We start from the raw sequence: 57,671 nt of genomic DNA, 5'->3' as shown, positions 1-57,671 counted from the left end.
GCAATTCACGGATATTGGTCTGCGCGGTTTTCTGACTCAGCAAATGGGTACTAAACTGCGATTGCCCACCAGGACGTTTTAGGTAGACCACCATGTCACTGGCAACTTCCAGTGCCAGTTCATGGCCGCAATCATCTTCGACAAAGGCCAGGGCCAGGTCTATGCCTGCCGTCACACCGGCTGATGTCCACAGGTTGCCACTGCGTATGAAGATGGCATCCGCATCCACCTGCACCGCCGGAAAATCATCCTGCAACTGGCGTGCCACACTCCAGTGCGTGGTGGCATGTTTGCCATCCAACAGCCCTGTCTTCGCCAGGAAAAAAGCGCCCGAACACAAGGCTGCCAGGCGCTGTATTTTTGGGGCAACATGCGCCACCCAGTCGATGATCGCGCCATTTTCTTCCAACGCATCGCGGATATGGCGCGAGCCGACAATGATCGCGTCATCCGGCAAAGCCAGCGGGTTGATGGCCTTGGTTGCTTCCAGGCACATCAGGGTGTCTGAACGCACCGGCCCGATCTGGGCCGCAGCGATTTTGACATCATAGGCGGCAGGCTTGCCCAGGCGCTTTAAATGGATGTTTGCATACTCAAACACCGACATCGGCCCTATCGCTTCCAGCGACTTGAAACCTGGGTACACGATAATATCGAGCCTGCGGGGAAAGCCACGTTTGTCTGCGGGCTTGTCTACCTGTTTAGCCATTTTCACTGCCTGCCCCTGCACATAAGCAAAAGCAGGATGATAGTCCAGAAGTGACCATTCCGTCTTTTTAAGCCATTCTTCATTCAGAATCAGCCAGATAGCCAAAAAAACACCCGCAAGGCATCTGCTTTCTAAGACAATCAGCGAACCTTAACATTCCATAAAGGATCAGCATGAAAACCAAAGCCGCCATCGCCTGGAAAGCAGGTGCACCCTTGACGATAGAAGAAGTCGATCTGCAAGGCCCGCAAGCCGGTGAAGTGCTGATCGAGGTCAAGGCCACCGGCATTTGCCATACAGATTATTACACCCTCTCTGGTGCCGACCCGGAAGGTCTGTTCCCAGCCATTCTGGGGCATGAAGGCGCAGGCGTGATTGTAGATACCGGCCCTGGCGTCAGCCTGCGCAAAGGTGACCATGTTATCCCGCTGTACACGCCAGAATGCCGCCAATGCAAGTTCTGCCTGTCACGCAAAACCAATCTGTGCCAGGCCATCCGTTCCACCCAAGGGCGCGGGCTGATGCCGGATGCCACATCGCGCTTCTCGCTCGACGGTAAACCTTTGTTCCATTACATGGGTACATCAACCTTCTCCAACTACATCGTAGTGCCGGAAATTGCTGTTGCCAAAGTCCGTGAAGATGCCCCCTTCGACAAGATTTGCTATATCGGTTGCGGCGTGACTACTGGCGTCGGTGCCGTGGTTTTCACTGCCAAGGTAGAAGCTGGCGCGAATGTGGTCGTATTTGGACTGGGCGGCATAGGCTTGAACGTGATCCAGGCCGCCAAAATGGTTGGTGCCGACAAAATCATCGGCGTGGACCTGAACCCCGCACGTGAAAGCATGGCGCGCAAATTTGGCATGACCCACTTCATCAATCCGTCGCAGGTAGAAAACGTGGTTGACCATATCATCCAGTTGACAGATGGCGGTGCCGACTATTCATTTGAATGCATAGGCAATACCAAGGTCATGCGTCAGGCGCTGGAATGCTGCCACAAGGGCTGGGGCAAATCCATCATCATCGGTGTGGCTGAGGCTGGCGCAGAAATCAGCACTCGTCCGTTTCAGTTGGTGACGGGGCGCGAATGGAAAGGTTCTGCCTTTGGCGGTGCCCGTGGCCGTACCGACGTACCAAAAATCGTCGACTGGTACATGGAAGGCAAGCTGAACATCGACGACCTGATCACCCACAGGCTGCCGCTGGAACGCATCAATGAAGGCTTTGACCTCATGAAAAGCGGCGAATCCATCCGTTCTGTCGTGCTGTACTGATGAAGTCGCTCCTGCCCCTGCCGGATGAGATAACCCTGTTAAGCCAGCATGCCTGCCATGCTGGTGTGCAGCGGTTTTATCAGCATGCATCCAAAGAAATCGGTTTGCCTATGCGGTTTTCTGTCTACCTGCCACCGCAGGCGCTGGCGGGTGCGACTTGCCCGGCAGTGTTTTACCTTGCCGGGCTGACCTGTACCGAGGAAACCTTCATGATCAAGGGTGGCGCGCAGGCCGTTGCCGCCCGCGAAGGCATCATCCTCATCACGCCTGACACCAGCCCACGCAATGCCAACATCCCCGGTGACAGTGACAGTTGGGATTTTGGTGTCGCAGCCGGTTTTTACCTGGACGCCACCGAAGCCCCGTGGAGCAAACATTACCGCATGCACAGCTACATCGTGCATGAACTGCGCAACATCCTGCTCGACCACTTGCCCATGGACAGGCAGCAAGTAGGCATCATGGGACATTCCATGGGCGGCCACGGTGCGCTAGTGCTGGCCTTGCGTCATCCAGAATTTTTTCACAGCGTATCCGCCTTCGCCCCGATTGCTGCCCCCACCCAATGCCCCTGGGGCAACAAGGCTTTCAGCGGCTATCTGGGGTCAGATACGGCAAGCTGGCGCGCCTACGACGCCACCCAGCTCATGTTGAATCTGCGCCAGGCCCCTTTTCCCAAAGGCATCCTGATAGACCAGGGGCTGGACGATAAATTTCTGGCAGAGCAATTACACCCAGACCAATTCGCCGCCGCCTGCCAGCAAGTACAGCAGCCACTAAACCTGCGTTACCACGCTGGCTATGACCACGGCTATTACTTCATCACCAGCTTTGTTGAAGAGCATTTGCTGCATCACAAGCAACAATTGACTGCTTAAAGGCCCAAAAACGGCCAATGCTGTCATACAGGCTTGTTCCAGTTTTAATATGCACCAAACTGGAACAAGCACTCTATTTCTGTGCGTTTCTCGCTAGATTGTCATTAATTTTGTGTAAAATCGAGCGACATCGTCGCGCATTTTTTGCGCATCATTCAGAACGACATAACAAGAAAGCAAGAGATGAGTAAAGTAGTCATCAGCGGCACCGGCCTGTATACGCCATCCCAGTCCATTTCCAATGAAGAACTGATTGCCAGCTTCAATGGTTATGTCCAGCAACACAATGCACAAAACGCTGCGGCCATCGCCAGCGGCGACGTGGTGGCACTGGAAGAATCCAGCGTTGCCTTCATAGAAAAAGCATCCGGCATCAAAGCTCGTTATGTGATGAACAAAGATGGCGTGCTGGACATCAATCGCATGACGCCTCGCATCCCGGAACGCAGCGACGACGAACCATCCGTCATGTGTGAAATGGCCGTGGCAGCAGCCACCCAGGCGCTGGAACGCGCGGGCCGCACCGCAGCAGATATCGACGGTGTGATTTGCGCTGCCAGCAATATGCAGCGTGGCTACCCAGCAATGGCCGTTGAAATTCAGGCAGCGCTGGGCATAGACGGTTATGGCTACGACATCAATGTTGCCTGTTCATCTGCCACGTTTGGCATACAGGCTGCCGTCACAGCGATACAAAGCGGCCAGGCACGCGCCATCTTGGTGGTTAACCCGGAAATCACCAGCGGCCACCTGAATTGGCGTGACCGCGACAGCCACTTCATTTTTGGTGATGCCTGTACCGCCATCATCATAGAACGCGCTGACCTGGCCACATCGCAACATCAGTTTGAAATTGTCGGCCTGAAACTGAAAACCCAATTCTCGAACAATATCCGCAACAACTTCGGCTTTTTGAATCGTGCCGATGAAAGCGGCATAGGCAAGCCAGACAAACTGTTCCGCCAGCAAGGCCGCAAAGTGTTCAAGGATGTCTGCCCCATGGCCGCTTCGGTGATCACCTCGACGGTAGAAGCATCGGGCATCAGCATCCCCGATGTAAAACGCTTCTGGCTGCATCAGGCCAACCTCAACATGAACCTGTTGATTGCCCGCATGATTTTAGGACGTGACGCCACACCTGAAGAATCGCCAACCATACTCGATACCTACGCCAATACGTCGTCAGCAGGCTCCATCATCGCCTTCCACAAATACCAGGAAGACCTGGCACCCGGCACGATAGGTGTGATCTGCTCGTTTGGCGCAGGCTATTCCATAGGCTGCGTGGTCGTGAAAAAATTGAACTGAACTGAACTGAACTGAATTGTCCGTACAAAGCAAAAGGCCGCCTAATGAAAATTAAAGCGGCCTTTTGCTTACCTGCATCTTGGTTATACCTTTGCTTCATCAAGATCTGTCTTGATGCAAGGTATGCAAGTTGACTTACATCCCCAAAGACTTCAACAGTTCAGCATTGTCATCTTCTGATGCCGCAGCCGGTGCTGCTGCGTCTGTTTTTTGACTGGATTGCTGCATATCCAGCAAGGCATCCGGATCAGGCACTTCATGTGCATCAAAATCATGCAGCTTGATGAACTCTGTCCTGTCGATGGCCAGTTCCAGGTAAAAGATATTATTCTTTTCAGTGAAGAAGGACACGCGGCGCAGTTCTGGCCTGTCCAGTGGAGTATCCACACTCAGCATGACCTGCTTGGTCAGCACCAGCATCTTGGGCTGGTTCTGGGTGATATTGGTTTGTAGTTCACGACGTATCTTGCCGGTGAAATCACCGACGATCTGGTTCATCAGTTCACCCAGGATATTGGCAACTTCATCCGAGGTGAAAGACGTGGCCAGCTCAGACTTGGGCATGCCCATGTTGAGCATGTATTTTTCGTAAATCTCAAGCGCGGTATCGCCATCAAAGTTCAACACCACCAACCCTGAAAAACCGCCATCAAACAGCACAAAGCAACCGATGTCCGGCTTCAGACCTATCTTGGTGATGCGCTGCACCATGGCCGAATAATGTACCTTGCTTTGTGTCGCCACGTTCAACACCCGTATGACCGAGTTACACAAACTGGTCAACAAGTCTTCCGTACCGTACACCACACCAGTTTCTTCCGAGGCCATGGCCAACTCCTAATTTTTTACACAACAATTTCAAAAATCACCTGCGACAAGCCACCAGCCTGTCGCTTCATTCCATTACACCATCCCCTGTCCGGACAGATGGTGGTGCTGCATGCGTACGCCCGTGTTCATCAGAAACAGCAAGCCTGAACAAGATTACCCGGCTTAGCAGGTGAGCAACTTTATCCTTCCACACCAGATCTTGCCGGGCATCAGCAGGCATGACGGCAGACACATCCCGCAAGCGCTTCACTTCCGCCTCCAGCGCAAGCACCCGCTGCACAGCGACGAGCGTTGCGTCATGAACGGCGTGTTCTGCCTGCGAGCCATCCTCCTGCGCGTCGGTTAGCGATGTCAAATCGGTGATCAGCATGGTTTCATCCTTAGCGTGCCGGATATGCCGGCACAATGAAACGGCATATCCCCCAAAGGACAGGTGAACCTGCCCATAGGAATAATGCAAGAATACTGAAGCGTAGGGCCTCCGTCCACTTGTTTCATGCAGTCCGCACGATTTGTTTATTCGCCAGTACAGCAGGGATTATAGTACGTTGCCCCCATGCAACCAAGACAAAAGAGGAAGCATGTGCCCGTTGCAGCCATTACCGCAACAGCTGATTTTGTTCTTTTAACAGCGGGAAATGACATGGGCAAGCGAAGTTCCGTCGTACCGGAAACCCATATTTTGATATGTCCGGAAGGTAGCCCCATTGACAGGCATGACACGCAACCTGGCCGAACCGCTCCCTTCTGCACGGCTGGCCGCAGCCCCAGCAAGGTTTGCTAGTCTAAGTGAACAAGCAAAATGCTCACACACCTATCCAAATCAATACCAACAGCCTGCCCGCATTACTGGCTACCTTTGGCGATTGACGGCCTCAATATATCCGACATCATCTTGTCTTCATGCCTGGGTTGGGGCCACAAACCAGCAGGGCGTTTCAGCATGATAGTCACCATCGCCAGACCTATCAGCAACTGACGCAATATTTCAGGCTCGACCAGCACCTGACCAAACAAATACTGCTGCACCGGCAAAACAATATAACGCAAAATTTCTGGCAACACGGCCAGTGTCACAGCGCCCAAAATAACGCCGGGGATATGCCCTATGCCGCCAATAATCACCATCGACAATACCGTAATCGACTCATTGAGCGAGAACGATTCTGGCGACACAAAACCCTGGAAGGCAGCAAACATCGCCCCCGCCACGCCACCAAACGACGCCCCCATTGCAAATGCCAGCAGCTTGATATTGCGGGTGTTGATACCCATCGCCTGCGCGGCGGTTTCATCTTCGCGTATCGCCACAAAAGCACGCCCCAGGCGAGAATCATGCAAACGTATCGTGACAAAAATAATCGCCACGCATAATGCCAGAAACAGAAAGTAATACGCATTCACAGAAGGCATGGAAAAACCACCCACCTGCACCGTCGCGTGCGACCCCACCTCACCACTGAGTGACACCCCGAACAGACGCACAGGGTCAATCGCAATGATGCCTTTTGGCCCATCGGTAATATTGACCGGGGCATTCAGATTGATGATAAAGATACGCACAATTTCACCAAAGCCCAGCGTCACCACCGCCAGATAATCACCACGCAGTTTTAAAGTAGGTGCCCCCAGCAACACCCCCAGTGCGGCGGCCAGTGCAGCCGCCAGCGGGACAATCAGCCACACCGACAAATGTATGCCATGTGCAGCCACATCCGGCCCGCACAACCACAACAAGGCATTACCGACCAACGGAAAAGTGTTGATGAAAGATTCCAGCACATATACAAACTGCGGCGACGCCAGCAAGGCCGTCATATAAGCACCCATCGCATAAAAAGCGATATACCCCAGATCCAGCAGACCGGCAAAACCAACCACGATATTCAGGCCCAGTGCCAGCATCACATACAGCAAGGCAAAATCCATGATACGCACCCATGAATTGCCAAACTGCGCAGCAAAAAATGGAAAGGCAATGGCAACGCCCAATAGCAACAAAGGAGAATAAGCCCGGACAAGACCGGCCTTTGCCGTTAAATAATGATTCATGGAACGTCTACCCACCGTTGACGACGTAGACCACCGCAGGAAGATGCAAGAAACAAGATGGCAAACCTGGCTTTCATGGAAAAGTGCATGGTGACTTTCACGCTTGATATTTCAGACTAGATAAATGCCATCCATCTTAACTATCAGACCAGACAGCCGCTACCATAATCTTGCTCACCCCATACCTGACAACCTTAATAGATAGCCATACGCTGACGTGACTGAGAAGGCGTCAATCCAAATAGCGACCGGAAACTGGACGTAAAATGGCTGTGACTGGCAAAGCCATTCGCATGAGCGATGGCGGCAAAGTCCAGCTCTGCCGACTGCATTGCCTCCAGCGCTTTGCCAAGACGTGTGCGTATCAGATAACGGTGCACAGGCACACCCACCTGCTCCCGGAATACTCTGGCCAAATGAAAGGGCGACGTATGCGCATGGCGTGCCAGACTGGTCAGCGTCCAGTCCTGATTGGAATGAAGAGAAATCAATTCCTTCACGGTTTCAACCTGCTGACGCCTGCGCGCCATCGTCACTGACTGTTTGCCGCGATCAGAAAGACGACCACGCACACTGGCCGCCTGCAACGCCCCGGTCAGCATGGCGAGACTGATCTCTTCTACCGCCAGAGGGTCAACAACAGCCTGTCTTAAATGACGCCATAACAGTTCACGATTCATCACGCTCGCAGGTGAAAGCAGACAATGCGGTGCAAGAGAAGATGAACCAAAATCCTCGCCAGCAACAGCCTCTGCCAGCAGACTTGCCAACACCTCTTTCGGAAAATCCAGCACCAGAGATTCGTCCCCAACCTGATCAAGAAAACTGATGCGATACGGCCTGCCCGCACCCAGCAATATCCCGTGATTAGGGTTGGCAATAAAATGCTGCCTGGGCCCATCATGCTTGGCAAACACCCCCTTGATAGGCAACAAAATCAAATCCGCTGACTCGCACTCAATATTGCTCGCCCCATCAGGCGATGGTCGCGCAATGCCATGGCGAATGGATAAAAGCTCGCTGTGAAAAACGGTATTGAGATCAAGTAGCATAAGCCATCACTATCAAAAGTAATCCATTCACGATGACCAGATGCAGCCCCCTACTCACCCCGCAATCAAGGCATCGCCATCAAGCTAATAATCCATACATTAGCTTATTCTTTGCGCAATTAAATTTCTAAATTTTGGTGATGGCAGGAGGATATGCAACGCACAAAAAGCAAAAGGCCGCATATAGCGGCCTTTTCATTTGGTGCATCTTTCAGCTTGTTAGCGTTCAGAGCACATATCCCAATCTGATAATGCTTGTATGTTATGTCAATATTATTGTAAAGTCAATGTATTAGTAAAATAACATGGAGTAGCACATGCTTGGCAAAATGATATATCGCCTGTCCTTAGACTTGGGATCAACTTCCTTGGGCTGGGCAATGATACGCCTGAACGCACAAAACTTGCCCTGCGCCATTATTAAAGCAGGAGTTCGAATATTTTCAAACGGCCGAAATCCGAAAGATGGCTCTTCACTCGCCGTAACTCGTAGAGAAGCGCGTGCAATGCGCAGACGGCGTGACCGACTGCTTAAACGTAAAGCACGAATGATGCGCTCATTGATTGAACATGGTTTTTTTCCTTCTGACGAGGAACAAAGAAAAGCCTTAGAAACTCTGAACCCCTATGATTTGAGAGGTACCGGCCTGGATGAAGAACTGACACCAGAAGAGTTTGGCAGAGCTTTGTTCCACATCAATCAAAGGCGTGGCTTTAAAAGTAACCGTAAAACCGATAAAAAAGACAATGATAGCGGAGCATTAAAAACTGCTATTAGTAAACTACGCACTGCGATGGTTGAGGAAAATTGTCGAACCGTTGGCGAATGGCTGTACAAACGTGACGCGGCAGGGAAAACCGTCCGCGCCAGATATCGCGAAGCCAAAGTCACCAAAGACGATGGTAAGACACGTCTTGATAAGAGCTATGATCTTTACATAGACAGAGCGATGATAGCAGCAGAGTTTGATGCGCTTTGGAAAAAACAAGCCGAATTCAAACCTCACCTTTACACTGAAGCAGCATATCAAGATCTCAAAGACGTTCTGCTACATCAACGTCCACTCAAGCCTGTCAAACCTGGTCGTTGTACCTTTTTACCGGATGAAGAACGTGCACCTCTTGCACTGCCTAGTACACAAAGATTTCGCATCTATCAGGAAGTGAATAATTTGCGGATACTCAGGGAGTATATGCGCGAGGAAGCACTGACTTTGACACAAAGAAATGCGCTGGTTAAAACACTAGAGGAAAACAACAAGCGCACATTTACACAAATAAAAAACTTGCCTGGTATTGGCAACGTCAATTTCAATTTTGAAGACCCGAAACGCCAAGAACTCAAGGGAAATATTACGACAGTAAAGATGAGTTCCAATGAATGCTTTGGAAAAGACTGGCTTTCATTTAGCGAAGAAAAACAAGATGCTATCGTACTGCAATTAATCACGGAAGAAAATCTTGCAAAGCTAATACGATGGTTGATTGAAGAAACTGGAATAGACGAAGAGAGAGCCGAAACCATCGCAAATACAGCTTTGCCGGAAGGGTATGGCAGCCTTTCAATAAAAGCACTGGCACGAATTCTCCCTGAACTAAGGCGTGATGTAGTCACTTATGACAAGGCGGTTATCGCTGCGGGTTTTGAACATCATAGCAATATTAGCCTCTCCGCGAGTGGCGAGATTTTTCCTGAACTGCCGTATTACGGCCAGGCTTTGCAACGCCACGTCGGATTTGGAACAGGAAAGGTGGACGACACCGATGAAAGACGATATGGCCGCATCGCCAACCCAACAGTACATATAGGATTAAATCAGATTCGTCTCGTCGTCAACGCACTCATAAAACAATATGGTCATCCAAGAGAGGTCATAGTCGAAGTCGCCAGAGACCTTAAACAAAGTAAAGAGCAGCGTGACAATGAAAGCAAGCGTCAAGCCGAAAATCAAAAACGCAACAGTCAAATTAAAACTGAAATTGCCGGAATTTTGAACATCAGTGAAGAAAGAGTAAGACACGCTGATATTCAAAAAATGATACTTTGGAAAGAACTAAGTTTTGATCCTGCGGATAGACATTGCCCCTATTCTGGAGCAAGAATAAATGCGCACACGTTACTTAGTGATGAAGTTGAAGTAGAGCACATCCTGCCATTTTCTTTGACGCTGGATGATAGTCTCAACAACAAAACAGTGGCTATGAGACAAGCAAACAGGCTCAAAGGAAATCGCACTCCATGGGATGCATTCGGTCAGAACCAGATCGCCGGATTTGAATATGACAACATACTTGGTAGAGCCGAGCAGATGCCTAAAGCAAAGCGCTATCGCTTTGCAAAAGATGGTTATGAGCGTTGGTTAAAAGACGACGCAGGTTTCCTTGCTCGCGCACTAAACGATACGAGGTACATGAGCAGAATAGCGCGTGAATACGTGCAATTAATTTGTCCGGATACACGCGTTATTCCAGGTCAGATGACAGCCATGCTAAGGAAAAAATTTGGCTTAAATAACGTCTTAGGCTTAAACGGAGAAAAGAACCGCAACGACCATCGGCACCATGCTGTAGATGCTTGTGTAATAGCAGTAACTGACCAAGGCCTGCTACAGCGCTTTGCACAGGCCAGCGCAAGTGCACGCGAACGACAACTTAATCGGCTGGTTGAGGACATGCCTTTGCCATGGCCTTCTTATTACGACCATGTTGTACGAGCTGTGAATAACATTTGGGTTAGCCACAAGCCCGATCACAGTCATGAAGGTGCTATGCACAATGACACAGCCTATTCACTGCTAAGCAACGGCAAAGTAAGTGTACATAAATTTATCGATGGGAAACGTACAAAAATCGAAGAAAGTCTGAAAGTCATTCCTTTTACCAGCGTAAAAGCATTGGATAGACACGGAGTACTAGAAAATGGAGAACCCCGGCCTTATAAGGGATACAAGGGGGACAGCAACTATTGCATTGAGATTGTGCGAAATGAGAAAGGTAAGTGGGAAAGTGAAGTAATTTCAACTTTTTTTGCTTATCAAATCGTCCGCTCCGGAGGAGTAAAGAAATTGCGAAACCCAGAAATTAGCTTGAGTGGGCAGCCTTTAGTCATGCGACTGATGATTGACGACAATGTGATAATAGAAAATGACAGCGGTAAACAAATTCTTCGGGTTGCCAAGCTGCAAGGTGATGGTAGGACATGGTTAATTGAACATAGAGAAGCAAACGTACGTAAGCGCGCGGACTCCGGTGAAATAAAATACTTGGGTGCACCAGCTAGCACACTTCGCAAACTCCATGCACGAAGAATTACCATTTCACCAATTGGTACTCTTCGTGATCCTGGATTCAAGGAGTAATTACCATGATAGGCCGCATTGTAGAAATAGCTGACGACCGCAGACATTTATTTCTATCCCGCGGCTTCATGGTGGTACAAGATACCGAAGGGCAACGCAAAGAGCTAGGTCAGGTTCCTTTAGATGACATTGCTGCAGTAATTGCGAATGCACATGGTCTCAGTTATACCAATAATCTTTTAATCGCCCTGGCAGAACGCTGCGCACCTTTTGTCCTATGCGCAGCTAATCACAATGCTGCCGGCATGCTATTGCCAATAGAAGGCAACTACCAGCAGGCCAAGCGCTTTGATGCACAAATTGCGGCATCGCAACCCACCATTAAGCGCTTGTGGGCGGACATCGTTAAATCCAAGTTACAGCAGCAAGCTGCTGCATTGGAAGCGGCCAGTGCGCCTAGCATTCCACTTTCATCTCTAGTGCGTAAAGTACGTTCTGGTGACCCTGATAATTTTGAGGCGCAAGGTGCAAGGCGTTATTGGACCCTATTGTTTGGCGAAAGCTTCAGGCGGGACCAGCAAGGTGGAGGACTAAATGCCATGCTTAACTATGGCTATACCGTATTGCGTGCCACCACGGCGCGTGCTGTGGTTTCTGCGGGGCTGCACCCTACGCTTGGATTGCATCACAGTAATCAAGGCAATGCCATGCGCCTAGTTGATGACTTGATGGAACCTTTTCGCCCCATGGTGGATTTAAAAGTGTGGCAACTACAAAAACAGGGGAAAGATATGGTTACGCCAGAAACCAAACGTGCCTTGGTCCGCACCATGTACGACGATATGCAAACCAGTGCAGGCGTCACCCCCATCATTGTTTGCACTCAAAAATTGGCAACTTCCTTGGCCCAAATATTTATTGGCGAAAAAGAAAAACTTGATTTGCCATTACCTGGACTCCCTCTTAATCTGGCTTCGTCCTTGCTAGACGAGTAATATGTCATGCTTAGCGGATATCGCATCATGTGGATGATAGTGATGTTTGACTTACCGGTCATAGAGAAAGCCGAACGCAAAGCTGCGACGGAGTTTCGCAACTCATTGCTGGACATGGGTTTTGAGATGTCGCAGTTTTCAGTTTATATGCGCTTTTGTACTAGCCAAACGCAAGTTGAGACCTATTGCAGGCGCGTTGAACAAAAACTGCCTAGCGGCGGCAAGGTAAATATCCTACAATTTACTGATAAACAGTACGAACGTATCATCACTTTCCGCGGAAAAGCCAAACAAGCGGCTCCAAAAATACCGGATCAGTTCGATTTATTTTGATGAATTTAGCCATTTTTCTTGCATCAAAAAACAATAAACCCCTGAATAATCAGGGGTTTATTGCATTTCTAGTCTAACAGATTGGGATATGTGCTCTGACCGGAACAATTTGAAGTTACTTGAAGTTTGCCCCATCAGTCTAACAGATTGGGATATGTGCTCTGACCGGAACTTAAACTATGGCAAACGCAAATGAAAATCAAGTCTAACAGATTGGGATATGTGCTCTGACCGGAACGCGAAGTTCGAGCTCAATGAGCTGATCTTTAGTCTAACAGATTGGGATATGTGCTCTGACCGGAACATGCCGTCATTCGTGGCGGCTCAGATTGAGAGTCTAACAGATTGGGATATGTGCTCTGACCGGAACTTAGTTATCCGTCTGGAGTACGGGTGTAGCAGTCTAACAGATTGGGATATGTGCTCTGACCGGAACGTGGCTGAACTCATCATGCAACGGAGTACCAGTCTAACAGATTGGGATATGTGCTCTGACCGGAACCTAACCATTTGCGGTAATCAGTTTCGATAAAGTCTAACAGATTGGGATATGTGCTCTGACCGGAACATCTTCTTCTTTGGCTTCTCACTGTCTTGCAGTCTAACAGATTGGGATATGTGCTCTGACCGGAACACCCAAAGCAATATGGGGCTAAACCAGAGGAGTCTAACAGATTGGGATATGTGCTCTGACCGGAACGGCAACGCAATAGCTACTCAAACCCCGGAGAGTCTAACAGATTGGGATATGTGCTCTGACCGGAACATCTTCAATTTGTTTGTTGCTGATACCAAAAGTCTAACAGATTGGGATATGTGCTCTGACCGGAACGCGAATGCTGCATTACTCCCTGCACTTTTGAGTCTAACAGATTGGGATATGTGCTCTGACCGGAACTTGAATGCTTTCCATGCCTCATCAGCTGGAAGTCTAACAGATTGGGATATGTGCTCTGACCGGAACAGGTTGGTCCGCAGGTTGTCCCACAGGTTGAGTCTAACAGATTGGGATATGTGCTCTGACCGGAACTGGCTGAACTCATCATGCAACGGAGTACCGAGTCTAACAGATTGGGATATGTGCTCTGACCGGAACACAATCAGAACTGCTGAGTCTGAGATATGGAGTCTAACAGATTGGGATATGTGCTCTGACCGGAACCTGAAGAAAATCAATTCTGATCTTTCTAAAAGTCTAACAGATTGGGATATGTGCTCTGACCGGAACATGGATACTGATGTTGTTTATAACCGTTAAAGTCTAACAGATTGGGATATGTGCTCTGACCGGAACTACAAACAGGTAGGCACTAAATGTCTTGAAAGTCTAACAGATTGGGATATGTGCTCTGACCGGAACTGTCTGAGCTGAAGTCCATGGGTTATAAGAAGTCTAACAGATTGGGATATGTGCTCTGACCGGAACACATTACCGCCATCTCTTCGCACTGTTCCAAGTCTAACAGATTGGGATATGTGCTCTGACCGGAACTGGTTATCTGCGTTCCCACGGCGTGAAGCAAGTCTAACAGATTGGGATATGTGCTCTGACCGGAACGACGAAATCGGACATGTTCAACAGCGCTGAAGTCTAACAGATTGGGATATGTGCTCTGACCGGAACTGTCAGGGGTATAACCACGCGATCGCAACCAGTCTAACAGATTGGGATATGTGCTCTGACCGGAACCCTGGTTGCAGGCGATCCTTTCCGTGGTTTAGTCTAACAGATTGGGATATGTGCTCTGACCGGAACACGTACCGCCGTCATAGTGTGGTTTGCTTCAGTCTAACAGATTGGGATATGTGCTCTGACCGGAACAGCTCCCGCCGAAAAAGAAAAGTCCCTGAAAGTCTAACAGATTGGGATATGTGCTCTGACCGGAACGGGCAGGTAGCAAACGTGGTGCTGATGCCAAGTCTAACAGATTGGGATATGTGCTCTGACCGGAACTACGGCTTCCCAGTCGATATTACGTTTTTTAGTCTAACAGATTGGGATATGTGCTCTGACCGGAACATCACAACGTTTGCCACGCATGATGCGCTTAAGTCTAACAGATTGGGATATGTGCTCTGACCGGAACTGGACACCTGTAAAGCGCTTGAAGTCTTTGAAGTCTAACAGATTGGGATATGTGCTCTGACCGGAACGGCGCGCTCACGCTTAATCTTTCCTAAACCAGTCTAACAGATTGGGATATGTGCTCTGACCGGAACAGTAGCGCCAAACCCTGACAGACCGCGCCGAGTCTAACAGATTGGGATATGTGCTCTGACCGGAACTTGATGGTTCCATACCGTACAAACGCTACAAGTCTAACAGATTGGGATATGTGCTCTGACCGGAACGCCAGAAATCAGCAAACGCGAAAGAGAAGCAGTCTAACAGATTGGGATATGTGCTCTGACCGGAACGGTCAAGAACGTTAAGCTTCTTGGCAAGGCAGTCTAACAGATTGGGATATGTGCTCTGACCGGAACCTGATGATGATTTCGCAGACCAGGCTTTTAAGTCTAACAGATTGGGATATGTGCTCTGACCGGAACAACACGCATCGCAATAAGGCATCGAGGAAAAGTCTAACAGATTGGGATATGTGCTCTGACCGGAACTTAATACAGTGATTATAATCATAATATTAAGTCTAACAGATTGGGATATGTGCTCTGACCGGAACTGGTAGTTCTGGTTTGCGGCTACCTGATACAGTCTAACAGATTGGGATATGTGCTCTGACCGGAACTTTGGCGCACTTTTTGATCTTCAATCGTTTAGTCTAACAGATTGGGATATGTGCTCTGACCGGAACTACAACCTGTGTCCTGAGCCGTGGTTCGAGAGTCTAACAGATTGGGATATGTGCTCTGACCGGAACGCTTCCCTGATGCGCAAGCTATCGCACAAGAGTCTAACAGATTGGGATATGTGCTCTGACCGGAACGTGAGAAATGCACGGTATCATCACCCTGAGTAGTCTAACAGATTGGGATATGTGCTCTGACCGGAACTTGATCGTGTGCGGGTAAGCCGTGACCTTTGAGTCTAACAGATTGGGATATGTGCTCTGACCGGAACGCCCCTATAAGAATGTACAAAACGGGAATCAGTCTAACAGATTGGGATATGTGCTCTGACCGGAACTAATGAGCGGTCAAGGGTGGCCTGGAATGTAGTCTAACAGATTGGGATATGTGCTCTGACCGGAACCTGTCCGGGACGGTGAATACTCAGTGTATGAGTCTAACAGATTGGGATATGTGCTCTGACCGGAACTCCGGGGGCCTAATCAATGGTGCCGGGTGGAGTCTAACAGATTGGGATATGTGCTCTGACCGGAACTAGGTTACTGTTGTTGTAGGACAGGTTGGCAGTCTAACAGATTGGGATATGTGCTCTGACCGGAACTTTGCCAACTGTATTCACTTCTGGGTGAACAGTCTAACAGATTGGGATATGTGCTCTGACCGGAACTGATTAGTTGTGTGTGTTTAGATGTCGCCGAGTCTAACAGATTGGGATATGTGCTCTGACCGGAACTGTGACGCCACCGTTGCATAGCTTCCGGTGAGTCTAACAGATTGGGATATGTGCTCTGACCGGAACGTACGAACTGAACAGCAAGCACGGCATGACAGTCTAACAGATTGGGATATGTGCTCTGACCGGAACCAATTAGGCGACCTAAGAGGAAAAAACCTAGAGTCTAACAGATTGGGATATGTGCTCTGACCGGAACCCTGTAGAGCTTGTCTTGGCTACGACATAAAGTCTAACAGATTGGGATATGTGCTCTGACCGGAACGATCAGATTAAGTTGGTAAAAGGCATCAGGAGTCTAACAGATTGGGATATGTGCTCTGACCGGAACGTTGGCACTGTTCTAACGACTGATGCCGAAAGTCTAACAGATTGGGATATGTGCTCTGACCGGAACTGCTGGCGATGTGGGGATATAGGCTAATCAAGTCTAACAGATTGGGATATGTGCTCTGACCGGAACGAAAACACATGCAGCAGCGCGCCATGTTTGAGTCTAACAGATTGGGATATGTGCTCTGACCGGAACTGTGCGCCGCCATCGTGTCATACAAGGGCAAGTCTAACAGATTGGGATATGTGCTCTGACCGGAACTTCCGCAGTCCACTCAATTTATTGGAGATTAGTCTAACAGATTGGGATATGTGCTCTGACCGGAACTCTGGCGATGCTTTGCTGGCTGTCGCCCTGAGTCTAACAGATTGGGATATGTGCTCTGACCGGAACGACAAAAGGCCTGATGTATCAAAGCAAACAAGTCTAACAGATTGGGATATGTGCTCTGACCGGAACAGTAGTCGTGTGGCGTGTAACTGACTACAGAGTCTAACAGATTGGGATATGTGCTCTGACCGGAACTACAAACAGGTAGGCACTAAATGTCTTGAAAGTCTAACAGATTGGGATATGTGCTCTGACCGGAACGACGCTTTCAGGATCATGTCTTTGTTTGCGAGTCTAACAGATTGGGATATGTGCTCTGACCGGAACTAGTCAGTAACACCAAAGACTCCTACAAAGAGTCTAACAGATTGGGATATGTGCTCTGACCGGAACGGCACTACATCCGCTACGTCGATGACTTCAAGTCTAACAGATTGGGATATGTGCTCTGACCGGAACGGCAATGATTTTTATAACGGACTGAATCAAAGTCTAACAGATTGGGATATGTGCTCTGATCGGAACGCCTCTGTGCTGGTACCGGTGGATTCAATCAGTCTAACAGATTGGGATATGTGCTCTGACCGGAACCAAAGGAACCATCATGATCAACAATCAAGGAGTCTAACAGATTGGGATATGTGCTCTGACCGGAACTCTGAGCGCGTTCGTTTGCTTCCTTCGCCGAGTCTAACAGATTGGGATATGTGCTCTGACCGGAACACAAAGCCGCTACTCACCAACGCCACCGCAAGTCTAACAGATTGGGATATGTGCTCTGACCGGAACTTACTTCGTCTGCTGCCCTGACTGCAATCAAGTCTAACAGATTGGGATATGTGCTCTGACCGGAACGCATCAGGTGCTGGTAACCCATAGCTTCTTCAGTCTAACAGATTGGGATATGTGCTCTGACCGGAACAGGTAGACGGTCAACCCGCGCTGGTGAGTTAGTCTAACAGATTGGGATATGTGCTCTGACCGGAACTAGCGGTAGCTGGTTGCGCATCCAACTGCCAGTCTAACAGATTGGGATATGTGCTCTGACCGGAACCTTTCGTACTTCACTTCAACGGGCGCACCGAGTCTAACAGATTGGGATATGTGCTCTGACCGGAACTGGATTAAGGCTGTACCGATATCAATTGCAAGTCTAACAGATTGGGATATGTGCTCTGACCGGAACTGGGGCACCAGAGTTCCCGGGCTTCAATTAAGTCTAACAGATTGGGATATGTGCTCTGACCGGAACGGCATCGGCGTACTGTACGGTCCAAGTGGCAGTCTAACAGATTGGGATATGTGCTCTGACCGGAACAGCAGAGGCACGGGGAAAGAAATTGCCGGAAGTCTAACAGATTGGGATATGTGCTCTGACCGGAACCTTACGTTCTCTGGGCATGCAGCCTCCTCTAGTCTAACAGATTGGGATATGTGCTCTGACCGGAACTTGTAGAACATGAGCTGTATCACATAGGGAGTCTAACAGATTGGGATATGTGCTCTGACCGGAACTGAATTCATCGCCATATGTCGCGGCCTCAAAGTCTAACAGATTGGGATATGTGCTCTGACCGGAACGGGATTTAATGGTAATCCCATATAACCCCGCAGTCTAACAGATTGGGATATGTGCTCTGACCGGAACGGGATTTAATGGTAATCCCATATAACCCCGCAGTCTAACAGATTGGGATATGTGCTCTGACCGGAACTGGATGTACCTTGCCGCAGGCGAAGTCCTGAGTCTAACAGATTGGGATATGTGCTCTGACCGGAACGTGCGCGGTCCCACATTGAGAAGAGGCCAGAGTCTAACAGATTGGGATATGTGCTCTGACCGGAACTCCCATCGCTGCTGGCTGCAATCCTATTACAGTCTAACAGATTGGGATATGTGCTCTGACCGGAACGAGGGCACTGTCGAGGTTGAAGTTGGAAACAGTCTAACAGATTGGGATATGTGCTCTGACCGGAACTCGTGCCTTGGTTGACTTTTCCGCATTGCTAGTCTAACAGATTGGGATATGTGCTCTGACCGGAACCACTGGAAGTGCAGATATTGCAATTGTCCGGAGTCTAACAGATTGGGATATGTGCTCTGACCGGAACTCGACACCACTGATGGTGTGCATCCTTCTAAGTCTAACAGATTGGGATATGTGCTCTGACCGGAACGTGCCATGTCAGTCCTTTCGGTCTATTTTCAGTCTAACAGATTGGGATATGTGCTCTGACCGGAACACCCGGCGGGCTAGCGAAATCCAGCGGTGGAGTCTAACAGATTGGGATATGTGCTCTGACCGGAACGTCAAACACCATCACCCTGCAACACTACGCAGTCTAACAGATTGGGATATGTGCTCTGACCGGAACTTACTGCAAGCAGATGCGCGCCACCTTCGGAGTCTAACAGATTGGGATATGTGCTCTGACCGGAACATGATTTCCTTAAATGCCTTGCCGCCTGCAAGTCTAACAGATTGGGATATGTGCTCTGACCGGAACTGGAGCTTGCCAGAATCAAGCGTGAGCGTGAGTCTAACAGATTGGGATACGTGCTCTGACAGAAACTATAACTTGATCTCACGGCTGCGACGATGGAGTCTAAAAAATTGGGTTAGCGCTATTCATTCCTCCAACCAAACTACATCACTGCTGGCGCTCACCCTCAGGTTTTTCCTCCCCTTCAGGCGAGCGTTACCCATTCTCTACATGCGCAGAGAGAAAGCTTGAACTATTACAAAAAGCACCTTGCTTTGAGGCCAATTCAGTCAATCCCGCCAGAGATTCACAACCCCAATTGCCCAAGAATTTTCTGCGCCGTCTTAATCCGCACTGCACTCGGATAATTCTTGTTAGCCAGGATAACAATCCCCATTTTCTTTTCTGGCACAAAGGCGATGTATGCGCCGAATCCGTTGGTGGCGCCAGTCTTGTGGATGAATACATTTGTGCCTGGAATCATTGGTGGGGTGATCTCTTTTACGGGTGTGGCGTCGCGGGCCATGTGGTCTGTGGAGCCTTCGATGACTGCGGCGATATCTGTCGGGTAGGGGTATAGTTCCCAGACCAGGCTTTGGGTCATGCCGCCGGCTTTGAAATAGCCGGTGTGGGTGTTTTTCAGGGCGAGTGCGAATTCTGGTGTCAGTTTCATCTCGCCGATATTTGCCTTGATGAATTGCACCAGGTCGCTGGCGGTGGTTTTGACGCCGTAGGCTTCTGCGGACAGTACATCGTCTTTCAGGCGGACTGGGGTGTCGTCTTGTTTGTAGCCTTGCGCATAGTCTGCCCGTTTGCTGTCGGGTACGACGATATAGCTATTTTTCATATTCAAGGCGGGGAAGATTTGCTCTTGCATGATGGTCGCAGTTGGCTGTTGCAAGCTTTGCGCTGCAATGACGCCTAGCAAACCTATGCTGACATTGCTATAGGTGCGGTACTGCCCCTGAGGATGGTCTGGTTTCCAGTTTTTTAAATAGCTGATCAGTTGTTCATTATTCGACACCTCATCCGGCACCTGTTGCGGCAGGCCGCCTGTGGTGTGGGTGCCCAGGCTCAGCAGGGTGGTTTCGCCAAAGCTGCTGCCTTTCAGGCTGGCGAGGTGGTCAGCAACTGTGTCGGTCAGTGCCAGCTTGCCCCTGCCCTGTGCCAGGGTTGTCATGCTTGCGATAAAGGTTTTGCTGATGGAGCCTATCTCAAACAGGGTGGTATCGGTGACGGGCTTGCTGTCTGATTTGGAAGCCAGGCCATAGTTGAATACGTATTGTTTGCCATTGGCAAAAATGCCGATGCTCATCCCGGGGATGGCGTGTGCTTTCATGACGGGAAGTATGGCTTCATCTGCGGCGCGCTTGATGGCGGCAGCTTTTGTGTCGGTGTCGGCGTCGGCACTGGTGGCTTTCATGGTAAGCATGGTGCCGATGGCAAGGATGCTGATTCTTAAAATTTGCAGTGCTGATGATTTCATTTTATTTGCCTAAAATTTCTCAAAATTGTTTTTAAAATTTCTTTAATTTGATGTGCTGAATCTATGGGCTTGCATTACATGCGCCATTCCCACACCACGCGCCAGGTGCGTGCGGATTGTTCGCGTCCGGCATCTGTCCAGCGCTGTGTATCTGCGGTGTAGTCGCCACTGACCAGGCGGTCTTGCTGCAAGACGTTGGTGACTGAAAAGCGCCACTGGCTTTGTTTGCTTTGTTTCCAGCTCAGGTAGATATCCAGGTTGCGTTTGGGGCCGGTGTGGGTGCTGATGTTGTCGGATTCGCGTATGTTGTCTGCGGTCTGAAAACTGAAATCTGCACCGGTGCGCCAGGCAGGGTTGATCTGGTAGTCCGCCCCGGTGCTGATCAGCAGACCCGCCTGATGGGCCAGGCGGTTGTTTGGCCCTGGCACCTGGTCCACGCTTGACCAGTTGCGGTTGAGATTGGCGCGCAGTTCTACTGGCGGCAAAGTGGGGGACAATTCTTGCAGCTTGGTTTTGACTTCCACTTCCAGCCCGATGACTTTGGCACGCCCGTTATTGCTTACCATTGAAAGCCAGGTAGTGCCGATTTGCTTTGTTTGTTCCAGCATGACGTCTTGTATGCGTCGCCAGTAGGTGTTGATGCTGATGAGGCTGGAATCGGTCAGGTAATGTTCATAGGCCAGGTCCAGGCCCCAGGCACGTTCCGGGCGCAATTGGGGGTTGCCCTGAAAGTCTGCATTCAAGGGTGTATTGTTGTTGTCGACGCGAAAACGACGCGGCACCAGGTTGGCGACGGTGGGCAGTTTGAAGCTGCGGTTCAGGGCAAAGCGCCATTGTCGTTTTGCATCCAGCTTCCATACGCTTTGCAAGATGGGGCTAAGCATGGTAGATCGGTTTGTAAAATCAAATTCGCCTGCCTCGCGGCTATTGCTGGTGATGCGTTCCCAGCGCAAACCCAGGTAGGCAGACCAGGCGGTATTGATGGTCCATTCGTCTTGTATGTAGGCCGCCAGTTTGACTAGACCTGCCTGGTAGTGATGGCTGTCTGGCGTGATGCTGCCCTCTGCGATATTGATGTCGATTTCGTCCCGGCCTTCTGTGCGGGCGCTGCGGCTGCTGTCCCAGCCCAGGCTGAGTACATGGCTTTCTGAATACGGTGCCAGGTATTTACCGCTGAAGCGGTATTCGTTTTCATTGGCGTCGCCGGTCACATAGCGATGTGTGGTCTGTACGCCTTTGCTGTCATTACCCCAGAATTGAAATTTGGCGTCGCGGTCAAAATGGTTCCAGCCCCAGTTGATGTTTAATTTGGCACTGTCTGCCAGGCGACGTTCCCAGTTGATGTCATTACGGCTGGTGAGGATATGGGCGGCCCAGATGCTGTGGTTGTCAGGAAATTCTGTGCTGTCGCCTGCCACGCTTGTTTCTTTTTCATACTTGGCATTTTCTAACCGCGCATAGTTCACATAGACTTGCCAGCTGAGGCTGTTTTGGGTATCAATCTTCCAGTTCAGGCGCGGTGTCAGGCTGATGGCATCGCGACGGCTTTGCTGCGTTTGTTGCAGTTGCAGGTCTGCCATTGTTTGCCACTGTCCTGCTTTGGACAGTGTGTACTGGCCTTCGCGCAGTATGCCATTAACATCGTTGGTATTGCTTTCGATGCTGCCGGCAAACACGTAGTTGATGTCTGCCTGGTTTGCCATAGCGACCGGCAGATGGTCGGCCACGCTCCACGACGCGTTGCCAGACAAGCGCCCGGCTTGCAGGCCAGCGCTGGATTTGATTTCTGTCGATTGATTGCCGCTTTTTTTCTTGAGCACGATGTTGATGGTGCCAGCGATACTTTGGGCACTGACATCGGCACCGGCCACGCGCATGACTTCGATTTTTTCTATCAGGTCAGGAGCGATGCTGTCGATGGTGAAACCATTGGGCGTGGCCTGGCCGTTCAGCAGAATCTGGGTATAGCCATTACCCAGACCACGCATGCGGATTTCTGCGCCCTTGCCTTTGCTTTCGGTAACGCTGATGCCAGGCAGGCGTTTCAATACATCGCTGAGATTGGTGTCGCCATATTTATCGATCTCTTCACGGCCATAGGTGCTGCGCAGGCCGATGTCGTCCTGGCGTTCACGCACTTGCTGGGGCTTGGCGGTGATTTCAACTTGCTGGCCAGCTGGAGTAACTGTCTGGGCCAGCGCCTGTCTGCCTGCAAACAGGGACAGCGCTGCCAATGCCATGCGCGACAAAGGGAATCTTGCTAATCGCAACAACATGATGTGTTCTTTCATAAAGTTCATTAAGGCGTGACAGGCCCTTGCGCCTGGTATGGCGCAAAGTTTCACTGTCAAAAAAATGTGGGGAAAAAGTGTTTTTTAGCTGGAAGGAGCCGGGTCTAGCATGGCCCGGATATGGTGGACATCGTCATTGCGGACATCCACATTTTTAGCGTTCAGCAAAACCATGATGACGGGCTTGCCGGCAACAACGGTACGCATGACCAGGCAACGGCCCGCCGCCTTGGAATAGCCGGTTTTAGACAGCGAGATGCCCCAGTCCTTGTTGCTGGTGAGGGGATTGGTGCTTTGGTATTCCTGGGTTTTGCCGGCGATGGTGACCGCGCCTTCGCTACTGCTGGTGAGGCGACGCAATTCGGGGTATGCTGCCGCGGCTTTGACGATGCGTGCCATGTCGGTTGCACTGGCGCGGTTTTTGGATGAGGTGCCGGTGGCTTCTTCCAGATGAGTTTGTCGCAGGTTCAGGCTGCCGATCTTTTGTTGCAAGGCGGCGGCAAAGGCGACGTCGCCACCAGGGTAAGTTCTGGACAGGGCCTTGGCGGCAACATTGCTGGATGGGATGAGTGCCAGTTCAAGCAAGTTTTGGCGTGACAAGACCATGCCCTGCTTTAACTTCACCTGGCTGCTTTGATACACGGCCATGTCTTCTTTGCTGATGGTAATGGCTTCATTTTTATCCAGCCCTGCATCCAGCGTGAGCATGGCGGTCATCAGTTTGGACAGGGATGCAATCGGCACCATGCTGTCTGCATTTTTAGACAGCAGGACTTTGCCGCTTTGTTCGTCCATGACCAGTACATGTTCTGACTGGGTCTGCACGTAAGCGGTCCTTTGCTGACTGGCAGCTTGGGTTGATGTAGCCATCTGTGTCACTGGCTGGGTCACTGGCTGTTCACGGTCACCTGTTTGCGGCACCGCTTCTGCACTCGATATCAATTGAGTTTGCAACAGCAGTATCAGAGCCATGCCTATGCCCAATACGGGTGCGGCCATCTTCCAGTGCCAGGGTTGGGCATCGGGGCGTATCAGGCGTTTGATGCGCGACAGCAGGTCACCACCGTGGGCGGCCATGGCAGGCTGAGGTTGAGCGGAGATCTGTAATTTGTCTAGCCATTGCAGGGCACGGGCCAGGGGGCGCGACTGGCCAACGGCGCTAATGGCCAAGTCGTCGGCAATCAGTTCTCTTTCGGCATCGATGCGTTTGGACAGCCACCATACCGCTGGGTGATAGAACAGCATTGCCAGCACCAGGTTTTGCAACAGGTTGACGATGTAATCCCAGCGTTTGATGTGGCCCAGCTCATGTGCCAGCAGCGCTTCTATCATGTCGTACGGCATGCCACTCAGCAAAGAGGCGGGCATCAGTATCACTGGCCGAAAACAACCATAGGTGATGGGGCTGACCAGTTGCTGCTGAAACTGCAACTGCACCCGGCGTGTGATTCCCAACTGCTGCGCCATCTGGCCGGTACGGGCCTGCCACTGGCGGTATTGCAGCAACAGATCCTGCTGCGGTTGCGGCAGATGCCTGCCCAGCCGGTACACCCATAGCAAACCCAGACCCAGCCTGACCATCATCAGTGCAACACCGGTGCTCCAGATGGCAACGATCAATGGCAGATAGCTTTCTATGTGGGCAGCCAATGCGCTTTCGCGCACCCAGACCAAGTCCAGCGGCAAGGCACTGTTGGCGGCCAGTTGCATGGCTGCTTCCAGGCTCATGGCTTGCGGTGACTGCCATTGCTGGAACACGCCCAGCGCTGGCCACAACAGACACAGCAGCATGGCCGAGCAGGCAATCAGGTAACGCAGTTGCGGGCGCGCATTACGGCAGATGGCCAGCAATATAGCGCTGACGCTGGCGATCAATGCGCCCTGCCAGACAAAATGCAGCAGCGGCCAGCCAAGCAGTTCAGCCAGGGTATGGGCAGTCATCATGATTTTTTCTCATCCTGAAGAATTTGTTCTATCTCGTCGCGTTCCTGCGCGCTGACGTGGCCACGCAAGGCGGCCAGTACCAAGGCTTTGCCAGAACCGGCAAAGACCTTCTGTATCATGTCTTTGAGCAGATTGGTCTGTAGCGAATCCTGCTCTTGTGAGGGGGCGTAGATATGTGAGCGCTGACTTTCATCGCGCGTCAAAATGCCTTTGCCATGCATGATCTGCAAATGCCGCAGCACGGTGGCATAGGCCAGATCAGGGCGTTCGGCCTGCACGGCCTCATGCACCTGCTTGGCATTCAGGGGGCCGTGCTGCCACAAGACCTTGAGCAAGTTCAGCTCTGACGCAGTGGGCTTGGGTATGGCAAATTTTTGAGCAGAAGACGACATGCTTGACATCCTGATTTGAGAATGTAAGCAGAATAAATGTTCTAGAAACTTTTGTCTAGAACTTTTTTTCTATATTTTGAAATCAGCGTTTTATGGATGGGTAGCCTTTAGTGTGGCAATCCGTTCAGCCACTTCCCGCTTCAGCTCATTGGCAAAGAAGTCGTTGAACTTGACGTTCATGCCCCGTATTTCAGGATCTGTCATGCCGTTGGCGAGGCGGAATTCGCGGCTATGGGTGCGAAGCAGGTTTTCAAATGCTTCGACATCGTCGAGGCTATCCATGGGTTTGATGCGGATAGCCGGATGGTCTGCCAGATGCGCCTGCACACGCGCATGATGCAGGGCCAGCATTTCGGTCAGCGGAGTGGATTTGTAGACGCCAAAGCTGTGCACATGGGGGCCACTGACATAGTAGGTGCCGCCCCGGCTATCCGATGTTAACATCAGGCTGCCATCACTGAACATGCTCAGGCAACGTTTCAGGTGCGCTTTGCCAGCAGCTTCCAGGGTCAGGGCAAAGTCATGCGAGGCGGACAACCAGCACTGACCGGGCGCTTCGCGCTTCAATGCAGCCACATTGGAGGCATTTTGAAACCAGGATAAAAACTGTAAGCTGGTTTTGTTTAATACCGCTTCCATTTCTTCAAACCAGGATGGCATTTCTTCTGCAAAGCCTGTCAGTTGCATGGGAATGATGGCAATAGGATCCCAGTGCACTAGGCTCATTGTGGAATTGGCTATTTTGGCCGCCATGTTTTTTAGTTCAAGTATTTCTTCTTCGTCGGGTCCGGCTGGCTGATTTTTGCTGGCGGCCTGCCATTCTGTCAGGCTGGATTTTAACTCTGCCAGGGGGCCAGCCATATTGTTGGCTGCACTGTCTTTATCCATGAACATGGCAGGCAAATCATCCAGGCGCGTCATGGATGATTGTAGCTCGGCAAAATGCGCTGCCTGCACGGCTTCGCGCCCGCCTTCACAAGCTATTGCATCACGCAGTACCTGTGTCAAATTGGCCTGCAAGTCTTCACGCTCTTCATCGCCGGCACGTTGCAATATGGCTTCATAGGCGGTAGCGGCCAGCCTGAGACAGGATGCTGCTGCAACATAATCATCAAGAATTTTTAGCAGTTGCGCCTTGCTCGTCAGCAGTGCGGGATCTGCATTCAGATCATCCACTTCATCAATTGCAGCAATAGCCTGGTAGACGGAGATGGCGTGGTTGCGGCCGCCCATCAAATGTTCAAAATAACCGATGGGGGTTTTGACACTGTCTTCTTCAACAGCATCACACAGCGAAATCAGCAAGCGGGCTCTTTCTTTTTTGAAAGCAACTTCATGCGGGTGTGCCGCCAGTGCTTGCAGGATCAAGGTGTAATGCTGCCATTGATTCCAGATGTTGGCATCTACCCATGCAGCCAGTATTTTGCGTGCATTGCCAGCATCCATGTGGTGCGTTGTCATCATTTGCGTGAAACCGTCGATGGCTTCACTTTGCAGTGTCGCTGCGTAAGCATCTGCATCATTCTGCAAGGCAGCGAGAGCAGCTTCCTGCGCTGGGTCGACAGGCTTGTCACTATCCTCGCCATCGTCGTCCGCTGGAAGAAGAGCCTGAATTCTTTCAGCAAAAGCGTCGCTGGCGATCCAATCTGCTGACTGGTGCTGTCGCGACAAGATGGCTAGCTGGTTGTCCAGATTTTCTGGCTGCAATACCGCCAGGGCCTTTCTGTCTTGCCATGCAGAGGTATAGTCGTAGGCAGCATCAAAAAGTGCAATGCGCATTTGCAAAAACCCGGCTTCATCAGGATGGGCGGCTATATGGGTTGCCAGCAATTCCAGGGTGTCATCAAAATCGGCCTCGTCACGCAGGGTTTGTTCGACTTGTTGGCGCATTTGCTCTGTTGTCATCATCATTTTATTTCCACGAGGCATTGTTACTCTTACTGTAACAGCATTTCTACCGATGCTCCAAAACCTGAAAAGATGATGTAGGTCAGGCCAGCACGAGTTAGCCATTTCTGCTGCGGTATTTGTTATAAATTGCTTTATCAATTGGGCATTTGGCGGATTTGACATGACAACGACATTAGCAGTTGGTGTAGTTGGTAAGGATGGCGCAGGTGGTCTGACTGGACAGGAAGCGGCACAGCGCCTGCTTGCCACCGGCGCCAATGAATTGCCAGCTTCCAAACCGGCCAATAACTGGCGCATCGCTGGCAAGGTGCTTAGTGAACCGATGTTGCTGCTGCTAATCGCCTGCGGCGGCATTTATCTGGTGCTGGGCGATATCAACGAAGCGCTGGTCCTGCTGGCTTTTGTGTTCGTGATTATCGGCATCACTTTTTTTCAGGAACATAAAACTGAAAGAGCCCTAGAAGCATTACGCGATATGTCGAGCCCGCGGGCCCAGGTAATGCGTAACGGCAAACCACAATCTGTACCGGGGCGCGAAGTGGTGCCTGGCGACATCCTGATATTGGCTGAAGGCGACCGCGTAGCTGCTGATGCCGTGTTGCTGTCTTGCCTGAACATGACGGTAGATGAGTCTCTGCTGACCGGTGAGTCGCTGCCCGTTAGCAAGGCTGCCGTTGATACCGCACCCGCCGCCATGGGAAGCGCCGGTGGCGAAGACACACCGTTTGTCTTTGCCGGTAGCATGGTGGTACAGGGCAAGGGCACGGCGATTGTATTGGCGACAGGCACCGGCACGGCGATAGGCGGCATAGGCAAGGCTTTGCAATCAGTCGATGTTACGCCTACACGCGTGCAGGCAGAAACTGCCAGTGTCGTGAAATATGTCGCCCTCGGCAGCCTGGCATTGGCGGTATTACTTGCACTCTGGTTTGGCTTTAGCCGCAGCGACTGGATGGCCGGTACACTGGTTGGCCTGACCTTTGCGATGGCACTGATCCCGGAAGAATTACCAGTGGTATTGACGCTGTTTTTGGGCATAGGTGCATGGCGTATTGCCAAACAACGGGTGTTGACGCGCCGGATACCCGTCATCGAGACCCTGGGCGCAACAACGGTTTTGTGTGTGGACAAAACCGGAACGCTGACACAGAACAAAATGGCGGTAGCAGCGTTGTTCGCATCGGGCAAAGTATTTGATTGCACCGCTACTCAGGCGGACTTGCCTGAAGATTGCCATGAGGTGCTGGAATATGCGATTCTGGCCAGCCACCGGGAGCCGTTTGATCCTATGGAAGTAGCGATACAAACGGCAGGACATAGCAAGCTGGGCAAGTTAGGAAGGACCGAACACTTTCATGGTAGCTGGGGTTTGATTGATGAATATCCGCTGTCCAAAGAACTGCTGGCCATGTCACGCGTATGGGCGTCTGAAGATAAAGAGCAATACATTATCGCTGCCAAGGGTGCGCCAGAAGCAATCGCCGACTTATGTCATTTACCCGAAGATCAGTTGAAGGATCTGATGCAGCAGGTGAACCGGATGGCAGAACAGGGCTTGCGCGTGCTGGGGGTGGCAAGAGCCACTTTTCGTCCGGCGCAAATACCGATTGCGACAACGGCCGCATCGTCTGAAGAATTACCTGAAAATCTGCCGCCCATACAGCATGATTTTGAATTCCAGCTACTGGGTCTGATTGCCCTGGCCGATCCTATACGTGAAGGTGTACCGGAAGCGATCAAAGAATGCCAGACGGCAGGCATCAGGGTGGTAATGATTACTGGTGACTACCCAGCCACGGCAAAAAATATCGCTGCGCAATGTGGCATGGTATCAGTTGGCGGATCAATCACGGGCAGCGAATTGCTTGATATGGACGAAGCGCAATTGCAGCAACGCATACCTGATGTATCGATTTTTTGTCGTGTCGCACCAGAACAGAAACTACGGCTGGTGAACGCCTTGAAAGCGTCTGGTGAAATCGTTGCGATGACTGGTGATGGCGTCAATGATGCGCCTGCGCTGAAAGCAGCCCATATCGGTATCGCCATGGGCAAACGCGGCACCGATGTTGCGCGCGAATCGGCTGCCATGGTGCTGCTGGATGATGACTTCTCTGCCATCGTGGAAGCCATACGCCTGGGGCGCAGGATTTTTGATAATCTGCGAAAAACCATTGCCTTTATCGTGGCCGTGCATATCCCGGTGATAGGCATGTCGTTCATCCCGGTATTGATGGGTTGGCCTGTGGTGTTGATGCCTGTGCATATCCTGGTACTGCAATTGATTATTGACCCTACCTGTTCACTGGTGTTTGAAGCAGAACAGGAAGAAGACGATGTGATGCAGCGACCGCCACGCAAGCCGGACGCAAGTATCTTCAACCGCCAGATTTTATGGAAGGGTCTGCTACAAGGACTGACTTTGCTGGCGGCAATTGTTGCCATGTTTTACTTGGCCCGCAGCCAGGGGCTGGATACCAATCAGGCACGTACCATGGCATTTACCACGATGGTATTGGGCAATTTGGGGTTGATCTTTATTAACCGCAGTTTATCGACCAAGTTGCTGCGTAACCTGACATTGCCTAACCCGGTGTTATGGTGGGTGGTGGCATCTGCCCTGCTGATTTTGTCGTTGGGCTTGTTTGTGCCGGCACTCACCAGTCTGTTTTATTTTGGTAGCCTGCCGCTCATGCAATTATGCTTGAGTGCCGGTACGGCGCTGATTTGCATCGCCGTCATCGCAGCGGTGAAAGCGGCAGGCTGGATCAGGGTGTAGCCTGGACAACAAAGATGTTTATTTGACTTCCAGCTTGTGCCGCTCATATTCAAGCTGATTGATATGTTTTTGAATTGCGACATCCATATTGTGTGGCAGTTTCTGAAAACTGATGCCAACACGGTGCTTGCCGGCTTTGACCCTGTCCATCGGTGTGATATGGCGCACCACACCTTCACAATGGACGATATTTTTGGCACCCAGCACGATGAGCATCTTGGCAACGCGTTCTTGCAACTTGAGATCTGGCGGGCTGTTCAACTGCACGCTCAGGCCGCCTACGCTGAGGTCATATATCGGCCATTCAGCAGTCATCTGCCCTTTCTCGTCATACAGTTTGACCATCAGCGGGTCAACAATGGGAAGCTGATTGCGGAAATATTCACGGCGTTGCATGCGGATGATGCGTTTGGGGATAGCTACCCAGAATGCATCCTGATCACCCCATTTGAAACGCTGTGGATCAGTACCAGAAAATTGAACACGTATGCCTTCCGGCAAAGCCAGGAAAACACAGGTCTTGGCTTGCTCGAGCAGCTTGTTTGAACGTGCATCACCGCCAATATCAAACACCAGGCCATCGGACCTGGCAGACAGGATCATGGTGACAATAAAGTCCTTGCCATCATTAAAATACACCGTTACCGGCTCGCGGCGATGCGCAAGTTCGTTCAGGGCACCCAGGATTTCCCTTTGCCCCAGCAAGAAAAACTTGTCTTCTATTTCATCGTTACTATAAGACGCCGACATCAATCTACCCTTTTTATTATCCGGCTAGAAAATAAACCGCCTCCGCTAGTGGGTCAATCAAAGAATAGCTGTAAAGCGCGTAATACTATTAATTTTTTACAAGAAGTTGCTTTTTGGTTTACATCAATTGACATAAGCATAAATTTAAAGTCAAAACAGCAATGTCAGAATTAACTCATAATAGGGCACTATAAGTACGTCTTACCACTACCCAGGTACTTCTTTCTCTGAATCATCTGAATGAACATATTGACCATTTGCGGCAGCCTGCGTGCCGCCTCACTGAATGCCATGCTGCTACGCGCCATACGGCGGCTGGCACCGCCAGACATGGTGATCCAGGAATTTGCCAACATGGCGGGTTTGCCCTTATTCAATCCTGATCTGGATGCCTGCCCACCTGCCAGTGTAATTGACTTGAAACAACAGATTGCCAGTGCAGACGTGGTACTGATCGCCAGCCCGGAATATGCACACGGCATCACGGGCGTGTTGAAGAATGCGCTGGACTGGACTGTCAGCAGTGATGTGTTTGTGAACAAGCCAGTGGTGGTATTGAATGCATCCCCCCGGGCAACACATGCCGATGCGGCATTAAGGGAAATACTGACCGTGATGTCGGCACAGATTATAGAAGCAGCATCGGTGACAGTAGCGGTGATAGGTGGTGGCCTGGATGAAGATGGCATCGTTGCCCATCCCGTCATTGCCGCCCGGTTACAGGCAGCACTGGCTGCCACGCATGACTATTATCGCTTGCCGCAGCTGGGGTAGCCGCAGTTGGGGCAGCCGGCGTTGGGCTAATCAGGCAGCCAAAGCTTTTTCCAGCAGGCTGTGTAATTCAGCAAATGAGGGTTCACCGACATAGCGTTTCAGGATATTGCCCTGCTTGTCGATGACATAGGTGGTGGGCGTCAATTTGACATCGCCAAATGACTGCGCCAGCTTGCCCTGTGTGTCCAGTGCCACATGGAAAGGCAGTTTTCTGGTTTCGGTGTAGTTGAGGACGTAATCGGGCCGGTCATAACTCATCGCCACGGCAACAAATTCCAGCCCCTGCTTATTGTATTTGTTGTAGGTCTCTATCATTTTTGGCATTTCTGCCACGCAAGTCGTGCATGAGGTTGCCCAGAAATTCACCATGACTACCTTGCCACGCAAGCTTTGCGCCGAGATTTGTTCGCCCTTGAGATTGGTAAAGCTGACATCCGGCATGGCTTGTTTGCTGCCCAGCGACTGATAAAACAGAAAGCCCAGAACGGCCACTGCCACGATGGCGATGGCAGAAAACAGGGCAAACTTGCGAGGTGAAGAAGGTGCGAGCATATGACTATATGGCTTCCAGAGCTAAAAACGAACAGACAGTCTCATTATAAGCCTTATGCCCGAAGAGGGTTTGCAGCATCGCTTTAAATCGCCGCTGCTTACGCCCAGTCAAACTAAAGCGGTCATTACCAGAGTTTGGCTACGGGAATCACTATCCCCGCAAACAGGGTCCGGTCCGGGGATGCACTGGTCAGCCCCTTGATCATGCCGGCATCCAGCGTCATGCGTTTATTGGGGCTGTATGTCAGCGCGACCAATACCTGCCCCTGATTTTTGGTACCGGCCTGGCGCCAGCCTGCCCATTCGGCAGTCAGATTCCACTTATCGGCCAATGCTGTAGAGAATGCGCTTGACAGGCCATTTTGCCAGTGTGACGTACCAACATCGGCGGCACCCAGGTGGGTTGCATTCAGGTTGACGTCAACATGGATCTGGCCCAGGTCCTGGCTGACGATGCCGTTAATGGTCCAGTCGGATTTACCTGATCCCAGTGGTTGCCCGGCAGTAGGGAATTTATTGCCGAACTCAAGCCCCAAAGCAGTATCGTCACTGATGATGAAAGCACGCTTGATGATCAGTGAAGTATCGCCAAACCCCTGGTCGCGCTGGCCAGCACCGTCATCATTAATGACACGGGCAGAACCGCCCAGCAAGACGCCCCACTCTTTGGAAAAAGCCAGCTTGAACAGATATGGCAGGCTCTGGTTGCGAGCTGCATCGGTACGCGCAGAGGCGATACCCATTTCCAGTTCAAGCTGCCCTTCCAGAGGCAACTGGGCAGAATTGGATACGGAAGGACGGTAAGGGGTAATGGCGTTGTCAGCCGTTGCGGTATCGTCGGCATAGGCCGTTGTACAGGTAAAGGCAGCCTGCAAAACCAGGGCCGTCAGCAGCGCAAGAGAAAAGTTAGTGTGTTTTTGCATGAGATATTCTTCCAAAATAAACGTCCGCTATACGCAAAACGCAGGCAGCCAGGCTTTCTTAATCTATGGCTGGCACCGTAATGGGTTTACCCGCAACATGGGTGGTCAGCACGATGGCGGTTGAGGTTGAGCCAAATACATTGAGTTCATTGATGATGCGTTGCAAGTGTTCCACGTCACTGGCCAGCACCCGCATAACGGCACCGTCTTCGCCTGTGACAGTATAACAGTCGATAATTTCCGGGCAATTGGCAACATATTGGGCATACGGCCTGCCCTGCCGTGTGGAAAGCCGGATCATGGCAGTGATTTGATAGCCCAGCGCCTTGGGATTGATATCTGCCCGGTAGGCGCGGATGACCTGTGCAGCTTCCAGCCGCTTGATGCGCTCGGACACGGCAGGCTGGCTCAGATGAATCTGGCGACCGATTTCGGCATGGGAAATACGCGCATCCTGTTGCAATAGTTGCAGGATTTTTTGATCAAACTGATCGATTTTTGAGTTCATAGGTATTTCACGCTCTTTTCGAATCAAATCCACGGAATGGGAAGAAAATCCTTATGGAATCCTATTCATACTGTGAGTTGCACTTGTTAAAGTAGAGCTTACACTAATCCTTATCAAGCCCAGAAAACTGCCATGACAACTATCAGCGCCCATCAGCTTGCCCGCATTGCGAATGAATTCCAGACACCTTGCTGGGCCTATGATGCCACAGTTATAAGAGCACAAATTGCCCGCCTGCGACAATTTGATGTGATTCGCTTTGCCCAGAAGGCATCCAGCAATATCCACCTGCTGCGCCTGATGCGTGAAGAAGGCGTGATGGTGGATTCGGTATCAATGGGTGAAGTGGAACGCGCACTGGCTGCAGGCTATGCCAGCCAGGCTGCGCCGGGTGGTCATGCGCCTATCGTATTTACGGCCGATCTGCTGGACCGTGCAACTTTAAAGCGTGTGGTGGAACTGAATATCCCGGTAAATTGCGGTTCCCCGCAAATGCTGGAACAACTGGGCCATGCGCACCCTGGCCACGCAGTCTGGCTGCGCATCAACCCCGGCTTTGGTCATGGCCACAGTCGCAAGACCAATACCGGCGGCGAGCAAAGCAAGCACGGTATCTGGCATGAAGAATTGCAACACGCGCTGGCCATCATTGACCAATACGGTTTGAAGCTGGTGGGCCTGCACATGCATATCGGTTCCGGTGTCGATTACGACCATTTGCAGAGTGTCTGCGATGCCATGATTGCACAGGTAAAAATCTGCCAGCGCGACTTGCAGGCGATTTCTATCGGTGGCGGTTTGTCCATCCCTTATCGCGGTGATGAACCAGCCGTGGATACAGCGCATTATTTTGAAATCTGGGACAAGGCCAGAAAAGAAATCGAAACCCTGCTGGGCCACAAGATCAGCATGGAAATTGAACCTGGCCGTTTCCTGGTGGCGCAATCGGGTATCCTGATTTCTGAACTGCGGGCGCAAAAACAGGTGGGCAGCAATTTCTTTGCCCTGGTCGATGCTGGCTTCAATGACCTGGTGCGCCCTTCCATGTATGGCAGTTTTCATCGGATTACGACACATGCGCCAGATGGCACACCACGCACCACGGCATTGCGCCCGACCGTCGTGGCCGGGCCGTTATGTGAATCTGGCGATGTCTTCACGCAGGAAGACGGTGGCGTGGTCACCACCCAGGATTTGCCAGCCAGTAAAATTGGTGATCTGTTTGTCTTCCACGACGCCGGTGCCTATGGGTCCAGCATGTCGTCGAATTACAATTCACGCCCTTTGATACCAGAGATATTGGTAGACGGTGAACAGATCAGGCAGATACGCCGCCGCCAGACAGTGCAGGAACTGATTGCGCTGGAAAACAGCTAGGCAGCTTGTAAGTCCGCAGCAGGGGCTAACGCAATTCAGCCAGCAAACCCATGCTTTTGGCTTTCAGGATGGCGGCATTTAATTTATCAATGATGCCGTCATCCTTGTCTGAACGCACGGCAAAATGGATGGTGTCGATCAGCAACGGTTTGGGTAATACGCTGAGTTTTACATTGTTCATGGGTGGCATGCCGCCGTCATGTGCATCGCGCATTTTTTGCAGGCGTGCTTCCAGCTCACGCGGGTTTTTACTCAATGAGCTGAAGACCCCGGCATCCATGCGGCGAAACAGTAATTTGTAGACGCGTGAAATGGGCGAATTATTGTCCGGCTCAACAGTGAACAGATTGTCCTTGAGGACATCAAAATCATCACCAAAGCTGATACCACGCGGTATGCCTATGGTTTTACCTTTCAGGTCAGCGACAGAATTGAACTTGAACGTAGCGTCATTTCTGGTTACCAGGAAAATGAATCTGGAATGCACCGGCGCTGAAAAATGGAATAGCCTTTCTCTTTCCCTGGTTTTGCTGACGCCAAATAATACGCCTTCACCACTTTCTGCTGCGACGAGGGCGCGCGGCCAGGAATTACGCACATGCAATATTTTGAAGCCCTGGTCACGTTCGATAAATTCAAAAAACTTTGTCAGCTTTGGCATGGGTACAGGCTGACCACGACTGTCTATCGGGTCTATGGTCAACACGGTCACTTCCTTGACCATGTCTTTGGCACTCGCATGGTGCAATGATGTGCCCAGGAACAGGCACAGCACGAACCCGCAGTAAACCTGCAAGCATCGCAGCCACTTCAGACATTTCAGGCATTTCAGGCACCTCACAGCCATGTCAGTCTCACCCTCATTGAGCTTAGCATTACTTTTGATACTGCAAGCCTCCAGCGTCACTGAAGCCAGCGCGCATGCGCACGATGTCAGTTCTTGAACAGCCGAAGCAGAACAATAGATAAACAAGCAAAAGATGCGCCTGAACTTGTCATCAGGACAACGGCTTATTTCTCGATAGTAACTTTAATAGCAATAAGTGGCAAGCCTGATAACAACAAGGCAGGAAGCAGAGAAGGAAGCAAAGCAAAAAAATGACGCGTAAAAGCGTCATTTTGGATTTAATACAGGGAAGACCTCAGGCTGTTCAGCCTTTGACAGGTGCACCAGCCGCATCAATAAGGGTTTTGATATGGGCCCACTGATCAGGCTTGATCGCGCCTTTGAAGGATTCGATGACCTTACCGTCGCGACCGATCAGGAAAGCTGTCGGAGTGGCAAAGACTTTACCGAAATTGTCCTTGTAGTTGGGCGCATTGCGCCATAAGGAAGGGAAGTTCTGGTTGGACTTGGTCATCCAGGTCGATAGCTTTGAATAATCATCAATATCGGACATGGCATCATCAATACTGACGGTCACAAGTTCAAAGCCAGCCTTTTTATTGGCTTCATAGAACTTGCGAAAAGTCGGCATTTCAGCACGGCAAGTCGGGCACCAGGTCGCCCAGAATGTCACCAGCACCACGTCACCTTTACCCGTATTGAGCTTGAATGGCTTGCCGTTGAGCATGGTGCCAGTCAACATGGGCTTGGCAGGAAATTCTTCCTTGGTGGCGGCCTGACTGGCAGGGCTGATAAAGGGCAAGGCGATCAATAAACCAGCGGCAAGGAATTTAGCAAGCTTGAACATATTGTTACTCCATGTTGTATCGTCATTGGCATGGCGGAAAAACCGCCGTATCGCCATTGGTCGGCGCAATGCAAGATTCCTTACACAATCTTTTGGATACTGCTTTTTATTTCATCATAGTGCAAATTGAAAAAGATCAGGGCCGTCTGGCAGTTAAATTGAAGATCAATTTAACTGCCGCCTGGTTCAGATGGCTATTTCGGGAAAAGCCGCAGACCGGGTAGACGGAATAGGTGGATTATCAAGTGCGCGGTAGGTAAAGACCAGGGCAAACTTGGTCGCTGCGGTTTGATTTTTGCCAGCAGCGTGGAATAAATTGCTGTGGAAAAGCAATACGTCCCCTTGCTGCAAGGGGACAGGCTGGGCGCGTGCCAGCAAATCATGGTTTTGCGGCAAATCTGTCAGCAAAAATTGTTTGGCATCCAGTTGGCTGGCATCGATATCCAGCTTGTGCGAGCCGGGGATAACCAGCAGGCAACCGTTGTCCAGGGTTTCATTGCGCAGGGCCAGCCAGGCAGATACCAACTCGGCCCGCTGGAAGTTCCAGTAACGGCTGTCACGGTGCCAGCCGGTCGCCGTGGAATACTGTGGCTGCTTGGTCATGATGCAGTTATGGTGGGCTTGTGACATCAGCGCACCCTGGCCCAGCAATTGTAATAATGGCTCGCTCAGGGCCTGGCCACTCGCCCATTGCTGAATACGTGGGTCGCGCGCATACGCCTGCAACAGGCGCCTGGCAGTACCACCGCCTTCGGCGTCACGCGATGCCGGTGCGCCGGGGTAACGGGTATCGGCCTCGTACTCTATAGGTTGTACATCAGTTGCCAGTTGCTGTTCAGCAAGTGTAATGATGTCTTCACACAGGCTGGCGGTTGCCTGTTGTTGCAAAACCAGAAACCCCTGGGTATCAAATTCTTGTTGTTGCGCGGAGCTTAACATGGTCATTCAGTCATATCTGTGAGCAAAAAACGTGATGCATGTCTGATTTTAAGGGATTTATCCCATGCTGAAACAGAACAGATGCATGGTAATTAAGCGCATTTGTGATTATGCAATCCCAATCAATACCCTGTATTAGGTCATAATGTAGGCCAAATTTAACACTACCGTCGATTACTCAACATGACACATACCGTACTGGAAAACATTAACGTCAGTTCTTTCGAGAACATGCCCACCCCGGAAGAATTGCATGCCCGCCTGCCACTCAGCGATCTGGCTGGCGATGTGGTTGAACAGAGCCGCGAAAGTCTGCGTCACATTCTGGAACGCAAGGACAAGCGCCTCTTTGTCGTGGTTGGCCCCTGCTCCATCCACGATCCGGTCGCCGGCCTGGATTATGCACGCCGCCTGAAAACCTTGCAGGAAGAAGTGAAGGATGTGATGTTGCTGGTGATGCGCGTGTATTTTGAAAAGCCGCGTACCACCACAGGCTGGAAAGGCTATATCAATGACCCGTACATGGATGATTCTTTCCGCGTTGATGAGGGCATGGAAAAAGCCCGCCAGTTTTTGCTGGATGTCTGTGAACTCGGTCTGCCGACCGGTACCGAAGCGCTGGACCCGATTTCACCACAATACCTGGGCGACCTGATCGCCTGGACCGCCATCGGTGCCCGCACCACAGAATCACAGACGCATCGCGAAATGTCGTCCGGCCTGTCGACACCGGTAGGCTTTAAAAACGGTACCGACGGCGATATCAGCATCGCCATCAATGCGATTCTGTCGGCGTCGCATCCGCATTCCTTCCTGGGCTTGAATGGCCAGGGCCGGGTATCCATCGTGCGCACCAGTGGCAATCAATATGGCCACGTGGTCTTGCGCGGCGGCGGTGACCGCCCGAATTACGATACCGTGTCTGTCGCCATGGCCCAGCAAGCACTGGTCAAGGCAAAACTGCCACCGAATATCGTGGTCGATTGCTCGCACGCCAACAGCTACAAAAAGCCGGAACTGCAACCCCTGGTCATGGCCGATGTCATCAACCAGATCGCCAACGGCAATAAGGACATCGTCGGCGTCATGATTGAATCCAACATCGTCGCCGGCAACCAGCCTATCCCGACAGATTTGACACAACTCACCTACGGCTGCTCAGTCACCGACGCCTGCGTGGATTGGGAAACGACAGAGAAGATGTTGCGGGATGCGGCGGCGAGATTGCGTCAGCAATAATCTGGCATAGCCCAAACTAAAACAGGCGCAATATGTCATGTGCGCCTGTTTCAATATTCAAAGTAAGCAAATCCAGAAAAACTTACAGCGCACGCAGGCTGCGCATGCATTCGGCATAAGCTGCCCGTATCTCGGCCTGCCGCAGATGCTTGCCGTCCTGCACCACCTGCTGTCCTCCGACATACACATCCCGCACCAGATTATCATTGCCTGCAAAAATCCAGGTATTGAGTACATCCGTACTATCAATGCCCGCCAGATTTGGATGTGCATCATCCAGTACAACGATGTCGGCGCGATAGCCAACCTTCAACTGGCCCAGCTTGCGGCCACTGGCTTGCGCACCTCCCTGCAAGGCGGCTTGATACAAAAAATCACCGACCTTGCGTTGTGCTGGTGTACCAGCGATATTACGACCTTGCAGGCGCAGGCGCTGGCCATATTCCAGCCAGCGCAATTCTTCTACCGGGCTTTGTGATACATGGCTGTCACTGCCGATACCAAAGCGGCCACCGGCGGCGATGTAATCTGGCAAATCAAAAAAACCATCGCCAAGATTGCCTTCCGTAGTCGTACAGATGCCTGCCACTGCGCCACTGGCGGCGATGCCCTGCACCTCGGCCTTGTTGAGGTGAGTGGCATGTACCAGGCACCAGCGTTGATTAAGCAGGTCACTATCGAGCAAGAGTTCTACCGGGCGTTTGCCTGAATAAGCGATGCAGGCATCGACTTCTTTTTGTTGTTCGGCGATATGGATATGGATGGGACGTTCAACAGGAAGCGCCGCCACCAGTTCACGTATCTGGCTGATGCTGGCGGCACGCAGGGAATGCGGGGCGACGCCGACTTCGACCTGGGCATTGCGCTTGCCTTCCAGCGCAGCGATCAATTGCAGGATCTCTTCTACATTGGTAGAAAAACGGCGCTGATCATGACGCAAAGCCTGTTCACCAAAATCGGCGTAGCTGTACAAGACAGGCAGCATACTGATACCCATGCCGGTCTGTTCTGCGGCGGCTATCACGCGTTCTGCCATCTCTGCCGGGCGTGCGTAAAAACTGCCTTCCTGGTTACGGTGCAGGTAATGGAATTCACAGACTGCCGTATAGCCATGACGCAGGCATTCTGCATACAGTTGCGCAGCAATGGCCAGGATTTGTTCCGGCGTGATATGCAGCGCATAGCGATACATGAGATCACGCCAGGTCCAGAAACTGTCTTTGCCCTCCCCTGCCAATCCTGCCATTTCTGTCATGCCTGCCATGGCACGCTGAAAGGCATGAGAATGCAGATTACTCATACCGGGCAGCACCCACTGCGCTTGCTGCTCATATTCATGCCCATGTGCCTGCAAGCTGGCATCGTGCTCGATCTGAATCAGGTCGCCATGTTCATTCCAGTGCAAACGGACATTGCTGGCCCAGCCTTGTGGCAACAGGGCATGACGCGCATACAGACTGCTCATGCTGTACCGCCTTTGCGTTGCGTTGCGTTCCAGTCCAGGCAGGCTTGCAGCAACTGTTTCAACAGGGGTTGCACCTGTGCCGCCAGGTCTGGCCTGTAGGCATAAGGAACGGCTTCATTCATGTAGATGCACTGGCTCATTTCCAGTTGCACGGCATGAATCTGATTTGCTGGCTGGCCGTAATTGCGGGTGATGAAACCACCTTTGAAACGACCATTGAATATATGGGAATAGGCTTTCGCCGAATCTAGTAGGCAATTGGCGATGGCCGTTTGCAGGCCGGGATCGCAGGATTGTTGATCGGCAGTACCAAAGTTGAGGTCAGGTAATTTGCCTTCAAAAAAACGCGGTACCAGCGAAGCGATGGAATGGGCATCCCACAATACGACACTGCCATGCAGGTTCAACAGTCGTTGCAGTTCTTGCTGCAACTGCTGGTGATATGGTTGCCAGTAGGCGCTGATGCGGCGTTGCACTTCCGCTTCAGCCGGCAGGTTTTGGGGAGCATATAAAGGCTGCTTGGCAAAGGTATCGACCGGGCACAAGCCTGTCGTATCCTGCCCCGGATACAGGTTGGCATTGTCGGAAGAACGATTGAGGTCGATCACATAGCGCGAATATTCAGCGGCGATGGTGGATGCACCCAGCTCTGCCGCCATGCTGTAAAGCTGGCGCAGATGCCAGTCGGTATCGGCTTTCTCATGCGCGACTGGCAGCATCTGTGCGGCGATATCGTCCGGTATGCTGGTGCCCACATGGGGCATGGAAATCAGTAAGGGTACGCTACCCTGTTGAAAGTGATATGCAGTCATGATGTGTCCTGTGTCCCGTTTTTTGTGTCCTGCTTACTATTTTAAGGGTACTGTAATTTGCGGCTGAGCCGGTCGGCTGCTGCAAGAGTCATGTTGATGAGTTCTTGCTTGCGGTTTTGTATGCGCTGCACCGGCGCCATCAGGGACAGACTGGCTTCCAGCCTGTCCTTGCCAGAAAATACGGGAGCGCTGACGCCCCAGATACCAAGGTCGATTTCATTTTCGCTGGTGGCATAGCGCTGGCTGCGGATGGCTTGCAGCTGCGCCAGCAAATCTTCGCGGCGTTGCTGCGCATGATCCGGGTTTTCCAGAAAATTCTGCTCCAGCAAACTGCCCTGTACCGCCTGCGGCAAAAATGCCAGCAAGGCCTTGGCCGATGCGCCGCGTACGGTGGAACTGGCACGCCCTTTGGCGAAGGAGCAACGCAGGGCTTGTTGACTTTCCTGCATGTCCAGGCAAATGACCTGACCATTCACATAAGCAAGCAAGCCCACACTTTCACCGGATTTATGCACCAAGTCTGTCATTTCTTCACGCGCGGCAGACATCAGCCACGAATGCTGATCAAATCCCCTTGCCAGTTGTACTGCCAGAGGCCCTGGCTCGTACAAGCCAGTCTGTGCGTGTTCCTGCACCAGCCCCCACTTTTTTAAGGGGGCCAGTTGGCGATAGAGGGTGCTTAAAGGCAGGCCGGTTTGTTCTACCAGCTCACGTGCCGACAGCGGCTGCCCCTGCCGCGCAACGCAAGCCAGCACCTGCAAGACGCGTTCGCTCTGGGGAGTGATGTCTTTAGATGGTTCTAACATTCGAGCCTGACATAGAAACGCAATATCAAGCCTATTCTAGCGATCAAATGAGAAATATCAAGAATTCATTCTCATATCATGAGAATTGATTAAATATAGTTTTCGTTGCGATGGTCCTGACAAGAGGCATCAGTCATGACCACTAAAATAGTCTTTATTTGACCTTGCAAAATCCATGAATTCACCTTCAGGTGCTTCATCGGGATTCAGATACCGGCCACTTGGCGGTTCTAAATCAGGCTGTACAAACAGATAGCAAACCACAACCCCTATGACTGGAAATAACCAGATCAAGGCATATTGGCTATATTTTTGGACTGGCTCGAAAAACTCGCTCTTTGCGAGCAGGTAAGTCACATAGATATTCATCGCCAGCAGGATGATGGCGATGAATATGGCTGCAATGATGAGAATGCTCATATTCGCTGAACAGCGGTGCTTACATCAAAAATATTTAGATATTTAGCTCTTGCTATACGCCGTCGTCTGGCAATTGCGATTTTCCTGTGCCGGGAAATCTGCCTTGATGGCGTCATACCTGGTTTTTTCTTCTACCGTCAGGGCTCTCAGCTGGTAAGCGAATTTATTCGTGCTGACGGCGCGCGGGCCTATGCGGGCGGAGCGTACGCCTTTGTTGCTGAGGTTGTTCAGGTGCAGTTTTGCCGCTTCTTCGGTTTTGAATACACCCAGTGAGATACCCCAGCGCAGATTGCTTTGGTCTTGTACGATGTAGAAATCGTTGATGCCCAGACGGCGCAGTTCACCGGCTTTTTTATCCGCACCTTCTTTGCTGCCTTGCGACGGGATAAAAACCATGTGGGTAGCGACATCCACCACGTTGATGCGGGATTGTCTTTCACCCAGTGCCAGGGTCTTCAATTTTTCTTCCAGCTTGTTGATGTCAGCCTGCACAAAATTACCGACTTCAAGGCAGGCGATCACGTCCGGCTTTTTATCCGCGACGGCATCGACAGGCGTCACGGCTTCGGCTGCGGACAGGGGTTTGAGCTGGTCAGCATGGTGCTGCATCTTCAAGCGTTCCGGTTCATGGGTATCGAGTGACCAGTGTCCCAAATAGCCAAGATTAAACGCCAGCAGAAAGGCATTTAATAACAGCAGGCTCCAGAAAAAGAATCGCAGCATGGTAATTTGAGAAGTAATCAGTCCGGGCTTGATTGTGCCACGACAAACAGCCCCGTCAAGACCAGATTGTCGACATGTTGGTAAGACAGGCTCAAATGGGCCAATAAATACGGGGCTGCGCCGCCAGAAATCACACAGGTGACGGATTGCTTCTGCTGTTCTTCCAGCACACTGACGGCGCGGTGAATGGCGCCGACCTGGGCGCTGATGCAGCCGCTGACAATGGCCTGGTCAGTGTTGTCGGCAAAAATGCCGGCAAGGCTGATGGATTCAGCCACTTGTGGCAACTGTGCAGTATTGCGAGCGAGGGATTCTGCCATCAGTTTAAGGCCGGGTAATATCATGCCGCCCTGGAATTGCCCTTGCGCGGTTACGGCATCGACTGTGGTGGCAGTTCCACAGGTAGCGACCACCAGGTCCTGCTGCGGAAACAGGTAGTGCGCGCCGACCATGGAAGCCAGCCTGTCACAACCCAGTTGTGCCGGGTTGCGGTAGGTATTGTGGATACCGGCGACCCGCTCTTGCGAGGCAAACCAGCGCACGTCCGCTGCCGGCTGTACGTCTTGCAGAATGGCTGACAGTTGCGCCCGGATGGCAGCACCGGCCACATTGGAAATCAATACCCGTGAAATCGGCATGGCGCGCCAGACGCTGTCAAGATTGGCCAGTTCGGCATGGCTGACGGAGCCGCTATGCAACCACACTGGCACTTGACCGCCAAGCGCCGCATCAGCCACGGGCACGGCCCATTTGATACGGGTATTGCCGGCATCAATCAATAATTGCATCAGTTTTCCTTATTATGCTATTGTCTGCCATGATCATGGGGTTGCGGGCCGCAGAGATACATCGCCCGCCATGACATTCACTTGCCCCAGCGTGGTCTGCAAGACCAGACAACCATGCAGGTCCACACCCAGGGCGACACCGGTATGCAGGACCTGACCATGGTCGAGTATGTTGACAGTTTGCCCTGCATGGGCATGCAGGGCATTCCAGCGTGGTAAAAAGCTGCTGAATCCTTGCGTGGCAAATTGTTCCAGCGTCGGTGCCAGTGCATTGAGCAGGCTGGCGACCAGGGCATTTCTATCCATTCTGGCCAGCCATGGTGCATCGGCGATGGTGCGCCCGATTTCGGCTTCCAGTGCGTCGGACACTTGCAGGTTCAGACCGATGCCGGCAACTATCCAGGTACCAGCGTTTTGTGCGGCAGCGGATTCCAGCAGGATGCCAGCCAGTTTTTTTCCATCACGCAAAATGTCATTCGGCCATTTGAGTTGTACGCTCAGGCCCAGGGTGTTCAGGGTTTCAGCCAGGGCGACACCGATTGCCAATGGCAAGCCCAGCAAATGCTGTGGTGCCTGTGGCAGATGCCAGGCCAGAGAAAAAGTCAGCATGCCGCCAGGTACGGTCAGCCATGGTCGTCCCGCGCGGCCGCGCCCTGCCGTCTGGTGCACGGCAATGCGCAATACCGGGCGCTGCAATTGCGACAGCCTGGCCATCAGGTCGGCATTGGTGGAGCCCGTTTCGGCGACGACTTCGATATCGACCTGACGCGCCGGACCATCGCAGCGTATTTCAATTTCTGCGGCATTGAGTTGTAAGTTCTGATTCGCCAAGGTATGTGCCTGCATGTTCAATTCTGGATTGCTTCAGCGCTGTTGTTGAGCTCTATTGTTGAGCTTTACTGTTGCGCTCTATTGTTGCACTCTGTTATTTCACTCTATGGATGCCAAATACATTGCTGAGGTGTTAAAAAAAACGGCACCCAGAATGCGGTGCCGTTTTTTATGTCCTGCTTATTTTAGTGCTTGCGTCAGTACTTATTTCTATACTTACGCTTCGCCATCTACCACATCAGTTGCGGCCACTTCTGGCAACGGTGCAAATGCTGCTTTTTCTGCTTCCAGCAAGGCTACGCGTTCATCGGCTTCCCAAGTTTCTTTCAACTTGCGGGCACGATGGAAGGCCAGACCGGTACCAGCAGGTATCAGGCGACCAACGATGACGTTTTCTTTCAAGCCACGCAGACCGTCTTTTTTGCCCATGATCGCAGCTTCGGTCAGAACACGTGTGGTTTCCTGGAAGGACGCCGCAGAGATGAAGGAATCAGTAGACAAGGATGCCTTGGTGATACCCAGCAAGATATTTTCATAAGTTGCAGGAATACCGTTAGCTGCTGCTACGCGATCGTTTTCATCCAGCAATTCAGAACGTTCTACCTGTTCACCAACGATGTAGTTGGCATCGCCTGGATTAACCACGACAACGCGACGCAACATCTGACGCACGATAACTTCAATGTGCTTGTCATTGATCTTAACGCCTTGCAAACGGTACACGTCCTGTACTTCGTCAACGATGTAACGTGCCAGCGCTTCGATACCCAGCAAGCGCAGGATGTCTTGCGGATCGGCCGGGCCGTCAACAATCATCTCACCTTTATTCACGACCTGGCCGTCATGCACCAGGACTTGTTTGTCTTTGGTGATCAGGAATTCGTGTTTCTCGCCGTCCATGTCTGTGATTTCCAGACGTTGCTTACCTTTGGTTTCTTTACCAAACGCAACCGTACCTGTCACTTCTGCCAGCATACCGGCATCTTTTGGTGAACGGGCTTCGAACAACTCGGCAACGCGTGGCAGACCACCGGTAATATCACGGGTTTTTTGTGATTCAGTCGGGATACGCGCCAATACTTCACCCACGTGAACTTGCTGACCGTCTTTCACGGTAATCAGCGCGCCCACCTGGAAGCCGATTGTTACTGCGTGTTCTGTACCGGCGATCTTGACTTCTTCACCCTGTTCGTTCAACAGCTTGACTTGTGGACGCAGTGTTTTACCAGCTGCGCTACCACGACGTTTCGCATCGATCGCTACCAGTGTGGACAAGCCAGTCACATCATCAACCTGTTTGGCAACAGTCACGCCTTCTTCGACGTTTTCGAATTTCACCGTACCGGTGTATTCGGTAATGATAGGACGGGTCAGTGGATCCCACGTTGCCAGTGCAGTACCAGCCTTGATGACCAGACCGTCTTTGACGATCAGTGTCGCGCCGTAAGGTACTTTATGACGTTCACGTTCACGACCGTGGTCATCAGTGATCAGCACTTCGCCAGAACGGGAAATAACGATCTGATCGCCTTTACCGTTGGTGACATAACGCATGGTCGCTGTGAAACGGATGGTACCGTTGGATTTGGCTTCAACAGAAGACGCAACCGCTGCACGGGATGCCGCACCACCAATGTGGAAGGTACGCATCGTCAACTGTGTACCTGGTTCACCGATGGACTGCGCAGCGATAACACCGACAGCTTCACCAGAATTGACCAGATTACCGCGACCCAGGTCACGGCCATAGCACATTGCGCACAGACCATAGCGTGTGTCGCAAGTCAGTGGTGTACGTACTTTGACTTCATCGATGCCCAGGGCTTCGATGCGTTCAACCATTATTTCATCCAGCAAGGAACCGGCTTCGTACAAGGTTTCCTGTGTTTCAGGATTGACGATGTCGTTGGCGCAAACGCGGCCCAGAATCAGGTCACGCAAAGGCACGTTAACTTCACCGCCTTCAACGATAGCCTTCATCGACGAACCATTGGAAGTGCCGCAGTCATCTTCAACCACAACCAGATCTTGCGTCACGTCAACCAGACGACGTGTCAGGTAACCGGAGTTCGCTGTCTTCAACGCCGTATCGGCCAGACCTTTACGCGCACCGTGCGTGGAAATGAAGTACTGCAAAACGTTCAGACCTTCGCGGAAATTCGCGGTGATCGGTGTTTCGATAATGGAGCCATCCGGTTTCGCCATCAGACCACGCATACCTGCCAACTGACGAATCTGGGCTGCAGAACCACGCGCACCGGAGTCGGCCATCATGTAAATGGCGTTGAAAGATTCTTGTGTACCAACAGTGCCGTCGCGACGTGTGACTGGTTCAACTTTCAGTTGTTCCATCATGGCCTTGCCGACTTCATCACCGGTCTTACCCCAGATATCGACCACTTTGTTGTAACGTTCGCCAGCAGTCACCAGACCAGACGCATATTGCTGTTCGATCTGTTTGACTTCGTGTTCGGCATTCGCTACCAGTGTTACTTTTTGTGGTGGTACCAGCATGTCATCGATACAGATGGAGATACCGGCGCGTGTCGCCAGGCGGAAACCCATTTGCATCAATTGATCAGCAAATACTACCGTAGCGCGCAGGCCGCACTTACGGAAAGACGTATCGATCAGCTTGGAGATTTCTTTCTTCTTCAGCGGACGATTCAATACGGTAAATGGCAGACCTTTAGGCAGGATTTCAGACAGAATCGCGCGGCCAACAGTCGTTTCATAACGCTTGATGGTTTTGACGAATTCGCCAGTTACTGCATCTTTTGGATATTCGGTAATACGGACTGTTACGCGGGTAGCCAGTTCGACTTCCTTGTTGTCCCAGGCGCGGATCGCTTCTGAAACGTCAGGGAACATCATGCCTTCGCCCTTGCCGTTGATTTTTTCACGGGAAGCGTAGTACAGACCCAACACGATATCCTGGGAAGGAACGATAGACGGTTCGCCATTGGATGGGAACAGAATATTGTTGGATGCCAGCATCAAAGTACGTGCTTCCATCTGTGCTTCGATAGACAGAGGAACGTGAACCGCCATTTGGTCACCGTCAAAGTCGGCATTGAAAGCCGCGCAGACGAGTGGATGCAACTGGATCGCTTTACCTTCAATCAGGACCGGTTCAAACGCCTGGATACCCAGACGATGCAGCGTAGGCGCACGGTTCAGCATGATAGGATGTTCGCGGATAACTTCTTCCAGAATATCCCAGACCACTGGTTCTTGAATTTCAACCAGTTTCTTCGCTGCCTTGATGGTGGTAGCCAGACCCATCAATTCCAGTTTATTGAAAATGAAAGGTTTGAACAGTTCCAGCGCCATCAGTTTTGGCAAGCCGCACTGATGCAATTTCAATTGTGGACCAACCACGATAACGGAACGGCCAGAGTAATCGACGCGCTTACCCAGCAAGTTTTGACGGAAACGACCGCCCTTACCCTTGATCATTTCTGCCAGGGATTTCAGAGGACGCTTGTTGGCGCCTGTCATGGCTTTACCGCGACGACCGTTATCCAGCAGGGAATCGACAGCTTCCTGCAACATACGCTTTTCATTGCGTGTGATGATTTCAGGAGCGCGCAATTCCATCAGACGCTTCAGACGGTTGTTACGGTTGATGACGCGGCGATACAGATCGTTCAGATCGGAAGTCGCAAAACGGCCACCATCCAGCGGGACCAATGGACGCAGTTCTGGCGGCAGAACCGGCAGCACTTCCATGATCATCCAGTCTGGCTTGATGCCGGAGCGCTGGAATGCTTCCAGTACTTTCAGACGTTTTGCGTATTTCTTGATCTTGGCTTCAGATTTGGATTCTTTCAGCTCGGTACGCAGTGTTTCTGCATCACGGTCAATGTCGATGGAACGCAGCAATTCACGGATACCTTCGGCACCCATGTAAGCAGTGAACTCATCGCCATGTTCTTCGTATTTGGCAGCGTAGTCGTCTTCCGACATGATCTGGCATTTTTTCAGCGGGGTCATGCCAGGATCGGTGACCACATATGCTTCAAAATACAAAACGCGTTCGATATCGCGCAAAGTCATGTCCAATACCATACCCAGGCGGGATGGCAGGGATTTCAGGAACCAGATATGCGCAGTTGGAGAAGCCAGCTCAATATGGCCCATGCGTTCACGACGCACTTTGGCCAGAGTCACTTCAACGCCGCATTTTTCGCAGATCACGCCACGGTGTTTCAGGCGTTTGTACTTGCCGCACAGGCATTCGTAATCTTTGATCGGGCCAAAAATCTTGGCGCAAAACAGACCGTCGCGCTCAGGCTTGAAGGTACGATAGTTGATGGTTTCCGGCTTTTTAACTTCGCCGTAGGACCAGGAACGAATCTTTTCCGGAGACGCCAGACCAATTTTGATCGCGTCGAATTGTTCGTTGGGTTGGACTTGCTTGAATAGATCGAGCAGGGCTTTCATGTATATCACTCCAGTGAAGCGCGCAAAACGCTTGGTGGCTGAATGGTGCTGCAAGGGAGGCATGTAGGACGTCTGACCCTGTTCGCATCGGCGGGAGAGCCAGGTCGCTTGGCGACACAGGTTCCGCTAATACCGGGAACGACTATCTGCTTCCAGACTGCTTACTAGCTAGCTTCTTATAACACCACCGCCCGGATGGTATCCAGGCGATGGTTTTACGACTAATTACTACAAACTTTTATCAAATCAATTACGTTCGAGATCGATGTCGATACCCAGGGAACGAATTTCCTTGACCAGAACGTTGAAGGACTCTGGCATGCCGGCGTCGATCACATGATCACCCTTGACCAGGTTTTCATAAACCTTGGTACGGCCATTCACGTCATCTGACTTGACTGTCAACATCTCTTGCAAGACATATGACGCGCCGTAAGCTTCCAGTGCCCAGACTTCCATCTCACCGAAACGCTGGCCACCGAACTGAGCTTTACCGCCCAGTGGTTGCTGCGTGACCAGAGAGTAAGGACCGGTCGAACGTGCATGCATCTTGTCATCAACCAGATGGTGCAGTTTCAGAACGTGCATGTAGCCCAGTGTGACTTTACGCTCAAACGCTTCACCGGTACGGCCATCGAACAGGGTGACCTGGTTTTTCGATGGTGTCATACCCAGCTGTGCTGCGATATGGTCAGGGAAAGCCAGATCCAGCATGCGACGGATTTCATCTTCATGCGCACCGTCAAATACTGGTGTTGCAAATGGCACGCCATGTTTCAGGTTGTTGGTCAGTTCCAGGATCTCAGCATCGGAGAAGCCATCGATGTCTTCCTTCTTGCCAGATTCGTTATAAATCTTCTTCAGGAAATCACGCAGTTCTTCTACCTTGGCTTTGGCTTTCAGCATTTCGCCTATACGCAAGCCCAGACCTTTAGCTGCCCAGCCCAGATGCACTTCCAGAACCTGACCAACGTTCATACGTGATGGAACACCCAGTGGGTTCAACACGATGTCTGCTGGTGTACCGTCAGCCATGTAAGGCATGTCTTCGATAGGCACGATACGGGAAACCACACCCTTATTACCGTGACGACCCGCCATTTTGTCACCAGGTTGCAGGCGACGTTTAACGGCCAGATAGACCTTGACCATTTTTTGTACGCCTGGCGGCAATTCATCGCCCTGCGTCAGCTTGGTACGTTTTTCTTCAAAAGCCAGATCGAACTGATGACGTTTTTCAGCGATGGAATCTTTCATCGCTACCAGCGCATTGGCTGCTTCATCCGATGCCAGGCGAATATCGAACCAGTGGTATTTATCCACGCTGGCCAGGTATTCCTTGGTGATCTTGGTGCCTTTGGCCAGTTTGGCCGGACCGCCGTCAGCGATCTTGCCATCCAGCATACGTTCCAGACGCTCAAATGCATCGCCTTCAACAATACGCAACTGATCGTTCAGATCGAGGCGATAACGCTTCAATTCATCATCGATAATCTGTTGTGCACGTTTGTCGCGCTGTATGCCTTCGCGGGTGAACACCTGTACGTCAATGACCGTACCTACCATGCCGGAAGGCACGCGCAGGGAGGTATCTTTCACGTCAGAAGCTTTTTCACCGAAAATGGCGCGCAGCAGTTTTTCTTCTGGTGTCAGTTGAGTTTCACCTTTTGGTGTCACTTTACCGACCAGGGTATCACCGGCTGTTACTTCAGCACCGATGTAGACGATACCGGATTCATCCAGACGTGCCAGTTGATTTTCTGCCAGATTGGAGATATCGCGGGTAATTTCTTCCGCGCCCAACTTGGTGTCACGGGCAACAACCGACAACTCTTCGATATGAATCGAGGTATAGCGGTCATCAGCCACAACTTTTTCAGAGATCAGGATCGAATCTTCGAAGTTATAACCATTCCATGGCATGAAGGCGACCAGCATGTTCTGACCCAGAGCCAATTCGCCCAGATCTGTCGATGCACCGTCTGCCAGCACGTCACCTTTGGCAACCATGTCGCCGACCTTGACGATAGGACGCTGGTTGATGTTGGTGTTCTGGTTGGAACGGGTGTACTTGATGAGGTTGTAAATATCCACACCGACTTCACCAGCCTGTGCTTCAGCATCATTCACACGAATAACGATACGGCCCGCATCAATGTAATCAACCTTACCGCCACGCAGTGCCTGTACTGTAGTACCGGAGTCAACTGCGACGGTACGTTCGATACCTGTACCAACGAATGCTTTTTCCGGACGCAAGCAAGGAACAGCCTGACGTTGCATGTTGGCACCCATCAGCGCGCGGTTCGCATCATCGTGTTCGAGGAACGGGATCAGCGATGCCGCAACGGAAACCACCTGGCCAGTTGCCACGTCCATGTACTGGATACGTTCTGGGGATACCAGGATCGTTTCGCCAGCTTCACGGGCAGAAACCAGTTCATCGACCAGTTTGCCTTCGCCGTCAATCGTCGCATTCGCCTGAGCGATGATGTAACGACCTTCTTCAATCGCAGACAGGTAATCGATCTGGCTGGTGATTTTGCTGTCAACTACCTTGCGGTATGGTGTTTCCAGGAAACCGTATTCATTCAGACGTGCGTACAGCGCCAGAGAGTTGATCAGACCAATGTTTGGTCCCTCAGGTGTCTCAATCGGGCATACACGGCCATAGTGGGTTGGGTGAACGTCGCGGACTTCAAAGCCGGCGCGTTCACGTGTCAAACCACCAGGGCCCAAGGCGGAAATACGACGCTTATGCGTAATTTCTGACAATGGGTTGGTCTGATCCATAAACTGGGACAATTGTGAAGAACCGAAGAACTCACGAATCGCAGCAGAGATAGGCTTGGAATTGATCAGGTCATGCGGCATCAGGTTGTCGGCTTCAGCCTGACCCAGACGCTCTTTGACGGCACGTTCAACACGTACCAGACCAGCACGGAACTGGTTCTCGGCCAATTCACCGACGCAACGTACGCGACGATTACCCAAGTGATCGATATCATCGACTTCACCGCGACCATTGCGCAGTTCAACCAAAATCTTGATAACGGCCAGTACGTCTTCGTTCGACAGGGTCATGGCGCCTGTCAGTTCATCACGGCCGATACGGCGGTTGAACTTCATGCGGCCAACTGCGGACAGATCGTAACGCTCTTCGCTGTAGAACAAGCCATTGAACAGGGCTTCAACAGAATCCTCTGTTGGTGGTTCGCCAGGACGCATCATGCGGTAGATGGCAACGCGGGCAGCCATCTGGTCCGCTGTATCATCAGCACGCAATGTTTGCGAGATGTAGGCACCCTGATCCAGGTCATTGGTGTACAGAGTCTGGATGTCAGTCACTTTGGCATCGCGCAGGCGACCCAGCAACTCTTCTGTCAGTTCATCATTGGCATTGGCGATGACTTCACCGGTATCTGCATCAACGATGTTCTTGGCCAATACGCGGCCCAGCAGGTAGTCTTCAGGCACGGAAATGTGCTTGATGCCGCCGGCTTCGATTTCGCGTACGTGTTTTGCATTGATACGCTTGTCTTTGGCAACGATGACTTTGCCATCTTTGTCGCTGATGTCAAAACGGGCAACTTCGCCACGCAGACGTTCTGCAACGAATTCCATTTCTGCGCCATCATTGTGCAGACTGAAATTATCAAAGACAAAGAAGTTGGCCAGGATCTGTTCATTGCTCATGCCTATGGCGCGCAGCAGGATAGTGACTGGCATCTTGCGACGACGGTCAATACGGAAGAACAGGATATCTTTTGGATCAAATTCAAAATCCAGCCAGGAACCACGGTAAGGAATGATCCTTGCCGAGAACAGCAATTTACCGGACGAATGTGTCTTGCCGCGGTCATGCTCAAAGAACACGCCAGGGGAACGATGCAACTGGGAAACAATCACACGCTCGGTACCATTGATAACAAAAGAACCAGTAGTTGTCATCAAAGGCAATTCGCCCATGTAGACTTCCTGTTCTTTCATTTCTTTAACGACCGGCTTGGTTGGTGATTCCTTGTCCAGGATAACCAGACGCACTTTTGCACGCAAAGGCGATGCATAAGTCAATCCACGCAGTTGACATTCCTTGACGTCAAATGCAGGATCGCCTAAAACGTAGGACAGGAACTCCAGACGTGCGAAACCATTGTGCGAAACAATAGGGAAAATCGATGTGAAGGCAGACTGCAAGCCTTCGTTTTTGCGAGTTGACGGTGTTCTGTCTTCTTGTAAAAAACTCTGGTAAGACTCGATTTGAGTCGCCAGTAAGAACGGAACGTTGTGGACGTTGGCGCGCTTCGCAAAAGATTTACGAATACGCTTCTTCTCAGTAAATGAGTAGTGCATGGACACTCCGTGAGTGGCAAGGAAGGATAGAGAATTCAGGATTCCTGTCACATAACAGCCATTCTGTGACAAAAAAACCTCAAGTCTCAACCCTTGGTCTTAATAAACAGCTAAACAACCCTGAACGACAAAGAAGCCAAAGAGGAACCCTCTCTTCCAAGAGGATTCCTGTCTTTGACTTGGGCAAATCCGAAGACTTGCCATGATACCTGAATTACTTGATGTCGGCTTTCGCGCCTGCATCTTCCAGTTTTTTCTTAGCTGCGTCAGCATCAGCTTTGGAAACTGCTTCTTTAACTGCTTTAGGTGCGCCATCAACCAGATCTTTAGCTTCTTTCAAGCCCAGGCCTGTGATTTCGCGAACTGCTTTAATGACGCCAACTTTGTTTGCGCCAACTTCAGCCAGAATTACGTTGAATTCTGTTTGTTCTTCAACTGCTGCTGCTGGACCGGCTGCTGCTGGGCCTGCTACTGCTGCTGCGGAAACACCAAATTTTTCTTCGAAAGCTTTTACCAGGTCGTTCAGGTCCATTACGGACATCGCGCCTACGGCTTCCAGGATATCGTCTTTGCTAAGTGCCATTTGAAACTCCAATTAATTAATTACATTGATACGGTATTTGACGGAAAAAAACTTATTCTGCGGCAGCTTCAGCAGCTTCTTCAGCTACTGGTGCTGCAGGAGAACCTGCTTCTTTCTGTGCTGCGACGGCTGCCAGAGCACGTGCGAAAGCAGATACAGGAGCCTGCATCATGCCAACCACTTGCGCCAACAATACTTCACGGCTAGGAATGCTTGCCAATGCGACAACGCCAGCTTTATCCAGCGATTTGCCTGCATAGTTACCCGCTTTAACAACCAGTTTGTCATTGCTTTTTGCAAAGTCTTGAACGACTTTAGCAGCAGCAACAGCATCTTCCGAGATTGCATAAATCAGCGGACCAGTCATTTCAGAAGCGAGACTTGCAAATGCAGTTCCCTCAACAGCGCGACGTGCCAATGTGTTTTTCAACACACGCATGTATACGCCTTGAGCGCGTGCGCTAGCACGCAATTGCGTCAAATGACCGACCTGGATGCCACGATATTCGGCCACGACGATAGTCTGTGCAGTTGCTACTTTTGCAGAGACTTCAGCGACGACGGCTTTTTTGTCATTCAGATTGAGACTCACGGTCAACCTCCATTAATGATATTCAGTCCATACACCGGAATGATGTACTTCCCTCATATCGTTTCGAACACGGCGTCCGAAGTTAGGAGTTTCACTGGGGACCAGTAATCACTACAAAACTTGTTCGGGTACACCATCTGCGTTGGGTCCTGTCGATTGCTCTTCAGGTATTAACCTCATGCTTAATTAGTTACTCTTACGCACTCGGCCCAACGGTCTTTGACACTCTGGATGCTTGTTCAAAACATCCAGCCCAAAGATGCGCCCTGCATCATGGATGCAGGGACTTAATTCTTGCTTAGCCTGCCAGATTGGCGTGATCTACGCGTACACCTGCACCCATAGTGGATGAGATGGATACTTTACGCAGATACACACCTTTGCTGGACGCTGGTTTAGCTTTGTTCAAAGCTTCGATCAGCGCAACCAGGTTGGATTTCAGATCGCCATCAGCAAACGACTTACGGCCGATTGTTGTGTGGATGATACCGGCTTTGTCTGTACGGTATTGAACTTGACCAGCTTTTGCATTTTTAACTGCATTGGCTACGTCAGGAGTTACTGTACCGACTTTAGGATTAGGCATCAGGCCACGTGGGCCCAGGATCTGACCCAGAGTACCAACGATACGCATAGTGTCTGGAGAAGCGATAACAACGTCAAATGGCATGTCGCCAGCTTTAACGCGTTCAGCCAAATCTTCCATACCAACGATATCAGCACCGGCAGCTTTCGCTTCTTCCGCTTTTGCACCTTGTGCAAATACGGCGACGCGTACTGTCTTGCCTGTACCAGCTGGCAATACAACGGCGCCACGAACAACCTGGTCAGATTTCTTAGGATCAACACCCAGTTGTACGGATACGTCGATGGATTCGTTGAATTTTGCTGTAGCGCATTCTTTGATCAAGGCGATAGCATTGTCAAATGGATACACTTTCAGACGGTCAACTTTCGTTGCCAGCAATTTTGCTTTTTTAGATAACTTAGCCATTACAGACCCTCTACCGTGATGCCCATGGAACGAGCAGAACCTGCGATAGTACGCACTGCTGCGTCCATATCGGCGGCTGTCAAATCAGCGCGTTTAACGGTCGCGATTTCTTCAGCTTGCTGACGAGTGATCTTACCCACTTTGTCTGTATGCGGCTTGGAAGAACCTTTAGTGATACCAGCTGCCTTTTTGATCATGTAAGTTGCTGGAGGAGTCTTCATCACGAAAGTGAAAGACTTGTCAGCAAATGCTGTGATCACGACAGGGATAGGCATACCTGGTTCAACACCTTGAGTCTGCGCGTTGAACGCTTTGCAGAATTCCATGATGTTCAGACCACGTTGACCCAGAGCTGGACCGATAGGTGGGGATGGGTTTGCTTTACCAGCTGGCACTTGCAGCTTGATAAAACCAATGATTTTCTTTGCCATGTTGGCTCCTTCAATGAATGAGTAGTAGCGCCTGTCAATGTCTTTTCACACCAACAGGCTCCTCTGCCTGCTGGAAAACCTTCATTACTGCCTTGCTACACGAGGGTTTTCCTGATCAGTTTCAACACATTGCTGTGTTACGTACTGATCGACGTAAATTCTTTATACTTTTTCGACCTGACCAAATTCCAGTTCAACTGGAGTGGCACGACCAAAAATGGTGACGGTGACACGTACTTTGGATTTTTCGTAATTCACTTCTTCGACGTTACCGTTAAAGTCAGTGAAAGGACCATCCTTGATACGCACTACTTCGCCAACTTCATACAAGACTTTTGGTCTTGGTTTTTCTACACCGTCCTGCATCTGTTGCAGGATCTTGTCCACTTCGTGCTGTGGTATCGGTGAAGGCTTGTTCGATTTACCACCGATAAAGCCAGTTACCTTGCTGGTATTTTTTACCAGATGCCAGGTATCGTCAGTCATTTCCATCTCGACGAATACATAGCTGGGGAACAGACGACGTTCAGTCACTGCCTTCTTGCCATTTTTTACTTCGATGACTTCTTCGGTAGGAACCAGAATCTGACCGAATTTGTCCTGCATCTCTGCGCGTTCTATGCGCTCAACCAGTGCACGATGCACGCTCTTTTCCATACCGGAATAAGCATGCACGGCATACCATCTTTTAGCGCTTTTAGGTACAGACACCGCTGGTGCTGTACCTTCTTCGTTTTCCTGAATGTTATCGCTCATTATTTTTTCCATCCGAGGATTACGTCATACAACAAAAATCCGATCAACTGATCAGTGCCCCACAAGAACAGCGCCATCACCAGTACAAAGCCGAATACGACGGCTGTGATCTGACCCGCTTCTTTTCTTGTTGGCCAAACTACTTTTTTGGTTTCGCGAACTGATTCTTTAGCAAAATCAACAAAATCGCGACCCATTTCTGAAGTTGCAACAAAACCTGCTGCAATTACCAACCCCAAAACCAAAGCAGCGGCGCGTATCCACGTCGCTTGTCCAGCGAGAATATAAAAAGCAGCAACACCGGCAACTGCAGCTACTACCGCCAAGATGACTTTGTACTTGTCATTGGATGTACTAACAGTTTGAACGGGATGATTAGACATACTTTATTTACTTTCGGTGGCCTGCGGCCTTGATGGTGGCAGGGGCGGAGGGAATCGAACCCGCGACCTTCGGTTTTGGAGACCGACGCTCTGCCAATTGAGCTACACCCCTACATCTTGACAATTAATGCACGCATTACCTGAACAGGTCAGGTAATGCGTGCATTTTACTACTTATTTATTACTCGATGATTTTAGCAACAACGCCAGCACCAACTGTACGGCCACCTTCACGGATAGCGAAGCGCAAGCCTTCTTCCATCGCGATCGGGTTGATCAATTTAACAGTGATAGATACGTTATCAC

The 57,671-nt window shown here is 51.1% G+C and carries 41 protein-coding genes, 1 tRNA gene, 2 pseudogenes and 1 CRISPR repeat array (1 of these 45 running past the window's edge); of the genes and pseudogenes, 10 read left to right on the top strand and 34 right to left on the bottom strand.

Annotated features, from left to right (window positions below; translation table 11 throughout):
• On the bottom strand, positions 1 to 709 hold the 5' portion of the coding sequence (locus ACO0LK_RS23015) for a GlxA family transcriptional regulator (RefSeq protein WP_422979227.1). 338 nt of this gene lie to the left of the window's left edge; 709 of the gene's 1,047 nt are visible here — the first part of the coding sequence; its start codon is at positions 707 to 709; its stop codon lies off the left edge, out of view.
• Positions 710 to 882: 173 nt separating this feature from the next.
• Between ACO0LK_RS23015 and ACO0LK_RS23010 the strand changes: the two genes are divergently transcribed.
• The 3 genes from ACO0LK_RS23010 to ACO0LK_RS23000 all read left to right on the top strand — a co-directional run bounded on the left by ACO0LK_RS23010 (position 883) and on the right by ACO0LK_RS23000 (position 4,172).
• Positions 883 to 1,986 (top strand): S-(hydroxymethyl)glutathione dehydrogenase/class III alcohol dehydrogenase, encoded by a 1,104-nt coding sequence (locus ACO0LK_RS23010; RefSeq protein ID WP_186950026.1) that lies wholly within the window; start codon positions 883 to 885, stop codon positions 1,984 to 1,986.
• Positions 1,986 to 2,864 carry an S-formylglutathione hydrolase gene (gene fghA / locus ACO0LK_RS23005; protein WP_422979225.1) on the top strand — a complete coding sequence of 293 codons (879 nt, stop codon included), beginning with the start codon at positions 1,986 to 1,988 and terminating at the stop codon, positions 2,862 to 2,864. The genes ACO0LK_RS23010 and fghA overlap by 1 nt, the downstream gene beginning before the upstream one ends.
• Positions 2,865 to 3,047: 183 nt before the next feature.
• Positions 3,048 to 4,172: a beta-ketoacyl-ACP synthase III gene (locus tag ACO0LK_RS23000; RefSeq protein ID WP_422979223.1), complete on the top strand. Its 1,125-nt coding sequence runs from the start codon at positions 3,048 to 3,050 to the stop codon at positions 4,170 to 4,172.
• Positions 4,173 to 4,307: 135 nt separating this feature from the next.
• Here ACO0LK_RS23000 and ACO0LK_RS22995 read toward each other — a convergent pair whose 3' ends face one another.
• The 4 genes from ACO0LK_RS22995 to ACO0LK_RS22980 all read right to left on the bottom strand — a co-directional run bounded on the left by ACO0LK_RS22995 (position 4,308) and on the right by ACO0LK_RS22980 (position 8,107).
• Positions 4,308 to 5,000, bottom strand: coding sequence for a DUF3334 family protein (locus ACO0LK_RS22995; protein ID WP_422979221.1), 693 nt, complete (start codon positions 4,998 to 5,000; stop codon positions 4,308 to 4,310).
• Positions 5,001 to 5,067: 67 nt separating this feature from the next.
• A complete protein-coding gene (locus ACO0LK_RS22990) occupies positions 5,068 to 5,373 on the bottom strand; it encodes a hypothetical protein (RefSeq protein WP_422979219.1) in 306 nt (101 codons plus the stop codon).
• Positions 5,374 to 5,849: 476 nt separating this feature from the next.
• Positions 5,850 to 7,055, bottom strand: coding sequence for an ABC transporter permease subunit (locus ACO0LK_RS22985; RefSeq protein ID WP_422979217.1), 1,206 nt, complete (start codon positions 7,053 to 7,055; stop codon positions 5,850 to 5,852).
• A 194-nt stretch (positions 7,056 to 7,249) separates the two neighbouring features.
• Positions 7,250 to 8,107: a helix-turn-helix transcriptional regulator gene (locus ACO0LK_RS22980; RefSeq protein ID WP_422979215.1), complete on the bottom strand. Its 858-nt coding sequence runs from the start codon at positions 8,105 to 8,107 to the stop codon at positions 7,250 to 7,252.
• Positions 8,108 to 8,424: 317 nt separating this feature from the next.
• On the opposite strand from ACO0LK_RS22980, the gene cas9 reads away from it, so the two are divergent.
• Genes cas9 through cas2 form a run of 3 tightly spaced genes read left to right on the top strand, consistent with a single transcriptional unit; the run spans position 8,425 to position 12,734 of the window.
• Positions 8,425 to 11,466, top strand: coding sequence for a type II CRISPR RNA-guided endonuclease Cas9 (gene cas9 / locus ACO0LK_RS22975; protein WP_422979213.1), 3,042 nt, complete (start codon positions 8,425 to 8,427; stop codon positions 11,464 to 11,466).
• 5 nt (positions 11,467 to 11,471) lie between these two features.
• Entirely contained in the window at positions 11,472 to 12,401 is a 930-nt protein-coding gene (cas1, locus tag ACO0LK_RS22970) for a type II CRISPR-associated endonuclease Cas1 (RefSeq protein WP_422979211.1), read from the top strand.
• A 27-nt stretch (positions 12,402 to 12,428) separates the two neighbouring features.
• The gene (gene cas2, locus ACO0LK_RS22965; protein WP_422979209.1) at positions 12,429 to 12,734 is read left to right on the top strand and encodes a CRISPR-associated endonuclease Cas2; all 306 of its coding nucleotides are present in this window, start codon (positions 12,429 to 12,431) and stop codon (positions 12,732 to 12,734) included.
• A 70-nt stretch (positions 12,735 to 12,804) separates the two neighbouring features.
• A CRISPR array of direct repeats spans positions 12,805 to 19,513; the repeat unit is 36 nt; unit sequence AGTCTAACAGATTGGGATATGTGCTCTGACCGGAAC.
• Between the two features lie 217 nt (positions 19,514 to 19,730).
• Here the strand turns inward: cas2 and ampC are convergent.
• The 5 genes from ampC to ACO0LK_RS22940 form a co-directional block, all read right to left on the bottom strand.
• The gene (gene ampC, locus ACO0LK_RS22960) at positions 19,731 to 20,909 is read right to left on the bottom strand and encodes a class C beta-lactamase (protein WP_422979207.1); all 1,179 of its coding nucleotides are present in this window, start codon (positions 20,907 to 20,909) and stop codon (positions 19,731 to 19,733) included.
• Positions 20,910 to 20,983: 74 nt separating this feature from the next.
• A complete protein-coding gene (locus tag ACO0LK_RS22955; RefSeq protein ID WP_422979205.1) occupies positions 20,984 to 23,185 on the bottom strand; it encodes a TonB-dependent receptor plug domain-containing protein in 2,202 nt (733 codons plus the stop codon).
• A gap of 99 nt (positions 23,186 to 23,284) precedes the next feature.
• Positions 23,285 to 25,144 carry a M56 family metallopeptidase gene (locus ACO0LK_RS22950; protein WP_422979203.1) on the bottom strand — a complete coding sequence of 620 codons (1,860 nt, stop codon included), beginning with the start codon at positions 25,142 to 25,144 and terminating at the stop codon, positions 23,285 to 23,287.
• Positions 25,141 to 25,536 carry a BlaI/MecI/CopY family transcriptional regulator gene (locus tag ACO0LK_RS22945; protein ID WP_422979201.1) on the bottom strand — a complete coding sequence of 132 codons (396 nt, stop codon included), beginning with the start codon at positions 25,534 to 25,536 and terminating at the stop codon, positions 25,141 to 25,143. The genes ACO0LK_RS22950 and ACO0LK_RS22945 overlap by 4 nt, the downstream gene beginning before the upstream one ends.
• 90 nt (positions 25,537 to 25,626) lie before the next feature.
• Positions 25,627 to 27,447 carry a hypothetical protein gene (locus tag ACO0LK_RS22940; RefSeq protein WP_422979199.1) on the bottom strand — a complete coding sequence of 607 codons (1,821 nt, stop codon included), beginning with the start codon at positions 27,445 to 27,447 and terminating at the stop codon, positions 25,627 to 25,629.
• A 160-nt stretch (positions 27,448 to 27,607) separates the two neighbouring features.
• Between ACO0LK_RS22940 and ACO0LK_RS22935 the strand changes: the two genes are divergently transcribed.
• The gene (locus ACO0LK_RS22935; RefSeq protein WP_422979197.1) at positions 27,608 to 30,226 is read left to right on the top strand and encodes a cation-translocating P-type ATPase; all 2,619 of its coding nucleotides are present in this window, start codon (positions 27,608 to 27,610) and stop codon (positions 30,224 to 30,226) included.
• Between the two features lie 18 nt (positions 30,227 to 30,244).
• Here ACO0LK_RS22935 and ACO0LK_RS22930 read toward each other — a convergent pair whose 3' ends face one another.
• Positions 30,245 to 30,976, bottom strand: a complete 732-nt coding sequence (locus ACO0LK_RS22930; RefSeq protein ID WP_422979195.1) for a flagellar brake protein — start codon at positions 30,974 to 30,976, stop codon at positions 30,245 to 30,247.
• A gap of 240 nt (positions 30,977 to 31,216) precedes the next feature.
• Between ACO0LK_RS22930 and ACO0LK_RS22925 the strand changes: the two genes are divergently transcribed.
• The gene (locus ACO0LK_RS22925; RefSeq protein ID WP_422979193.1) at positions 31,217 to 31,750 is read left to right on the top strand and encodes an NADPH-dependent FMN reductase; all 534 of its coding nucleotides are present in this window, start codon (positions 31,217 to 31,219) and stop codon (positions 31,748 to 31,750) included.
• Between the two features lie 30 nt (positions 31,751 to 31,780).
• On the opposite strand, the gene ACO0LK_RS22920 is transcribed toward ACO0LK_RS22925, so the two are convergent.
• The 3 genes from ACO0LK_RS22920 to ACO0LK_RS22910 all read right to left on the bottom strand — a co-directional run bounded on the left by ACO0LK_RS22920 (position 31,781) and on the right by ACO0LK_RS22910 (position 33,733).
• Positions 31,781 to 32,302 (bottom strand): TlpA family protein disulfide reductase, encoded by a 522-nt coding sequence (locus ACO0LK_RS22920; protein ID WP_422979191.1) that lies wholly within the window; start codon positions 32,300 to 32,302, stop codon positions 31,781 to 31,783.
• 125 nt (positions 32,303 to 32,427) lie between these two features.
• Positions 32,428 to 33,225, bottom strand: a complete 798-nt coding sequence (locus ACO0LK_RS22915; protein ID WP_422979189.1) for a transporter — start codon at positions 33,223 to 33,225, stop codon at positions 32,428 to 32,430.
• Positions 33,226 to 33,283: 58 nt separating this feature from the next.
• Entirely contained in the window at positions 33,284 to 33,733 is a 450-nt protein-coding gene (locus ACO0LK_RS22910) for an Lrp/AsnC family transcriptional regulator (protein WP_186949989.1), read from the bottom strand.
• Between the two features lie 129 nt (positions 33,734 to 33,862).
• On the opposite strand from ACO0LK_RS22910, the pseudogene lysA reads away from it, so the two are divergent.
• A pseudogene (gene lysA / locus ACO0LK_RS22905) lies at positions 33,863 to 35,110 on the top strand (diaminopimelate decarboxylase); the annotation flags it as partial.
• Positions 35,111 to 35,135: 25 nt separating this feature from the next.
• On the opposite strand, the gene ACO0LK_RS22900 reads toward lysA, so the two are convergent.
• The 3 genes from ACO0LK_RS22900 to ACO0LK_RS22890 all read right to left on the bottom strand — a co-directional run bounded on the left by ACO0LK_RS22900 (position 35,136) and on the right by ACO0LK_RS22890 (position 37,743).
• The gene (locus ACO0LK_RS22900) at positions 35,136 to 35,885 is read right to left on the bottom strand and encodes a substrate-binding periplasmic protein (RefSeq protein WP_422979186.1); all 750 of its coding nucleotides are present in this window, start codon (positions 35,883 to 35,885) and stop codon (positions 35,136 to 35,138) included.
• A gap of 376 nt (positions 35,886 to 36,261) precedes the next feature.
• Positions 36,262 to 36,804, bottom strand: coding sequence for a TlpA family protein disulfide reductase (locus ACO0LK_RS22895; protein WP_422979184.1), 543 nt, complete (start codon positions 36,802 to 36,804; stop codon positions 36,262 to 36,264).
• A 186-nt stretch (positions 36,805 to 36,990) separates the two neighbouring features.
• Positions 36,991 to 37,743: a phytanoyl-CoA dioxygenase family protein gene (locus ACO0LK_RS22890; protein WP_422979182.1), complete on the bottom strand. Its 753-nt coding sequence runs from the start codon at positions 37,741 to 37,743 to the stop codon at positions 36,991 to 36,993.
• A 183-nt stretch (positions 37,744 to 37,926) separates the two neighbouring features.
• On the opposite strand from ACO0LK_RS22890, the gene ACO0LK_RS22885 reads away from it, so the two are divergent.
• The gene (locus ACO0LK_RS22885; protein WP_422979180.1) at positions 37,927 to 38,982 is read left to right on the top strand and encodes a 3-deoxy-7-phosphoheptulonate synthase; all 1,056 of its coding nucleotides are present in this window, start codon (positions 37,927 to 37,929) and stop codon (positions 38,980 to 38,982) included.
• 82 nt (positions 38,983 to 39,064) lie between these two features.
• On the opposite strand, the gene ACO0LK_RS22880 is transcribed toward ACO0LK_RS22885, so the two are convergent.
• From ACO0LK_RS22880 to tuf, 17 genes and pseudogenes are all read right to left on the bottom strand, one after another.
• Positions 39,065 to 40,447, bottom strand: a complete 1,383-nt coding sequence (locus ACO0LK_RS22880; protein WP_422979178.1) for a formimidoylglutamate deiminase — start codon at positions 40,445 to 40,447, stop codon at positions 39,065 to 39,067.
• Positions 40,444 to 41,259, bottom strand: coding sequence for an N-formylglutamate deformylase (hutG, locus tag ACO0LK_RS22875; protein WP_422979176.1), 816 nt, complete (start codon positions 41,257 to 41,259; stop codon positions 40,444 to 40,446). Before hutG ends, ACO0LK_RS22880 begins: the two co-directional genes overlap by 4 nt.
• Positions 41,260 to 41,300: 41 nt before the next feature.
• Positions 41,301 to 42,065, bottom strand: a complete 765-nt coding sequence (locus ACO0LK_RS22870) for an IclR family transcriptional regulator (protein WP_422979174.1) — start codon at positions 42,063 to 42,065, stop codon at positions 41,301 to 41,303.
• Positions 42,066 to 42,194: 129 nt separating this feature from the next.
• Positions 42,195 to 42,485 (bottom strand): hypothetical protein, encoded by a 291-nt coding sequence (locus ACO0LK_RS22865; RefSeq protein ID WP_422979172.1) that lies wholly within the window; start codon positions 42,483 to 42,485, stop codon positions 42,195 to 42,197.
• Between the two features lie 42 nt (positions 42,486 to 42,527).
• Complete coding sequence (locus ACO0LK_RS22860) at positions 42,528 to 43,208, bottom strand: SPOR domain-containing protein (RefSeq protein WP_422979170.1); 681 nt, start codon at positions 43,206 to 43,208, stop codon at positions 42,528 to 42,530.
• Positions 43,209 to 43,225: 17 nt separating this feature from the next.
• Positions 43,226 to 43,996 carry a type III pantothenate kinase gene (locus ACO0LK_RS22855; RefSeq protein WP_422979168.1) on the bottom strand — a complete coding sequence of 257 codons (771 nt, stop codon included), beginning with the start codon at positions 43,994 to 43,996 and terminating at the stop codon, positions 43,226 to 43,228.
• A gap of 33 nt (positions 43,997 to 44,029) precedes the next feature.
• Entirely contained in the window at positions 44,030 to 44,842 is an 813-nt protein-coding gene (locus ACO0LK_RS22850; RefSeq protein WP_422979166.1) for a biotin--[acetyl-CoA-carboxylase] ligase, read from the bottom strand.
• A gap of 201 nt (positions 44,843 to 45,043) precedes the next feature.
• Entirely contained in the window at positions 45,044 to 49,273 is a 4,230-nt protein-coding gene (gene rpoC, locus ACO0LK_RS22845) for a DNA-directed RNA polymerase subunit beta' (RefSeq protein ID WP_422979164.1), read from the bottom strand.
• Between the two features lie 246 nt (positions 49,274 to 49,519).
• Positions 49,520 to 53,626 (bottom strand): DNA-directed RNA polymerase subunit beta, encoded by a 4,107-nt coding sequence (rpoB, locus tag ACO0LK_RS22840; RefSeq protein ID WP_186949963.1) that lies wholly within the window; start codon positions 53,624 to 53,626, stop codon positions 49,520 to 49,522.
• Positions 53,627 to 53,840: 214 nt separating this feature from the next.
• Positions 53,841 to 54,209, bottom strand: a complete 369-nt coding sequence (gene rplL, locus ACO0LK_RS22835; protein WP_186949962.1) for a 50S ribosomal protein L7/L12 — start codon at positions 54,207 to 54,209, stop codon at positions 53,841 to 53,843.
• Between the two features lie 52 nt (positions 54,210 to 54,261).
• The gene (gene rplJ / locus ACO0LK_RS22830; protein ID WP_186949960.1) at positions 54,262 to 54,801 is read right to left on the bottom strand and encodes a 50S ribosomal protein L10; all 540 of its coding nucleotides are present in this window, start codon (positions 54,799 to 54,801) and stop codon (positions 54,262 to 54,264) included.
• Between the two features lie 298 nt (positions 54,802 to 55,099).
• Positions 55,100 to 55,795 (bottom strand): 50S ribosomal protein L1, encoded by a 696-nt coding sequence (rplA, locus tag ACO0LK_RS22825; RefSeq protein WP_422939743.1) that lies wholly within the window; start codon positions 55,793 to 55,795, stop codon positions 55,100 to 55,102.
• Positions 55,795 to 56,226 (bottom strand): 50S ribosomal protein L11, encoded by a 432-nt coding sequence (rplK, locus tag ACO0LK_RS22820; RefSeq protein WP_422979162.1) that lies wholly within the window; start codon positions 56,224 to 56,226, stop codon positions 55,795 to 55,797. The genes rplA and rplK overlap by 1 nt, the downstream gene beginning before the upstream one ends.
• Positions 56,227 to 56,388: 162 nt before the next feature.
• Complete coding sequence (gene nusG, locus ACO0LK_RS22815; RefSeq protein ID WP_186949956.1) at positions 56,389 to 56,982, bottom strand: transcription termination/antitermination protein NusG; 594 nt, start codon at positions 56,980 to 56,982, stop codon at positions 56,389 to 56,391.
• Positions 56,982 to 57,365, bottom strand: a complete 384-nt coding sequence (gene secE / locus ACO0LK_RS22810) for a preprotein translocase subunit SecE (RefSeq protein ID WP_186949954.1) — start codon at positions 57,363 to 57,365, stop codon at positions 56,982 to 56,984. Before secE ends, nusG begins: the two co-directional genes overlap by 1 nt.
• A gap of 36 nt (positions 57,366 to 57,401) precedes the next feature.
• Positions 57,402 to 57,477: transfer RNA gene (locus ACO0LK_RS22805), tRNA-Trp, on the bottom strand.
• Positions 57,478 to 57,546: 69 nt separating this feature from the next.
• Positions 57,547 to 57,671: pseudogene (gene tuf / locus ACO0LK_RS22800) on the bottom strand (elongation factor Tu); the annotation flags it as partial.

Source organism: Undibacterium sp. Ji49W (assembly GCF_049340205.1).
Taxonomy (GTDB): Bacteria; Pseudomonadota; Gammaproteobacteria; order Burkholderiales; family Burkholderiaceae_D; genus Undibacterium.
This window is presented reverse-complemented; position numbering and strand designations above follow the sequence as displayed.

Bases quoted from the DNA above. Each gene is read 5' to 3' on its own strand.
- ACO0LK_RS23010 (WP_186950026.1), top strand. From the start codon at position 883: ATGAAAACCAAAGCCGCCATCGCCTGGAAAGCAGGTGCACCCTTGACG.
- fghA (WP_422979225.1), top strand. From the start codon at position 1,986: ATGAAGTCGCTCCTGCCCCTGCCGGATGAGATAACCCTGTTAAGCCAG.
- ACO0LK_RS23000 (WP_422979223.1), top strand. From the start codon at position 3,048: ATGAGTAAAGTAGTCATCAGCGGCACCGGCCTGTATACGCCATCCCAG.
- ACO0LK_RS22995 (WP_422979221.1), bottom strand. From the start codon at position 5,000: ATGGCCTCGGAAGAAACTGGTGTGGTGTACGGTACGGAAGACTTGTTG.
- ACO0LK_RS22990 (WP_422979219.1), bottom strand. From the start codon at position 5,373: ATGCTGATCACCGATTTGACATCGCTAACCGACGCGCAGGAGGATGGC.
- ACO0LK_RS22985 (WP_422979217.1), bottom strand. From the start codon at position 7,055: ATGAATCATTATTTAACGGCAAAGGCCGGTCTTGTCCGGGCTTATTCT.
- ACO0LK_RS22980 (WP_422979215.1), bottom strand. From the start codon at position 8,107: ATGCTACTTGATCTCAATACCGTTTTTCACAGCGAGCTTTTATCCATT.
- cas9 (WP_422979213.1), top strand. From the start codon at position 8,425: ATGCTTGGCAAAATGATATATCGCCTGTCCTTAGACTTGGGATCAACT.
- cas1 (WP_422979211.1), top strand. From the start codon at position 11,472: ATGATAGGCCGCATTGTAGAAATAGCTGACGACCGCAGACATTTATTT.
- cas2 (WP_422979209.1), top strand. From the start codon at position 12,429: ATGTGGATGATAGTGATGTTTGACTTACCGGTCATAGAGAAAGCCGAA.
- ampC (WP_422979207.1), bottom strand. From the start codon at position 20,909: ATGAAATCATCAGCACTGCAAATTTTAAGAATCAGCATCCTTGCCATC.
- ACO0LK_RS22955 (WP_422979205.1), bottom strand. From the start codon at position 23,185: ATGTTGTTGCGATTAGCAAGATTCCCTTTGTCGCGCATGGCATTGGCA.
- ACO0LK_RS22950 (WP_422979203.1), bottom strand. From the start codon at position 25,144: ATGATGACTGCCCATACCCTGGCTGAACTGCTTGGCTGGCCGCTGCTG.
- ACO0LK_RS22945 (WP_422979201.1), bottom strand. From the start codon at position 25,536: ATGTCGTCTTCTGCTCAAAAATTTGCCATACCCAAGCCCACTGCGTCA.
- ACO0LK_RS22940 (WP_422979199.1), bottom strand. From the start codon at position 27,447: ATGATGATGACAACAGAGCAAATGCGCCAACAAGTCGAACAAACCCTG.
- ACO0LK_RS22935 (WP_422979197.1), top strand. From the start codon at position 27,608: ATGACAACGACATTAGCAGTTGGTGTAGTTGGTAAGGATGGCGCAGGT.
- ACO0LK_RS22930 (WP_422979195.1), bottom strand. From the start codon at position 30,976: ATGTCGGCGTCTTATAGTAACGATGAAATAGAAGACAAGTTTTTCTTG.
- ACO0LK_RS22925 (WP_422979193.1), top strand. From the start codon at position 31,217: ATGAACATATTGACCATTTGCGGCAGCCTGCGTGCCGCCTCACTGAAT.
- ACO0LK_RS22920 (WP_422979191.1), bottom strand. From the start codon at position 32,302: ATGCTCGCACCTTCTTCACCTCGCAAGTTTGCCCTGTTTTCTGCCATC.
- ACO0LK_RS22915 (WP_422979189.1), bottom strand. From the start codon at position 33,225: ATGCAAAAACACACTAACTTTTCTCTTGCGCTGCTGACGGCCCTGGTT.
- ACO0LK_RS22910 (WP_186949989.1), bottom strand. From the start codon at position 33,733: ATGAACTCAAAAATCGATCAGTTTGATCAAAAAATCCTGCAACTATTG.
- ACO0LK_RS22895 (WP_422979184.1), bottom strand. From the start codon at position 36,804: ATGTTCAAGCTTGCTAAATTCCTTGCCGCTGGTTTATTGATCGCCTTG.
- ACO0LK_RS22890 (WP_422979182.1), bottom strand. From the start codon at position 37,743: ATGTTAAGCTCCGCGCAACAACAAGAATTTGATACCCAGGGGTTTCTG.
- ACO0LK_RS22885 (WP_422979180.1), top strand. From the start codon at position 37,927: ATGACACATACCGTACTGGAAAACATTAACGTCAGTTCTTTCGAGAAC.
- ACO0LK_RS22880 (WP_422979178.1), bottom strand. From the start codon at position 40,447: ATGAGCAGTCTGTATGCGCGTCATGCCCTGTTGCCACAAGGCTGGGCC.
- hutG (WP_422979176.1), bottom strand. From the start codon at position 41,259: ATGACTGCATATCACTTTCAACAGGGTAGCGTACCCTTACTGATTTCC.
- ACO0LK_RS22870 (WP_422979174.1), bottom strand. From the start codon at position 42,065: ATGTTAGAACCATCTAAAGACATCACTCCCCAGAGCGAACGCGTCTTG.
- ACO0LK_RS22865 (WP_422979172.1), bottom strand. From the start codon at position 42,485: ATGAGCATTCTCATCATTGCAGCCATATTCATCGCCATCATCCTGCTG.
- ACO0LK_RS22860 (WP_422979170.1), bottom strand. From the start codon at position 43,208: ATGCTGCGATTCTTTTTCTGGAGCCTGCTGTTATTAAATGCCTTTCTG.
- ACO0LK_RS22855 (WP_422979168.1), bottom strand. From the start codon at position 43,996: ATGCAATTATTGATTGATGCCGGCAATACCCGTATCAAATGGGCCGTG.
- ACO0LK_RS22850 (WP_422979166.1), bottom strand. From the start codon at position 44,842: ATGCAGGCACATACCTTGGCGAATCAGAACTTACAACTCAATGCCGCA.
- rpoC (WP_422979164.1), bottom strand. From the start codon at position 49,273: ATGAAAGCCCTGCTCGATCTATTCAAGCAAGTCCAACCCAACGAACAA.
- rpoB (WP_186949963.1), bottom strand. From the start codon at position 53,626: ATGCACTACTCATTTACTGAGAAGAAGCGTATTCGTAAATCTTTTGCG.
- rplL (WP_186949962.1), bottom strand. From the start codon at position 54,209: ATGGCACTTAGCAAAGACGATATCCTGGAAGCCGTAGGCGCGATGTCC.
- rplA (WP_422939743.1), bottom strand. From the start codon at position 55,795: ATGGCTAAGTTATCTAAAAAAGCAAAATTGCTGGCAACGAAAGTTGAC.
- rplK (WP_422979162.1), bottom strand. From the start codon at position 56,226: ATGGCAAAGAAAATCATTGGTTTTATCAAGCTGCAAGTGCCAGCTGGT.
- nusG (WP_186949956.1), bottom strand. From the start codon at position 56,982: ATGAGCGATAACATTCAGGAAAACGAAGAAGGTACAGCACCAGCGGTG.
- secE (WP_186949954.1), bottom strand. From the start codon at position 57,365: ATGTCTAATCATCCCGTTCAAACTGTTAGTACATCCAATGACAAGTAC.